The sequence below is a fragment of the Deltaproteobacteria bacterium genome, from assembly GCA_005879535.1.
GTDB lineage: Bacteria > Myxococcota > Myxococcia > Myxococcales > 40CM-4-68-19 > 40CM-4-68-19.
The window spans coordinates 1-56,406 of record VBKI01000052.1; the positions used below are offsets into that span (position 1 = coordinate 1).

The following is a 56,406-nucleotide window of genomic DNA, read 5'->3' on the forward strand; positions in this document are numbered from 1 at the left end:
GCCTGCTGCACGCGCTCCAGGACAATGTGGCGAAGTACGAGGCGCAGTTCGGGAAGATCGACGTTTCCGGCGCGCTGCCTCCGACGCTCGGCATGCCCCACTGAGCAACGGAGTTTTATTTTCTCTCCGCCCGGAACGGGACAGGGGTCCGGTTCTGGGACGCCGAGTCCGGGACTCCGCCTGTGGCCTTCCGAGCGATGCGGAGCTGGCACGCGATCTGCTCTCTGCCATTGCGAGCGCACATCGAGGCGCGCAAGGGAGAGCAGATGGAGAACCAGCAGCAGTCGGGGAGCGGCGGGAACGGGCGCAAGCCCTGGGCGGCATACAACATCGTGGAGAGGAGCGGCCGGCAGTTCTGGAACCGCGTAGGGAGCGCGTTCCACAACCACGACGGATCGATGAACATCTACCTGGACGCGCTGCCGCGCGATGGGAAGATCCAGATCCGCGAGTACGACCGCGACCGAGACAAGGAGCGCGGAGGCGCGCTGGCTGAAGAGGCGATCGAGGCCTAGGCGCCGATGCTCCCCGGACTGCTGGCAGCGCTCCTCTGCGCCGCGACGGAGCCGCTGCCGTTGCCGTCTTCGGACGGCGGCGCGGCCGCAGCCCAGGCGTCCAAGGCGCCACGCAAGAAACCGGGAAAGGCGGCGCTCACCGGCGTCCTCAACGTGAACCGCGCAACCGAGGCGGAGTTGCGGCTTCTTCCGGGTATCGGGAAACGGCGGGCAGAGCTGATCGTCGCCCGCCGGCAGAAGAAGCCGTTCGCGACGGTCGACGAGGTGGGCCGCATCAAAGGCATGCGCGCGTTGGTGCAGCGGCTGCGATCGCGCCTCACCCTACAGGGGGACACGACCTTGCGTCCGCTCCGCCCTTGACCTCGCTGGAGCGAGGGAGTAATCGGCGCACGACATCGAAGTCCGCCGCCGTGGCGCCTCCGCAGCTTGGAGGCCTCGAGGGAAGCCGGTTGAAAGCCGGCGCGGTCCCGCCACTGTAGCCGGGCAGCCAGTCCCATGAAGCCACTCGCGCCATGAAGCGGGGAAGGCGGGACGGCGCGCAGCGCGAGGGCGCTGCAGACCCGGGAGCCAGGAAACCTGCCTGGCGGCGCAAACAGCGCTTTCGCCTCTTCGAGAGAAAGAGGGGAGCCCGTGCCGCCGTCCCGCACCTCCTGTCGTCGCCTCCTGCCCTTCGCGGTGCTGCTCGCGACCGTCGCGCGCGCGCAGGAGCCCGGCGAGACCATCGAGGTGGAGGGGAACCGCCCGGAGGCATCGCCTCGCGCGCCCGCGGCGCAGACGACGGCGATCGACGTGCGCCAGTACGCAGGCGCGGTGCGGACCGTTTCCGAGTTGCTCGAGGCGGCGCCTGGCGTCACCGTGCATGCCCTTGGCGGTCCCGGCCAGACTGCGACCTTGTCGCTGCGCGGCGGCACGGCCGACCAGTCGGTGGTGCTGCTCGATGGCATCCCGCTGCAGGGTCCGGGAGGCGGCGCCATCGATCTCGCGACGGTGCCCGCCACGTTGCTCGAGCGGATCACCGTCACCCGGGGTGTGGTCGGCGCGCAATTCGGCGCCGGAGCTCTCGGCGGGGTGGTCGAGCTGCAGCCGACCGTCGCGCATGGCAACAGCAGCCTCGGCGCCCAACTCTCGGCGGGATCGTTCGGAACCATGCAGGCCGCAGCGGACGGGACGGCGGCGCTCAATGAAGGGAGCGCCGTCGTGGCGGTGCAGGCCGATCGCACTGCAGGCGGATTCGAGTTTGCGCGCCAACTCACGCCGGAGATCCCGAATGCGCCGTATTACGGGTTCACCCGTCAGAACGACGACTCGAAGCGGCTCTCGGCGATGGCGCGGGTGGCGCAACCGCTGGGAGCAGCGGAGATCGATTTGCTGGTCCAGGGTTCCGCGGGCGAGCGCGGGCTGCCCGGACCGGCGGCAGCGACCACGAGCCGGTCGCGCGAGCTCGATGCAGGAGGTCTTGCGGGCGTTCGTGTGCGCGGAACCGGCGACGGCTCCGCGTGGTCGGTCCGGACCTGGGGGCGCCTCGACCGGATCGAGCTGCGCGGGGTGCAGTCATTCGGGGATTGCGACGATGGTTCGCCGGAATGTCCACGTCTCGACCAGCGATCGTCGTCCGGCGCGGCGGAAGCAGAGTACGGATTTCTCGCCGCGCGCAGCCACTGGCTCCGCGCTTCGCTACAGGCGCGAGAGGACCGGGTCCACGGCGGCGACACCGGCTCGCATGATCGCGTCTTGTTGTCCGCCGCGCTCACTGACGACATCGCATCCGGCGGTGGATTTTCCTTTCACCCTGCCCTCCGCGTCGAGCGCGTCGGCTCCAAGACCGGCGTGAGCCCGGCGGTGACGGCATCGTGGCGTCCCGCGAACAGCGAATCGCTGGAGCTGCGCGCAGGCTCGGGATTGTCGTTCCGCGCCCCTACGTTCACCGAGCTGTATCTGGAGCGGAACGGCGTCGCCGCGAACCCCGGCTTGCGGCCGGAGCGCGCGTGGTCCATCGATGCGGGCGGAACCTGGCGCAACGGCGGCGCTGCGATCTCCGCCGGCGTCTTCTGGTCTGCTTACCGCGACCTCATCGTCTACGAGTTCTACCCCCCCGCGAAAGTGAAACCGTTCAACGTCGGCGGCGCGCGGATTGCCGGAGCCGAGCTGCAAGGCTCGGTGACGCTGCCAGCGGGGTTCCGGATCGACGCGGCGTACAGCTTCCTGCACACGGTCAACCTGCGCGAAGGCGACCAGGAGGGGCACAGCCTTTCATATCGCCCCCCGCATCGGGTGTTCGTACGGGGCGCGCGTCGAGGCGACCGCCTCGAAGGCTACTTCGAAGGCCGCTTCACCTCCGCCATGCCGCGCAATCCGTACGACACGGCGGCGCAGGCGGCCCAGCTCGTGTTCAACGCCGGTCTCGGGGTCCGTGCCGCGGGCCCGCTCTGGCTCGATTTCGAAGCGAAGAACCTTTTCGACGACCGCACCCTGGAGGACGTCTTTCAGTATCCACTGCCGGGGTTCTCGATTGCGGTCATCGCGCGCGCCCGCCTCTGACCAAGGAGACCTGCATGAAGCGCATCGTTCCAGTCCTGATCCTCGTCACCGCCTGCGGCGGCGCGAACAAGCCTCCTCCGGTGCCGACTATTGCGCTGCCGTCCGGCGACGCCCTCAAGCCCTTCGATCCTGCGCACCCGACGTTCGCCCACCCAGCGGGTGTCGCTGGATTCGCAGACAAGGTCTATGTCGCGTTGGGAAACAGTGATTCGCCGACCTTCAGGCCTTCCGGGCCCGGCATGCTCGCCGTCGTCGTCCCGAGCACCGCGAACGTGCCCGTCATCGATTTGGGGGGCAGCACCGGGAAGCAGTGCCTCAGCCCGGGGTTCGTGCGCGCCGCCGGCAATTACCTCTACGTCAGCTGCACGGGCGCATTCGGGTCGACCACCGGGGCCGCGATCGTCGAGGTAGATCCTGCAGGGAATGGGTCGGTGAGACGGGCGCTGTCGATCGGCGTCAATCCGAATGGTGTCGCCGTGGCCGGCAACCGCGTCTGGTACGGTGACACCTCCTCCGATCGAATCTTCCCGGTCGATCTTGCGACGTTCACTTCCGCCGGCGACCCGATCGCGCTCGGGTGCCCGCAGGGAAGCGACCCGATGAGCGCGTTCCGCTACATCCCCGACGTCGCGCCCATGGGAACGGACCTGTACGCGCTCTGCGCCTCCGACATCGGGGGGAAATTGTACCGCGTCGACCCGGGCACAGGCGCCATCAAGTCGCAAGTGTCGGTCGGGCCGATCGCGACCGAGCTGACGAGCACCGCCGACGGCCGGATCGCGGTCGTCAACTCCGGCGACAGCACGGTCATGCTCATCACACCGACGAGCACGGGTCTCTCGGCGCAGGTGGCGCTGACGCTGCCCAATACCCAGAACCTTCAGGACATCCGCGCGCGCGATCATTTCCTCTTCACGGTGGCGTCGCAGACGAATACCGTGCAGAAGATCGACCTCACCGCGCAGGGCGGCCCGAAAGTGGTCGCGGAGGCCAACGTGGGCGACGGCGCGAACCCCTGGAACGTCTATCCTCTCGACGACGACCAGGTCATCGTGAGCAATCTGCTGACCAACAATCTCGTCGCGATCACGAGCACCTGCGGTGCGGGCAAGGTCTGCTGGACGGTGCGCTGATGCTGCTTGTTGCCCTGCTGCTCGCGGCGGGGCCACGGCAGCATCTCGGCCCGCCGGTGCCCGCCGAGGTCCGGCGGGTGGTGACGGTGGCCCCGGCGTTGTCGGAGATCGTGCTCGCCCTCGGCGCCGGAGAGCGCCTCGCCGGCGTCACGCGCTTCGACGACGACCCGCGCGAGCGCGACCTTCCCCGGATCGGGGGCTACAACGATCCGCAGCCCGAAGCGGTCCTGGCGGTGAAGCCGGATCTCATCCTGGCGGAGCCCGCGCCGGAGAACAGGGGCCCGGTGGAGACGTTGGCGCGGCTCGGCATCGCGGTGGAGACGTTTCCCCTCTCCACCGTGGGGCACATCGAGGCCGCCATCTCGGCCATCGCGGGCTTCCTCGGCGTGCCGGAGCGAGGGCTCGCGCTGAACGCGGACCTCGAGCGCGCCCGGCAGCAGGCGCGGAAGGCCGCAGCGGGACGCAAGAGGACCCGCGCCCTGCTCGTCTTCGGACTCGATCCGCTGGTGGTCGCCGGTCCCGGCGGATTCGCCGGAGAGTTGCTCGCCGACGCGGGAGGCGAGAATGCCGCGGGAGACAATCCGTTGCCCTTCTTCCGGCTCAGCGCCGAGGCCGCGGTGCGCGCGGCGCCCGAAGCGATCGTGCTCTGTGGTATCGACGCTCCGCCCGGCCGCTCTCCCATCCCCGGACTGGAGAAGACCCGCGTGACCACGCTCCGATCGACCGCGCTCCTGCATCCCGGACCGCGCCTCCCGGAGGCGCTCTCCGACCTCGCCGCCGCGCTCCGGAGATGAAGCGCTCGGCGGCCGCGCGCGCGGCGCTGGCGGTCGCGGTCCTCATCCCCGCGGTGGCCATATCCGCGATCGTCGGGCTCTCGACAGGAGCCGGAGCGCTCTCACTGCGCGATGCCCTCGCGGGCCGCGAGCCGGATGCGACGGTGCTCTTCCGGCTGCGCGTTCCCCGGGTCATTCTGGCTGCGGAGGTGGGCGCCGCGCTTTCCGTTGCCGGCGTCGCCCTGCAAGCGCTTTTGCGCAATCCCCTCGCCGACCCCTTCGTCTTCGGCCTCTCCGGTGGCGCGGCCATCGGCACCGCCCTGGTGACGGTGGCCTCCGGCACCGCGCTCGGCGTCGCGGCCAGCTCCGCGGCGTCGTTCGTCGGCGTCCTTCCCGCGCAGTTGGCGGCGGTAGCGGGAGCGATGGCCGCCGCGCTGCTCGTCTTCACGCTCGGGCGCGCGCGCGGCCAGCTCGAGCCTGCCCGGGCGCTGCTGGTGGGCGTCGTCTTCAACTCCTTCGCTTCCGCGCTGGTGCTTTCGGTGGAAGCGGTCCTCCGGCCCGATCAGATGCAGGCGGTCTCCCTCTGGCTGGCGGGCGCTCTCGGGTACGAGCCGATGCCCCTGCTCACCGGCGCCGCGCTCGCCCTGGTGGTGCCGGCGCTGGTGCTCGTGGCCCTCGCGGGACGGCTCAATCTGCTCGCGCTGGGCGACGAGGGCGCCGCCGCCCTCGGCGTGGACGTGGGCCGCACGCGCATTTTGGCCTTCTTCGCCGCGAGCGCAGCCGTGGGCATCGCGGTGGCGTTCACGGGCTTGGTCGGATTCGTCGGCCTGATCGTGCCGCACGCCGTCCGCCTGCTCACCGGTCCCGATCACCGGGTGGTGCTTCCTGCCTCCGCGCTTGGGGGAGCGGCCTTCCTGATCCTCGCAGATGCCCTCGCCCGCGTCCTCTTTCGCGGCCTCGGCGCGGAGCCGCCGGTCGGCGCCGTGACCGCCATCGTCGGAGCGCCGCTCTTCGTCCTCTTGATGCGGAGCCGCCGGTGACGTTGCTCGAAGGCCGCGAGCTGCGCTACCGGCATTCCGCAGGGGCCTCGGAGGCGGTCGCGGGGGCCTCGCTCGCCGTGGCGCGCGGTGAGGTGGTCGGCGTGATCGGGCCCAACGCCGCCGGAAAGAGCACCCTCGCGCGCCTCTGCTGCGGGCTGTTGCCGGCCCAGCACGGCACGCTGCTGCTGCAGGGCGCGCCGCTGGCCAGGCTCTCGCGCCGCGACCGCGCCCGCCGGGTCGCATTCCTGTCCCAGAATCCGCCGCACGATCTCTCCTTCACCGCCCGCGAGGTTGCCCTGATGGGGCGCGCGCCCCACCTCGGCCTCTGGTCCCTGGAGGGACCGCACGATCTGGAGCGCGCGAACGCGGCGCTCGAGGAAGTCGACGCGCTGGATCTCGCCGATCGTCCGGTCTCCCAGCTTTCGGGCGGAGAGCGCCAGCGCGTCTTTCTCGCCCGCGCGTTCGCGCAGGAGGCGGCGCTGCTGGTGCTGGACGAACCGACCGCGGCTCTCGATCTCGCGCACCAGGTCCTGCTGGTGAACGCCCTCCGCCGCAGGGCCCGCGACGGCGGCGGCGCGCTCCTCGTGCTGCACGATCTTGCGCTCGCCGGCGCCGCCTGCGACCGGCTCGTCTTGATGCACGTCGGCCGGGTGGTGGCGGAGGGCGCGCCCGCCGACGTCTTGCGCCCCGAGGTCCTCGAGCCCGTCTACGGAACGGAAGTCGAGGTGATGGCAAATCCGGCGACCGGACAGCCGCTGGTCGCTCCGCGCATCTCGCGGTGACGCTCACTGCAGATAGATGGTCAGGCCGCCTTCGAAGAACTGGTCGTAGGGTCCCTCTACGCGCCTGCGCCAGACGACCTGCAGGCCACCCTTCTCGCTCAAGAGACCGATCCCCGCCGAAAGCCACCACTGCCGCGCCGTCGCATCCCAGGTTGCGCCGCCGCGCAAGGCCATGGCGTCACCGAGCAGCAGTTCCCCGCCCAGCGCCGCCTTGCTCTTCACGTTGCTCGAGTCGGACAGGTCGGCGCGGTAGTCGACCGACAGGTGCCAGTCCGTGTCGGTTCCCCACGCCATCGCCGCGGTCGCAGTGAGCGGGAAGAGTGGAATCTTCTCGAGGGACACATTCTGCAGCACGGCCGCCCAGGAGAAGTTCCCCCGACGCGCGAGCAGACCGAAATCCTGCGCCCACTTCTGCACCAGTCCGTCGGGCGTGTGGAACCGGAGGAACTTCGTCTCGCCTCCGAGAAAGAGATTTTGGCCGACGGCGCCGGAATATCCGAAGCCGACGCTCCATCCCTCGCCGCGCCCCGACGGTTGTCCGCTGGCCCACCGCGACCACATGAGCCCGGTCGCGACCGGGCTGGAAACCGAATCCACCAGGCTCGCCAGGACCGCCTGGGCGGGATAGCGGGAGTCGTACAAGCCGTCGAGCTCGAGATGATAGCGGTGCCCCTGCGACAGGCCGGCCGGGTTCACCGAAAGGGCATCGTTGCCGGTCGCGATCGCCGCGTGCGCCCCGCCCATCGCCGTGGCCCGCGGAGGGTCCACATTGGTGGGCCACGGAGCGCCTGGATCCTGGACGCGATTGTCCGCGAACGCCGCTCCGGCGCCGAGCAGCAGGGCAAGTACGCAGCGCATCCGCCCACAATATAGCGGTGGTCTGCGTCAGACCCCTTTGCTACCTTGCGCGCCGCGATGAAGCACCCGCTGCGCAAGGTCGTCATTCCCGCCGCCGGCCTGGGGACGCGTTTCCTCCCCGCCACCAAGGCCATCCCCAAGGAGATGCTCCCCATCGTCGACACCCCCACCATCCAGCTCGTCGTCGAAGAGGCGGTGAAGGCGGGCGTCGAGCAGGTCGTCGTGGTCAACGGCCGCGGCAAGTCGGCCATCGAGGACCACTTCGATCGCAGCTACGAGCTGGAGGACACGCTCTCCCGCAAGAAGAGCAGCGAGCTCTTCCGGCAGGTCCGCCGGATCAGCGACATGGTGCGCCTGGTCAGCGTCCGGCAGAAGGAACCGCTCGGGCTCGGCCATGCGGTGCTCGCGGCCAAGCCGGCCATCGGCGACGAATGGTTCGGCGTCCTGCTCGGCGACGACCTGATCGATTCCGACGACCCGGCCATCGGACAGCTCGCCCGCGTGGCCACGCAGACGGGAAAAGCGGCGGTGGCGCTGATGCCGGTGCGCGACGACCAGACGCACATGTACGGCGTGGCCGCCGGTCAACCGCAGGCGGACGGGAACATCCTCGTCGACCGCATCGTGGAGAAACCTCCGCGGGGATCCGCCCCCTCCAACCTGGCGGTGGTGGGCCGGTACCTGCTGCCTCCCGACGTCTTCGGCATCCTCGAGAAGGTGAAGCCGGGAGCGGGAGGCGAGATCCAGCTCACCGACGCTCTCGCGGTCCTCGCGCAGCAGGGCCGGCTGATCGGCGTCCGCTTCCAGGGCGAGCGCCACGACGCCGGCGACCGGCTCGGCTACCTCCAGGCGAACCTCGCCTACGCCCTGAAGCGGCCGGAGCTGCGCGATCCGTTGCTCGAGTACCTGCGTCAGGTGGTGAAGCAATGAAGCTCCTCGCCGCGCTTCTTCTCGCGTACGTGCCTTCCGCGGAGTCGCTGCTCAAGCAAGCAGCGGCCCGGGCGCAGACCCTCGCGCGCACCCGCGAGGTGACTTTGTCCGGCGCGCTGGCGGTCGGCGGAGATCCGCAGCGCAACGCGCACCTCGTGCTGCGTTTTCCCCTCCAGTGCCGCCTCGACGGCGAGGGCGGCCTCTCGCTCTCGGTCAAGGGGACGGTCGAGAACCCCGGTGCCGTCGGCGAAGGCACTGCCGGTCCTGCGCTCCGGTTGCTCCAGCTGGCCTGCCCCTTCCTCGCCCACCGCGGAATCCCCAGCGCCGAGGGTCAACAGATGTTCCGGGCGGCCGCCCACGCGGTGGGTGCGGACGTGGCCGCGGGCGCCGGACTGTCGCGATTCGGCGACCGGGTCACCTGGGTGCTCGGCGCTCCGGCACACGATCTCTCCACTCCGCAGCTCTGGCTGTACAAGGACAACAATGCGCCCGCGCGGCTGATCGCGCAGGGCGGCGCCGACCTGCGCCTGTTGGAGTACGGCAATCCCGCCGCGGGGGAGTGGTTTCCTCGCGTCATCGAGCTGTGGACGTCGGGTCAGCTCGCCGCCCGCTTCGAGGTGCTGGAGGCGAAGGGCGTGCGCGCGGCGTCGCAGGAAGAGGAAGACGATTCCCGCGAATGAGCTGTACGCGGTCGCGCTGAACGTTCCCGCCGCGGAAGGAATCTTCACCTACCGCATCGCGGCCGAGCTCGGCGTGGCGGAGGCAGGGCGGCGCGTCCTGGTTCCTCTCGGGCGCCGCACCGAAACCGGGATCGTCGTCGGTCCCGCCCAGCCGCAGGAGGAGGTGCGCGACGCCATCCGGCTGCTCGACGAAGCTCCGCTCCTGACTCCCGAGATCGTCGGCCTCGCGCGGTGGGCGGCGGCGCACTACCTCGCTCCATTGGGACCCGCGTTGAAAGCGGCGCTCCCGCCCGGAATGGACGTCCGCGACGTCTTGATTCCAAGGCTGACGGATGCGGGGCGGCAGGCGCTCGAGGGAGGGCAGCTCGATCTTCCGGGGCAGGAGGAGGAGCTGCGCCGCGCGCTGCGGAAGGTGGTCGCCGGGACGAAGCTGGCGCGGGCGCATCTCGGCGATCTGGCCAAGCGCGGCCTGGTGACGTTGGCGCGCGAGGAAGCGCGGCCGCGGGTGGCGGAACAGCTCGTCGAGATGGCCGCGGCGGTGCCTCCTGCGTCGGCGGAGTCGCCGCGCCGGGCTCCGCGGCAGGCGGAGGTGCTGGCCTGGCTCCTCGCGCGAGGCGAGGCCGTCCCGGTCGAGGAAGTGGTCGCCGCGTTTCCGCGGGCGCGGCCGCATTTGCGCGCGCTCGCCGCTCGCGGGCTCGTCCGGCTCGAACGGGTCCCCCCCGGGCCGGCGCGGGTCGTCGAAGGTCCCTGGGGAGATCAGCGGCACGATCCGACGGACGCGCAGGCGCACGCCTTGCGGGAGCTCAGCGCGGCCACCGATGCGCGGGTGTTCGCTCCGTTCCTGCTCCACGGCGTGACCGGGAGCGGAAAGACCTGGGTCTATCTCGAGGCCATCGCGCACGCGCGCGCCAGTGGGCTCGGCGCGTTGGCTCTGGTCCCGGAGATCGCGCTGACGCCGCAGCTCGCCGGCCGTTTCCGCGCCCGGTTCGGTGGGGACGTCGCGGTGCTCCACTCCGGGCTGTCCGCGGGCGAGCGCGTCGCCGAGTGGCACCGGGTGCGCGACGGCCGTGCCGGGATCGTGGTCGGCGCCCGCAGCGCGGTCTGGGCACCCGTACGGCAGCTCGGGATCATCGTCGTCGACGAGGAGCACGAGCCTTCGTACAAGCAGGAAGACCGGCTGCGGTACCACGCCCGCGACCTCGCTCTGGTCCGCGCGCAGCGGGCAGGCGCGGTGGCGGTGCTCGGCAGCGCGACGCCGTCGCTGGAGACGCTGCGGCGCGCGCAGGAAGGGAAGCTGCGCGTCCTGCGACTGCCGGAGCGCGTCGAGGCCCGGCCGCAGCCGCCCGTCACGGTGGTGAGAAGGCCTGTCTCCGACCAGCTCTTGACGGCGGACCTGTCGGCGGCGTTGCGCGAGACGGTCTCGCGCGGAGAACAGGCCATCCTCTTCCTCAACCGCAGGGGGCATACGCGTATCCTGCTCTGCTCCGCCTGCGGCGCCGCCGTCGGGTGTCCCAACTGCTCGGTCGCGCTGGTGCTCCACCGCGCCGGCAAGGAGCGCCTGCGCTGCCATCTCTGCGGACACGACGAGGCGCCTCGCCGCGCCTGTGCCGCCTGCGGCGCGGTCAAGCTCGCTCCGCTCGGGGGCGGGACGGAGAAGGTCGAGGAGCAACTCGAGGCCGTGGTGCCGCAGGCGCGCGTGGCGCGGCTCGATCGCGACGCCGCGGGCGGCCCGGGGCAGGCAGCCGCGGTGCTTGCGCAATTCGCCCGCCGGCAGATCGACGTGCTCGTCGGAACGCAGATGGTTGCCAAGGGCCACGATTTTCCCGGCGTGACGCTGGTGGGGGTGCTCGACGCCGACGGGCCGCTTCACCTGCCGGATTTCCGCGCGGCGGAGCGTTGCATCCAGCTCCTCTCCCAGGTCTCGGGCCGGGCGGGTCGCGGCGATGTGCCCGGGCGGGTGCTGGTGCAGGCGTTCAAGCCCGATGCGGTCGCGCTCGACTACGACGCGTTCGCGGCAGAAGAGCTGCGACGTCGGGAGAGGCTGCGCTTTCCGCCGTTCGTGCGCCTCGCCGCGGTCCGATTGTCGGGAAATTCGGAAGTGCGCGTGCGCGGCGCCGCGGAACGCGCCGCGTCGGCGGCGCGCCGGTTCGCATCGGGAGGCGACGCGCTCGATGTCCTCGGCCCGGCGCCGGCGCCGCTGGCGAAGGTGCGTGGAAAGCATCGCTGGCAGCTGTTGCTCAGGGCGCCAGACCACGCGCCGCTCCACCGCGTCGGGCGCGCCCTGCAGGCCTCCCATCGGGTGCCGGGTGTGCAACTGGCGGTCGACGTGGACCCGGTGGCGCTGCTTTGACGCCCCGTCGGTCACTGAATCGGAGGCGGCGCTTCGGAATCCCATTCTGGCGGTGACCCCACGCCATGAATATACTGGCCTATTACCGCCCGGTTGGACGGCCGGGGAGCGAGAAAGCATGGCATTGCGAGAAATCATCATCTGGCCCGACCCCCGCCTGAAGCAGAAGGCCAAGCCTGTCGGCGACGTCGACGCCAGGATTCGCAAGCTCTGCGACGACATGGCGGAGACGATGTACGAGGCCAACGGCGTCGGGCTCGCGGCTCCGCAGGTCGGCGTGCACCTCAACGTGATTGCCATGGACGTGGATCAGCGCGCCGCCGCCGAGGGCGAGGAGCCGAAGAAGAAGGGCGAAGGTCTGTTCTGGCTGATCGACCCGGTGCTCAAGCTCGGCGAGGGCGAGTTCACGTACACGGAGGGGTGCCTCTCCGTCCCCGACGAGTACGAAGAAGTGACGCGCTTCGGCCATATCGTCGTCGAGTACACGGACCGGGATGGCAAGCGGAAGCAGAAGGAAGCGACGAACACCCTCCTTTCCGTCTGCGTCCAGCACGAGATGGACCATCTGCACGGCAAGCTCTTCGTCGACCATCTGAGCGCGCTCAAGCGCGAGCTGATCCGCCGGAGGATGAAGAAGCTGAAGACGCAGCGGGAGGCTGAACGCAAGGGTGAGGCCACCGCGCTCTGAGGTCTCGGCTCGATCCGGCCACCGGAATCCGATTGAATCGCGGGAACCCCGGCGCGTCCCATGACTCTGGAAGGAGCGCGCCATGCTCGCGTTGGTCGCCGTCCTCCTTTGTGCGCCGCCCGTCGGGCAGCTCCTGGAGCTGCGCGAAGGGACGCTGACCTATACCGTGGTGCACAAACTGCATGAGGTGCGGGGAACGACCCGGCAGGTGGAAGGACGCGCTCTGGCCCAGCCCGACGGAACCATTCGGGTGCAGGTGCGCGCGAAAGTGGCTTCGTTCGACAGCGGGAACTCGAATCGCGACGAGCACATGCGGGAAGCGACGCACGAGCCCGTGCATCCGTACGCGGAGGTGAAGGGCACGCTTTCCGGCGTCAACCTCCCCCTGCGGCAGATGCAAGAGGCGACGTTGCACGCTACCGTGGAGCTCAATGGCGAAAAGCAGACGCAGGATGTGCCGGTGAAGCTCGAGCCGGCCGAGGCGGGAGTTCGAGCCACCTTCTCGTTTCCCTTCAGTCTCGACGCCTTCAAGGTGGAGCGACCGGAGCTGCTGCTGATCAAGGTCGACGACCGGGCGACCATCGCCGGCGATCTCCGCTTCGAGGCCGCCAAGTGATCGCGCTTGCGGTGACGCTCGTGCTCTCGCTGCAAGGCGAGCAGCCGGCACCTCCGCAGCCGGCTCCCGAGGACATCGAGCTCCTTCCCACCCCCGCCGCTCCCGATGCCGAGACCGTGGCGCAACAGCAGCAGCTCGATCGCGAGCTGCGGACGCGGCGGAAGATGCTCCAGCTGCATCAGCTCGGCGGAATGCTGACGCTCGCCACCCTCGGCGCAACGGTGATCTTCGGACAGCTGAACTACATCGACAAGTACGGTGGCGGGGGCGATACCGGACGTTGGTACGACTGGCATCGCTTCAGCGCGTTCACCGCCGCCGCTCTCTTCGCCGGTACGGGCGCCCTCGCATTGTTCGCTCCCAGCCCGCTGGAGAAGCGCAAGCGGCTCGACACGGTGATGCTGCACCGGATCGCGATGGGTGTCGCCACGGTCGGGATGGTGACGCAGATCGTCCTTGGCTTCGTCACCGCGAGCAAGGGTGGATCGATCTCCCAGCGCGACTTCGCGCTGGCGCACCAGATCGTCGGCTTCGCCACCTTCGGCGCCACCGCCGTGGGATTCGGAGTCCTCACCTTTTGATCGCTGCTACGCTCCGCGCGTGGAGGACCGGAACCGGGCGCATCATCGCCGCGATCGCCTCGGCGCGAAACGCCGATTCGACGAAGTCGAGTGCACCGTCTCCCACCTGTTGCGGTTTCCCCATCCGGCGCTCGGCGGCCGCCGGTACGGCGAGGCACTGCTGCAAGGCCTGGGCGCCCGCGGCCTCGGGCCCGGCCGCAGCGGCGCCGTCGAGATCGGCGGCGGCGCCGGTCACGTGGCGGAGGCCGCCTGGCGCGGCGATGCGGGACCGTTCACCAAGGCCCGGTGGACGGCGATCGACCTGTCGCCGTCCCTGATCGCGGCGCAGCGACGTCGCGCACAGGAACCTTCCCAGCCGGGCGGCCGGCATCCGCGCTGGTCGGGGCTGCGCGCGGACTGCCTGGATCTTCCGCTCGCTTCGCATTCCATCGACGGACTGGTCCTCGCGAACGAGGTGATCGCCGATCTTCCCGTCGAATCGGGCAGGAACACCGGCGCCATCCGCCTGATCGGCGAGCTCGCGCGCGTCCTTCGCAGCGGTGGCGCCGCGCTGCTCACGGAGTTCGGCGGGGACTTCGCCCCGGGTCCGATCCGTCTCCTCGGCGCCTTCGCCGAAGGCGAGCACGTGGAGTGGTCGATCGATTTCCGGCAGCTTCGCGCGGCGGCGGCGGCGGCCGGCCTCCTCGTGGAAGAGCTTCCGCTGCACGAGCTCCTCGGCACCGATCTCTCCGTCCGCTGCGCCAGCTATACCGACCTGTGGAGGCTGCGCCGTTTCGCTTCCTGCGAAGTCTTCGCCGCGCCCGAGGCCGAGGTCCGCCGGCGCTTCCCGCTGCTCTCACGGGTGCTCGCCCTCGAGCTGCCGCCGCTCGGGTCTCCACGATGGCCGGACGCCACCGCGCCCGCCGGATTCGCGCAGCTCTTCCGGGCGCTGATCCTGCGCCAGCCCTGAAAGGCGCACCGCCGCGCAGCAGGGCGCACAAGTGCCCGCAGTGACGCACGTTTCACTCGCTCGCCTCCGTGGCCGGGGCAGCCGTTTTGTCGCTCCCGGAAGTGGGGTTCGGTAGCGTCGTCCATGCCTCTGCCGAATGGAGAAAACATGCGATTCACCGTCATCGCCGCCGCCGCGTTCCTGATCGCCAGCGCGGCCATCGCGCAGGAACAACACCCGCCGGAGACGAGCGGAATGAGCGGCCAGAATCAGCCGGACGCCGCCGCCGGCAATCAGGCCTTTGCGGATCCGTCGCTGCTCTTCAGCGGCACCCCGGGCGCGTTCATCGGGCTCGCGGTCAACAACATCCAGGGCGAAGGCTCCTACGCCTCCACGGTGATCAATACCGAGTTCAGCCTGGGACCGGTGGGCGTCGGCCTCTCGCTTCCGCTCAACCTGCTCCTCTGGAACAACGATCAATGCTGCACCGGCGCGTACACGCGCGACTCGAAGACGTATGGCGGGATCCTCCGCCGCCGCGACTGGGACGAGGCGCAGGACTATACGAAGCTCGTCCGCTTCGTCCGCTACGGCAACAAGCGCGATCCGCTGTACGTGCTCGCGGGCCAGCTGTGGGGCGCCTCGATCGGACACGGCACGCTGGTCAACCGGTATTCGAACTCGCTCAGCCTCGACCACCCCAAGGCCGGCCTCGCCATGGACGTGAACACGGAGTGGGCCGGCGTCGAGACCCTGACGGACTGGGTGGGCAATCCGACCTTGATGGCCGGCCGCGCATATGTCCGGCCGTTCGGCGGAACCCCCGTGCTTCGCGGTTGGGCCATCGGCGTGAGCGGCGCGGTCGATCGCAGCGCCCCGATCGGCGTCGCGGGGCCGCTCCAGTCGGACGGGGAGGGGAACCCGATCATTCCCAACCACCAGGCCATCTACGCGGGCGGCATCGACACCGAATACGAGGTGCTGCGCAACTCGCTGATCAGCCTGATCCCGTATGCCGATTTCAACCGCATCGCGGGAGCCGGAAACGGCATCCACGCCGGCGTTCTCGCCGACGTCCGCGTTCCGGTGCCGCTTCTCGAGCTGAACGTCCAGGCGAAGCTCGAGTATCGGATGATGCAGCCCGGCTACATCCCCGAATACTTCGATCAGGTCTACGACCTCGGACGCGTCCAGTACGCGGTCCAGACGCCGACGGGCTCGGCTTACGTCTCGAAGTACGATGCGGCGCAGGCGGCCCACGGCGGCGACACTTCCTTCAGCCAGCGCGGTTACTACGGCGAGCTGGCATTCGGGTTCGCGGGACTGGTGCAGATCGGCGGCCTCTACCAGGACCGACAGGGTGACCCGAACGGGGCGTCCTTCGGCCTCTTCGCGACGGTGCCGAAGTTCGACGTGATCAAGGCGTCGGCATACTACCTGCGCAAGAACATGAAGAGCGGGTTCGACGACGCGTTCCGCCTCGACGAGCGCTCGCTGCTCGCCGCCTCGCTGGCGTACAAGGTCTGGGGCCCCGTTTACTTCCGGGCGGATTTCCGCCGCCAATGGGTGCTGCAGCCCGGCCAGACGCAGATCACGGCGGTCGACAGCTTCACCGCCGGAATGGCGACGTTCATCGCCTTCTGAGGCCGGCCGCCGCGTCGAGTGACATTCGGGGCGTCTTTCCTTATCTTCCCGCCCCCATGCCGACGCCCTGGAAAGCGGCCGACATCCGCGAATCCTTCCTCCGCTTCTTCGAAGAGCGGGGGCACAGGCGAGTGAAGAGCTCCTCGCTCGTTCCGCAGAACGATCCGACGCTGCTCTTCACGAACGCCGGCATGAACCAGTTCAAGGACGTCTTCACCGGGCGCGAGACCCGCGACTACAAGCGCGCGGTCTCTTCGCAGAAGTGCGTCCGCGCCGGCGGAAAGCACAACGACCTCGAGAACGTCGGATTCACGGCCCGGCACCACACCTTCTTCGAAATGCTCGGGAACTTCTCCTTCGGGGACTACTTCAAGAAGGAGGCCATCGCCTGGGCCTGGGAGTTGGTCACCCGTGTCCTCGCCATGCCCGCCGACCGGCTCGCCGTCACGGTCTTCCGCGACGACGACGAGGCGGAGGCGCTCTGGCGCTCGATCGGCGTCCGCAAGGAGCGCATCTTCCGGCTGGGCGAGAAGGACAACTTCTGGGCGATGGGACCGACCGGACCCTGCGGGCCGTGCAGCGAGATTCATCTCTACCGGCTCGCGGGAGGCAACCAGGCGCAGATCGACGAGCACGCCCACCGCTTCTTCGCTCTCGATCAGGCCGAGCAGCTCGGCAGCGACTCGTGGATGGAGCTGTGGAACCTGGTCTTCATGCAGTTCGAGCGGAAGGAACCGGATGGTCCGCTGAGCCCACTGCCGAAGCCGTCGATCGACACCGGTGCCGGCCTCGAGCGCGTCGCCGCCGCCGTCCAGAACGTTCCCTCGAACTACGACACGGACCTTCTCCGCCCGCTGATCGACGAAGCTGCGCACATCTCGGGGAAGACGTATTCGCCGACCGACGCCGTCGACGCGCACGGCCCCTCGGCGTCGATGCGCGTAGTCGCCGACCACTCCCGCGCGGCCGCGTTCCTGCTGGCCGACGGCGTCCTGCCCTCCAACGAAGGCCGCGGTTACGTGCTGCGGCGGATCCTGCGGCGCGCGATCCGTCACGCGCAGCGGCTTTCGCCCGAGCCATCGTTGTATGCCCGCGTCTGCGCGAAGGTCGTCGCGATCATGGGAGACGCTTATCCGGAGCTGGTCTCCTCGCGCGCGCGGATCCTCGAGACCGTCCAGCACGAGACCGAGCTGTTCCTGCGCACGCTGGACCGCGGCAACGCCATTCTCGCGGAAGAGATCTCCCGCGGCAGGCAGGTCTCCGGGGAGTTGGCGTTCAAGCTCCACGACACCTACGGATTTCCCCTCGACCTGACCCAGGTCATCGCGGCGGAGAACGGCGCGACCGTCGACGTCGACGCTTTCGAGAAGCTGATGGACGAACAGCGCGCCCGCGGAGCCTTCGCCGGCTCGGGCGAGGCTGCCGTCGCCGACGTGCACAGGATCCTCGCCAGCGAGATGGGGGAGAACGAATTTCTCGGATACCAGGAGGTCGCATCGGAGGCGACGCTCCGGGCGATCCTCGTCGGCGGAAAGAGGGTGCCGAAGATCTCCGCCGGAGAGGAAGGAGAGCTGACTTTCGACCGGACTCCTTTCTACGGCGAGTCCGGCGGGCAGCTCGGCGACACCGGCTTCGTGACCAGCAACGCTTCGCGGGCGCGGATCCTCGACACCCAGCGCCCCGTTCACGGCCTGATCGTCCACAAGGCAAAGGTGCTCGAGGGAACGTTCACGGCGGGCGAGAAGGTCGAGCTGATCGTCGATGCCGACCGGCGGGCAGGGCTGCGCCGCAACCACAGCGCGACGCACCTGTTGCACCGGACCCTGCGCGAGGTCCTCGGCGAGACCGTGAAACAGGCGGGATCCGTCGTGGCTCCCGACTACCTGCGCTTCGACTACACGGCGTACCAGCCGCTCACCGACGAGCAGCGCATGGAGATCGAGCGGCGCGTCAACCAGCTGGTCTACGAGAATCACGAGGCCGAGACGAAGGTGATGGATCCGGAATCGGCGATGAAGTCCGGTGCCATCGCCTTCTTCGGGGACAAGTACACGCAGCTGGCCAAGGTGCGCGTCCTGCAGATCGGCCCGTCGGTCGAGCTGTGCGGCGGCACGCATGTCTCGCGGTCGGGAGACATCGGCTTCTTCAAGGTCGTCAGCGAGGGCGCGATTGCAGCCGGCGTCCGCCGCATCGTGGCGGTGACGGGCCCTGAGGCGCTGAAGCTGGTGCACGAGGAAGAGCAGCAGCTCGCGCGCGCGGCGGCCGCGCTCCGCACCGCGCCCAAGGAAGTCGCCACCCGCGCCGAGCAGGCCGCGAGCCGGATCCGGGAGCTCGAACGGGAGCTGGAAGCGCTGCAGCGGAAGCAAGCCGCGGCGAAATCGAGCGAGCTGGCACAGGGGGCGCGCGAAGTGCGCGGCGTCAAGGTCGTGTCGGCACGCCACCACACCGGAGAGCCGGAGGCGTTGCGGGAGCTGGCCGACAAGCTGCGGGACCAGCTCCGGAGCGGCATCGTCGTGCTCGGAGGCGAGAAGGACGGCAAGGCCAACCTGCTCGTCGCCGTCACCAGTGATCTTTCCAAGAAGTACCCCGCCGGCAATCTGGTGAAGGAACTGTCGAAGACGCTCGGCGGACGAGGCGGCGGAAAACCCGAGCTCGCGCAGGCGGGCGGCGGCGATCCGGCACAGCTCGACGCTGCGCTGGCCCGCGCCTACGAGCTCGTCTGAAGCCACTGCGCGAGCGTGCGCTGCGCTCGCGCGGGGTCCGGCGACTCGATCCGGACCTGCTTCTTCCGGCTCCTGGCACCGCTGATCAGGACGCATCGCCTGCGGGGCACCCGCAAGGCTTCTGCCAGAAACCCGAGCAGCGCATCGTTGGCCGCGCCGTCAACCGCGCGCGCGGCGATGCGGATCCTGATCGCTTCGGCGTGGATCCCATGCGTCTCGGTGCGGCGCGCGCCCGGCTGCGCGTGCACCGAGATCTCCAGATCGGGCCCGACCCATCGATAAATTGACACGTGCGCTCCTTTGATCGCCCGGTCCGATTTTGACACCATGGTCGCGTTTCGGGACCCTTCTCTCGCAGCTCGCGCCTCTGAGCGGTCCGGCATGGCGGCTGCAGACGTTCCTCCGCGCCGCGTCCGCGGCCACCTCGGAGGACTTGATGCACGACGAGAAGCTCTTCTCCGCTGCCGGCGATCCGCTGCGTTACGTCGACGCGCGGTTCGAGCCGGTGGACCCGCTCTTCGACGCCGACGAGCCGGTGGTCGCGTTCTTCCGTCGCAGAAAACCGCGGTCGAGCGCAGCGGCGGCAGCCGCCATCGCCGCTTGTCTCGCGTGCAGCGGCGAACATCCGGCTGCGACTCCCGCGCCGGACGCCATCCTGGTGCAGCTCGAGCGCGGCGCGGCGCCGCCGCCCACGGTTGCACGGGACGACGTCGGTCCGCCCATCGTGCCGCTTCCCACGCTCGCACCTGAGGAGGACGCGCCTCTGCTCCGCGTGCCCATCGAGGCCGGGACGGACCCGGTGGCAGCAGCCGCGGAGGCAGCCGCGAGCGCCGGCGTCTCCTTCGCGGAACCCATCTACGTCTACCAGACGCGCCGCGTCCCGAACGATCCGAGGTATGGCGACCTCTGGGGGCTGGAAAAGATCGGCGCGCCTTCGGCCTGGGCGCGCTCGACAGGCGAGCGCTCCGTGGTCGTCGCGGTGGTGGACGACGGCGTCGCCACGGATCATCCCGATCTCGCCTCGAACATCTGGCGCAACCCGTCGGAGCTCGAAGGCAACCGGCGGGACGACGATCTCGACGGTTACGTGGACGACGTCAACGGCTGGGATTTCGTGGACGACGACAACGATCCGTCGCCGGCGAAATCGGGAGAGGAACGCTGGCACGGGTCGCACGTCGCCGGCACCATCGGAGCCGCCGGGGACAATCGCCTCGGCGTCGTGGGCGTGAACTGGAAGGTGGCGCTGATGCCGTTGCGGGCCATCGGGACGCGCGGCGGGCGCACGGATCATCTCGCGAAGGCCATCGACTTCGCCACCGAGCACGGAGCGCGGGTGATCAATGCGTCCTGGGGCGGTGCCGGCAACAGCCAGGTCATCGCGAATGCGGTCGCGCGCGCCAATCGCAAGGGCGTCCTCTTCGTCGCTGCTGCCGGAAACGACTCCGCTCCGTCTCCGTCGTTTCCCGCGAATCTAGGAATTGAAAACGTCATTTCGGTCGGCGCCACCACTCGCGAAGACCGGTTGGCTGTCTTCTCCGACCGCGCCGCCATGGTCGCGGCGCCCGGAGTCGACATCCTCTCCACCACTGCGCCGGGCAGATACGAAAGCTACGAGGGAACGAGCATGGCGGCGCCGCACGTCGCCGGTCTCGCTGCGCTTCTCTGGGCAACCCATCCGGCGGCGACGCTCGCGCAGGTGCGGAAGGCCCTCTTCGACTCGGCCGTTGCCGTCCGTGGCGTCGAACGCGGACGCGTCGATGCCATGCGCGCCCTGGCGGCGCTCGATCATGACGCGGCGCCGGGGGCCGCTTCCTTGAGGCTCTCGCGCGACGCGCTCACTTTCAATGTGCGCCCCGGCCGCATGCCGCGAGCCCAGACCATTACGCTCCACACCGATGGAGGTGGTTCGACGGCGTTCACGGTCGCCGCCGACCAGCCATGGATCGTTCCGGGCAAGACGAAGGCGGAGACGCCGGCGCGCATCACCATTCGCGTCGATCCCGCTGGATTGCGGTCGGAGACGAGCGAGGGGCACGTCACCTTCACCGTCGAGGGCAAATCGGCTGCCACGCTCAAGGTCACCGCACGAGCCGGCGCCGCACCCCTTGTCGCCGTCCAAGGCGAAGGGTGCGACTTGCGCGAGGGCAAGCTTCACGCCCGCGCCGGAGCGGGCTGCGCGGTGACTTTCGCGGACGGCGAAACCGCAGACGTGACCTGGGTCTTTCCGGACGGCGCGCAGGTCTCCGGAGGGCGGATGTACGGTCAATTCGTTCGTCGGGGCGAGTTCCAGCTGGTGCTCGGTTCCAGCGAGGGCGATACGGATTCGCTCCCCGTGGTCATCGAGTGATTGGTTCTGTGCGATGGTGCGCGCCATGCCGGCGCGACAGCTCTGGGCCTTTCTCACCGAGCGCGACGTGCGGGAGCTGATCGATCAGATCGGGGCGCGGGAGCCGGGTCTGGCGGTATCGCAAGGGCGGTATCTGCGCGGCGAACCGCAGGCGCTCCTGCGCGATCCGCGGGCGCTGGAGCGGCGCGATTCACTGCCGGGGGAACGCCGTCTCTATCTCTTGCACGCGAAGTACAGCGCCGACATCGTCACCCATTTGCAGCCGGCAGGGCCGTTCGCCGGCTGGACGCAGATCGACGAGGAGAAGACGGATTGCATCGTGATCCGTCTGAAGCAGGCGCCCGAAGGGGAGCTGGAGCCGGCGCGCATCTATGCGCATGTCACGTATTGGAGAGCGGCGGACAAGGAGCGCAAGCGGCCGATGTTCTCGATCTGGGCGAGCCAGACGCTGAAATGGATGGCCGCGAGACTGCCGCCGACGTCAGCGAAGATGATCCGGATCGGCGCCGACGCCTTGGCGCAGGCGAAGGGCGGCCAGGTCCGCCTCAGGTATCTCTACCGCACCATCCAACCCTAGCGCGCCGGCTGTCCCGCAGCGCCGCGGCGGTCCGCGCCCTGGCTCGGGACTAGACGTCGAGGATGAGATACCCGAGCGGTTTCTCCAACCTGCGCAGTACCGGCAGGGCGACGTTGACCACCGGGACACCGCCGCGGGTCGCCCCGCGCAACGTCCCGCGATGAGCATGGCCGTGGACGGCGAGGTTGGGTCGGAGCTGATCGAGCGGGCCGGAAAGGCGGGTGGCGCCGAGGAAGGGGAAGATCTCCAGCGGCTCGCCTTCGAGCGTCTGCCGGCACGGCGAATAGTGCAGCAACGCCACGCGGTGGCGGGTACGGAGCTGGAACAGCGCCTTCTCCAGCTTGAGCTCCTCGGCGATGCAGGCGTCGACGAACGCCTTCATCGCTTCCTCCCCGAACCGCTGCAGTTGCGCCAGCTCGAATCCGCCCGCGAACCCCTTGATGCCGGCGACACCGAGGTCGTTGAGCGTCCACGGCTCTCCGTCGAGCACGTGCACTCCGGAATCGCAGAGGATTTTCTTCACCTCGGCGGCCGTGCCACCCTCGTAATCGTGATTGCCGAGCACCGCGCACTTCACCATCTTGATCTGCGACAGCTCCTCGGCGAGCCAGCTTGCCTCTTCCACCGTGCCGTGGTCTGTCAGGTCGCCGGCGAGCAAGAGCACTTCGGCTTCCTGGTCCACTCCCGAGAGGGCGACGGCGATGTTGCGGCGCGTGTCCGCCCGGCAATGGAGATCACCGACTGCGGCGATGCGCATCGTGCGTTCCTCGATCGGGATACTCGACCGGGTAGGTCCGATCGCCGGTCCAGCCCTCGGTCTCCGTCTCGCGGGCGTCCCGATACCCCTCGACGTTCGTCTCGTGCAGGTACTGCTGCCGCGAAAGCAGCGTTCCGCGGCAAACGCGGTCCGCGCCTGCGGGCTCGGACTCGCGTTGCTCGAGGCGCCGGATGAGCTCGCGCATCACCGCCTCGGGAACCTGATCCTTCTCGCAGGAAAAGGCGTATCGGTACGTGATCAGGTGGACGAGAAGGACTTCCCAATGGCGCTCCCCGAAGCGCTTCAGCAGATGGTCCCAGTCGAGTTGCCGGCCTTTGCAGCGCAGCAAATGGTGGATATCCGCGCCGTCGAACCTCTCGCGCTCCTGGATGAAAGCCTTCTGCCAGATCATCTCTTCCGCCGGCACGATCAGCGCCTGGAGCCCGAGCACGGTGCCAGGGGCGGCCCGGCTGCGCCATTGCTCGTCCACCGTTGCGATGCCGTTCCCGGAGGAGAAGATCAGGTCGACGAACCAGGGGCCCGAGTACGCCTTGGCCAGCCAGATCTCGTCGGTCATCTCCGTGCGGTACCCGGCGCGCGCCAGCACGTCGAGCGCGCGCTGGACCTGGTCCTTGCGCAGGAACAGGTCGAGATCCTTGGTGTCACGCCAGATGCCGGTGTGCGTCTTCAGGGCGTACGCGCCGCCGACCAAGGGCTCGAACCCCTGCTCCTGGAGAAGGCGCAGCGCCTCTCGGTGCGCCTCGTGCTCCGCTTGTCCCGCGGCGCTCTGCTGCTCCGGCGCGATCTGCACACGGGCAAGGTGGGGATGGAGGGAAGCGAGGGCAAACAGGCTCGCAACAGACATCGAGCGATCCTGCGCGTCGAAGCCGGTCACCGTGCGTGCGAAACACGGCGCCGCCCGCCCGACGTCCGGACGCGACGGGCAGGCAAACGCCGCCCCGCCTTGCGGGCCGGGGCGCGCCCACGACCCCGCCCCGACGGGCGCGCCCGCCATCTCGGCTGACACGACGGGCAGTAGTAGGTGCTCCTGCCACCCTGCACGATGCGTTCGATGGCCGTCCCGCACGTGCTGCAGGGTTCTCCAGCGCGGTCGTACACGAGGAAGACGTTCTCTCCACCCTCTTCGACGTAGGTGATCGGCTCCGGGCTGTCCTCGTCCGTCAGCGTCGCGCGCAGCGAGGCGCCGATGGCCTCGGCGAGCCGCTCCGTCTCCTCGCGCGTCATCGAATGGGCCGGCCGCCGTGGATCGATGCCCGCGCGGTGAAGCGACTCGGAGACCTGGATGTTCCCCAGACCCGCCAGGGTCCGCTGGTCCATCAACGCCTCCTTCATCGACCTCCTGGTCCGCGACAACACCGCATGCAGGCGATCCACGTCGATCCCCTCGAGCGGATCGGGACCGAGCGCCCGCAGCGCCTCGGAGGCGCGGAGCTCCGGGATCCTGCCGCGGATCAGTCGCCCGAACAGGCGCATGTCGCGGTAGTCCACCGCGTGTCCGTCCTCCAACGTCAGCGAGGCCCGCACGTGAGACGGTTTGGGCTCTTCGGTGCGACGGCGCACCCACTTCCCCGTCATCCCCAGATGCGAGATCAGTCCTTCGCCTCCGTCGAACGAAAGCAGCATCCATTTTCCGAGTCGCTCGATGCCCGCCAGCCGGCGACCGACCAGCCCGCCGAACCGGGCCTGTGTCTGACCGCGGATGACGCGCGACTTCTCGGCCCGGGCAGACACGATGCGGCGGCCTTCCAGCCACGACCGAAGCTGCCGCGACGCAATCTCCACCTCGGGAAGCTCGGGCATGCCCGCTCAGATGTCACGCAGCGCGATCCGTTGCAACCCGTTCACGGAGGGCGGTCCGCAGCCGCCTCAGCGCAGCTCGCGCAGTCGAGGCGGGCAGGGTCCCAACGCCCCAGCGCGCCTCCGCATGGATGACGGCCACCTCGCCTGCCACCGGCACGCGCCGCGCGAGCTCGCGCGGCGTCGTCGCCGGCGCCACCTCGATGCCCGCGCGCCGCAGCAGAACCCGCGCCGCGCGCCAGAGTCGCAGGGCGCGCTCCTGATCGGCCGTCAGCGCCAACTCCCCTCCCCGCTTGCGCAGCCTGGCCCGGCGCCGCACCAAGACCGTGGCCAGAGCGCCGACCAGGACGACGGCGAGAGCCGTTGCCGCCAGTCGCGCTCGCCCGGCCGGAGCATTGTCCTTGCCCGCGAGGCGCCGTCCGGTCTCCTCGACGAGCTGTGCCAGACGCCGCATCGCGCGCGCCTGCGTGATCAAGTCGTAGTCGACGACGAACGCCCGCCAGCGCTGCTGCAGGCCGTCCCAGAACAGGATTGCCCGTGCCCGCAGCCCTTCCTGGGTGCTCCCCCGGGCGGACGCCGGCGTGGGATCGAGGCGGACGAATCCCGCCCCGGGAAAGTACACCTCGACCCAGCTGTGGGCGTCGCCGGCGCGGACCGCGTAGTATCCGGCGTCGGTGCGGCGGCCTCCGAAGTAGCCGGTGACGTTGCGCGCCGGGATGCCGAGCGCGCGCAGCATCAGCACCATCGCGGTCGAGAACAGCTCGCAATGCCCCGCCCGCCGGACGAAGAGGAAGTCGGCGATGGGATCGGCCACCTCGCCGGGAAGGTCACGGGTGTACCGCAGCGCCGTCCCCAGCCAGCTCTCGATCGCTGCTGCGGCGTCCGCCGGATCCTTCCCGCCGCCGAGACGCTGGGCCAGCGCCCGCACCCGAGCGTCGAGCGTGGACGGCACCTCGAGGTCCGCGGCCAGCCATTGCGGGTACCTCGCGCCGCGGCCCCGCAGGGCGCGCAGCTCGGGCTCGTCGCGGTCGACGGCGACGAAGTAGCGAAGGTCGCTGCCGTCCACCGGCTGGTAGAACAAATCGCCCGGGAAATTCCGGTACAACCGTTGCGCGGGCGGCCGCGGCGATCCCGGGCGGCGGAAGTCGACGCTGAGCGGCCATCCCTCCGGCGTCAGTACCACCCCATCCGCGAACAGACCCACGACCTCGATGTCCGCGCCCAGCAGCACCGGCGGCCGTTCTCGCCCGCGCTGCGGCAGGCGCACCACCGGGAGAGCGCCGCCCGGCTGCGACTTCCAGCCCTGCCCCGTCCATTGCGAGAGCGCCCGCGCGCGCCAGTGCATCCCGAGATCGCGCCGTCCGCCTCTCGGCTCGGGATCGAGCCGGACCCGCAGCACCACCCGTGGATCATCGGCGACGGTCCCGTGCCGCGAGAGGTCCACCCGGTCGCCCAGCCCCGCTACCGGCGCGTGGCGCGACGCTCGCCGCAGCCCGCCGATGCTGACGCGCGGAAAAGCGACGAACACCACCGCTGCTCCGGCGATCCCCGCCATCGAGAGCCCCGCGAGACCGCCGAGGAGCGCCGGCGTCGCGATGCGGCGTGAGCTGAGCAGCGCCGCCGATCCCGCGGGTCCCCGGCCCGCCTCGATGGCAGATCGCAGGTGTGTCAGCGCCAGCGCCCAGGTGCCGCTGATGGCGAACGCCAGAAAGGCGAAACCGAATGCAAGCTCCGCAGCGAGCGCCGCTCCGGCGCAGAGCAAGAGCAGCGAGAGCAACAGCAAGAGGACCTCGTCGCGGCCGGTCCTGCGATGCCAGAGGCGATGGATGCAGAGCAGCTCGGCGAAGAGCGCGGCAGCGAGAACGACGTCGACCTGCCCCGCGAATACCTGGGCCGCAAACACCAGCAGCGCTCCGCCGAGCAGCAGCGTCCATGCCCATTGCACGCGACCATGGAATCCGGAGCCGGGGATCGACGCCCCGACGACGGCGACCGGGAAGAGCGCCACCATCACCGCGCCCATCTCGCCAGAGACGGCGCAAGCCGCGAACGCGGAGAACGCCGTCAGCGTTCCCGCCCAGCGCTGCGCCTGGACCAGCGTGGGACCGCGTGCTCCGGGAGACTTCACCCGTGCACCTCGATCACCGCCGCCTCCGCTTCCGGCCGCGGTGACGCGGTGTCCGCGCCTTTCTCCTCCAGCAAGGCGAGTAGCCGCAGCGCGGCGCAGCGCTGCGCCTCGCCGCTGCCCGCCGCGAGAAATTGGCCGGCGACGGCGAGCGAGACCTCTGCGCCTCCGTCGAGCTCGCGGACGACGAACGCGGCCGCCAGCTCGACGGCCCGTTCCAAAGCGTCTCCACGGAGCGTGCGGTGGTCGAGAACCACGCAGATGCGCTTGCGGCGTTCCTGCTCGCGATCGACGGCAATCAGGCGGCCGGCGCGGGCGGTGGACTTCCAATGGATGCTCCGAGCGTCCTCCCCCGGCCGGTGGTCGCGGAGCGAATGCACCTCGAGCCCGAGGCCGATGCGGTCCTCGGGCTGTTCACCGGCCCGCGCCAGCGACTGTGCGGAAAGACGCGGCGCAAGCACGACGCGCGGGAACACGATGATCTCGCCCGGCACATCGAGCGGTCGCGACTTCTCGAACAGCCCGAAGGGAGCCCTCGTCGCGACTTCCAGTTGCCGGAAGCGGTGCAGGCCGCGCCGCTGCGGCACGAATCGATAAGCGACCTCCCCGGACTCCCTGGCGGGGAGCAACACGAGAAAACCATGCCCGGCGACGTCGCCGCCGCGTTCGCGGATCTCCAGCGAGAACGACGGCGCGCGCTTCTTCCCGTTCCGCGCGCGCAGCCCGATCAGAGCCGGCTGCCCTGCCGTCGCCACAGCGGGAAGCCGCCGCTCGACATGGACTCCCCGCAGCGTCTGCTCGGACAGGATCCCGGAGACGATGATCGAGGCGAGCAGAAGACCGAGGACGAGGAACAGCAGGTTGTTTCCCGTATTCGTCGCCGCGAGGCCGATGCCGATGGTCAGGGCGGTATACCAGCGTCCCATCCGGGTGAACGCGAGCCTCCGCTTCCAGGCGGGCGTCACTCGGGCACCGGCACCTGCTCGACGAGGTCGCGGACCACGCGCTCTACCGCGAGACGCTCCAGCTCGCCTCCACCGGGCCCGCGGCCGGCGAGCACGATCCGGTGCGCGAGGGCCGGAACGCAGAGCTCCTTGACGTCGTCGGGCTCGACGTACCCTCGCCCGCGCAGGAGCGCCCGCGCCCGCGCCACGCCGAGGAGCGCGATGGCACCGCGCGGCGATGCACCGAGCGAGATCAGCGGCGTGCTTCGAGTGGCGGCGACGATCGCCAGCACGTAGTCGGCGATCTCCGGCGCCACGACGACGACCGCGACGGCGGCCTGGAGCCGCCGGACGTCCTGCGCGGAAGCGACCGGGTGCAGATGCGTCAGCTCCTGCTGCGTCCCACCTCCGAGGAGCAGCTCCCGCTCCACCTCCGCCGGCGGATAGCCGACGGAGAGGCGGAGCAGGAACCGGTCGAGCTGTGACTCCGGGAGAGGATAGGTCCCCGCGTGCTCGTGCGGGTTCTGGGTCGCGAGCACCATGAACGGCGCCGGGAGCGGGCGTCCCGCGCCGTCCACCGACACCTGGCCCTCGGCCATCGCCTCGAGCAGGCAGCTCTGCGTCCGCGGCGTGGTCCGGTTGATCTCGTCCGCCAGCACCAGGTTTGCGAAGAGCGGGCCGGGCTTGAACACGAAGCTGTTGCGGGCCTGGTCGTAGACGGAGACGCCGGTGATGTCGCCCGGGAGCAGGTCGCTCGTGAACTGGACGCGCGCGAACGCGAGATCGAGCGATCGCGCCAGCGCCTGCGCCAGCGTGGTCTTGCCGACGCCCGGGACGTCCTCGAGCAACAGGTGTCCTCCGGCGGCGAGGGCGGCGAGCGACAGCTCGACGATCTCCTGTTTTCCCTTCAGGGCGCGCGCGATGTTCGCTTCCAGCGCCGAGGCGACGCGACGTGCCTCTGGTGGCGTGAGCGGCGATCCGGTCGTCAGATCGACAAGAGTGATCTTCGCGGACGCGGCGCCGTTGTCGGGCGTCATCAACAGCAGATTAACCGATGCTCGGGCAGGGCCGCTTGTGCCAGACTGCGCACCCTTCCATGCTTCCGCCCACAGTCACGGTGACGCAGAAGGGAGCGGCGCGCGCCCGCGCCGGTCACCCGTGGATCTTCCGCGCCGACGTGGCGGACGCGCCGGACGGCCTCATCTCCGGCGCGGAAGTGCGGCTCGCGGACGCGCGCGGCAACTTCATCGCCAGGGGATTCTGGGCGTTGAAGAGCCCCATCGCGCTGCGGGTGCTGTCGCGGCAGGACTCCGCGCTCGACGAGGAGCTGCTCGCCTCGCGCCTGCGCCGCGCGTACGAACGGCGCCGGGCCCTGTTCCCCGGCGCCGACGCGTTCCGCCTGGCGCATGGAGAAGCGGACCTGCTGCCGGGCTATTTCGTCGACCTCTACGGCGACGTCGCGGCCGTGCAGCATCTCTCCGAGTGGGCGGAGGCCCGCCGCGAGCAGCTTGCGCGCATGGTCGTCGAGCTCACCGGAGCGCGCGCCGTGGTGGCCCGCGACGACGGGTCCGCCCGCGAATTCGAGCACCTCCCCCGCCGGGCGGAACCGCTCTTCGGGAACGGGTTCCGGGTCCGCTATCGCGAAGGCGAGATCGCGCTCGAGGCGGATCTGCTCGCCGACCACAAGACCGGCGGTTATCTGGACCAGGTGGAGAACCACCTCCGCGCCGGCGAGCTGGCACGGGGCGAAGCGCTGGACGCCTTCTGCTACCACGGCGGCTTCTCGCTACAGCTTGCGCGAAAGGCGAGGCATGTTCTCGCCATCGACCAGGATGCAGCTGCTGTGCAACGCACCCGCGAGAACGCGGGCCGCAACGACCTGCACAATGTGGAAGCCCGCGCGCAGAACGCGGTCGAGGCGCTGCGCTCCCTCGAGAAGGAGGGCCGCAAGTTCGACACGATCGTGCTCGATCCGCCGGCCTTCGCCAAACGAAGAGAGGGACTGGAGGGCGCATTGCGCGCCTATCGCGAGATCAACTACCGCGCCGTCCGCCTCCTGGCGCCAGGCGGTCTGCTCGTCACCTGCTCCTGCTCGGGCCGGGTGACGAGCGAGTTGTTCGGCGAGGTGGTCGCGTGGGCTTCGCAGGAGGCGAAGCGGCCGCTGCAGCTGCTGGAGCGGCGGGGCGCGTCGCGGGATCATCCGCCTCTGGTCGGCGTTCCCGAGACCGAATACCTGAAGGCCTGGTTTCTGGTCGCGCCTTAGCCCCGGCCGCCGACGGCGGCTCGGGGGCTACGCACTTTCTGGCTGTTTCCGCGGAGGCGGAGACGCCCTTTATCCCGTTTTCGAATCTGGCGGCTGCGAGATCGGCTGCCGCTGTTTCGACGCCGCCTCGCGGATCTGCTCGAAGATGCGCTTGGGGGGAGTCCATCCCCACTCCTGCTCGACGAGCGAGATCTTCTCCACTTCTGAGCGGATGCGCTGCCACTCCGCTTCCCCGATGTCGCAGAACGCTTCGACGCCGTGCGGATCGAGCTGCGTGCCCGCCACGCGCTGCATCTCCTCGATGGCTGCCGCGTGCGGTTGCGCCTTGCGGTAGGGGCGATCGCTGGTGATCGCGTCGTAGGTATCCGCCACGGCGAACAGCCGGGCGCCGAGGACGATCTGCTCTCCCTTCAGCCCGGCGGGATAGCCGCGCCCGTCGTACCGCTCCTGGTGCTGGAGCACGATCACGCTGGCATCGCGGAGGAACTCGATGCGCTGGAGCAGCGCCCACCCGAGCCGCGGGTGCTCCCGCATCTCGTGCCACTCCTCCTGGTCCAGCGGCCCGGGCTTGAGCAGCACGGCATCGCGCACGCCGATCTTCCCGATGTCGTGCAGCAGCGCGCCCATCTCGATGGTCCGCAGCTCGAGGGCGTCGCGAACGCCCATGTGCTCGGCGATCCGACGGGTGAATCGCGAGACGCGCCGCGAATGCCATTGCGTTTCGGTATCGCGATAGTCGAGCACGGCCACCATGCCGTCGAGCAGGTTGGTGGTGCGTTCCTCGACCAGCCGCTCGAGGCCCTTGTTCAGCGCGGCCAGCTCGGCGTTCTGCGACTGGACGATGGCGGTCAGCTGCCGGTTCTTCTCCCGCAACGCGTACGTGTCGAACGCCTGCCGCACCGTCCCGAGGAGCTCGACGCGGTTCCACGGCTTGGCGAGGATGCGGAAGATCTCGCCGTTGTTCACGGCGTCCACGGCGGCGCTGAAGTCGTGGGCGGCGGTAAGGAGGATGCGGATGGTCTCCGGCTGCAGCGACTTCGCCTGGGCGAGGAACTCCGCACCCGTCATTCCCGGCATCATGTAGTCGGCCGAGAGCACCTGGAACGGCTTCTCCCGCAGTCGCTCCAGCGCCTGGGCCGGATCCGCGCAGGCGATCACCTCATAACCCGCAGCCTCGAAGGTGCGCTGCAAGGCATGCAGGATGGGCGCCTCGTCGTCGACGACGAGGAGACGTTCAATCTCTGGCATCTGGCTCCCGCTCTGTCGCGCTGCAGCTTACCAGCACCCGGCCGAGTCGCGCTCCTATCGCTCCCGGACGTCCGGCGGTGCAAGATGCGCGCATGTCGCACATCCCCCTCCTCGTGGATCCTGATTGGATACAGTCGCACCCCGACGCCCGTCTCATCGACCTGCGATGGGCGGTGAAAGGACCTCCGGCGCGCCAGAAGTATGAAGACGGCCACCTTCCCGGCGCGGTGTTCGCCGACCTCGATCGCGACCTCTCGCGTCCGGGTGGTCCCGGACGACATCCGTTCCCTGCGGAGGAACGGTTCGCCCAGGTGCTCTCGCGCTGGGGCATCGGTCCCGATACCCACGTCGTGGTCTACGACGATGCGAACTCGTCCGTGGCGGCGCGGCTCTGGTTCATGCTCCGCGCCTTCGGCCACGAGAAGGTCTCCGTGCTCGACGGCGGGTTCCGGGCCTGGACCGAGGCGGGGCTTCCGCTCTCGCGCGACGAGCCGCGGATCGCCCCCGCGCCGCTCCGGAAGCTGAACCTCGATCGGTCGCGCCTCGCCGAAGTGGAGGAGGTGCAGGCGCGCAAGAGCGTGGTGCTCGATGCCCGCGCTCCGGAGCGCTATCGCGGCGAGGTCGAACCCCTGGACCGCAAGGCGGGGCACATCCCGGGGGCGGTCAATGCCCCGCTGCAGGCGAACCTGACGGCTGCGCAGCGGTTCCGTCCCCCGGCCGAGCTCCGCGAGCTGTACGCGCGCTACGGGAACGACGTGATCGTCTCCTGCGGGAGCGGCGTCACCGCCTGCCACGACGCGCTGGCGATGGAGATCGCCGGGCTGCCGCCCCCCCGCCTGTACGTGGGATCGTTCAGCGGCTGGATCGAGGACCCTGCACGTCCCATTGCCACCGGGCCCGCGCCGGGGTAGTGCGACCGCCCATGACCCTCGCCGTCCTGTCTCTCCTGCTCGCTTTGTCTCCCGCGGAACGGGCTGCCTCGAGCCGGATCACCGCCAACGAGATCTCCGCTCACCTTCGTTTCCTCTCCGACGATCAACTCGAAGGACGCAAGCCGGGAAGCGCCGGCGACGAGCTGGCCATCAAGTATCTCGCCTCGCAGCTCGAGGCGATGGGCTATCAGCCGGCGGGCGACAAGGGCAGCTTCCTCCAGGCGGTACCGCTGGTCGAGCTCGCCGCCGACGTTCCCCGCGACGTCGCCTTCAAGTCCGGCGGCAAGGACCTGGTGCTGCACGCCGGCAACGGGCTGCAGGCGGATCTGGTGCTCGGGCCATCGGCGCACAAGGAGCGCGGCACCGTGAAAGATGCAGGGCTCGTGTTCGTCGGTTACGGGATCACCGCGCCCGAGTACGGCTGGGACGACTACAAGGACGTGGACGTCCGCGGAAAGGTCGTGGTGGTGATGAACTTCAATCCACCCTTCCAGGGACCGGGCGTGCGCCTCTGGTACGGACGCTGGGATTACAAGTACGTCAACGCGGCGAAGCACGGAGCGGCGGGCGCGCTGGTGATCCACACCACCCCCAGCGCCGGCTATCCCTGGCAGGTGGTGGTCACGTCGTGGAGCACCCCTCGACAGGATCTTCCTCCCGCGCCGGACGAGAAATTCATGGAGTTCCGTGGCTGGATCGTGGAGCCCGCAGCGATCCGGCTGGCGCAGCTCGGCGGAAACGACCTCGACACGCTTCGCAAGTCGGCCGAGAGCAGGGACTTCCGTCCCGTCCCGTTGGCCTCGACGATGTCGCTCGATCTGCCCGTATCGCTGAAGATGATCCGCAGCGACAACGTGGTCGGCATGCTGCCGGGGACGGATCCGGCGCTCCGGGGCGAGGCGGTGCTCTACACCGCGCACCACGACCATCTCGGGCGGGTCCAGCCCATTCCGCCGGCGACCGACGGCATCTACAACGGTGCGCTCGACAATGCATCGGGATGCGCGACGGTGCTTGCCATCGCGCGCGCGATGACGTTCGCGCCGCCGAAGCGGTCCGTGATCGTCGCCTTCGTCACCGCGGAGGAACAGAACCTGCTCGGGTCGAGGTGGCTCGCGCAGCATCCGCCCGTCCCTGCCAACCGCATCGCCGCCGACATCAATCTCGACAGCGTCAACCGCTGGGGACGCACCACCGATCTGGGCGTGATGGGGCTCGGCAAGTCGACCGCCGACGACGTCGTCCGCAAGGTCGCTGCGGATCAGGGCCGGACGGTGCACGGCGACCCGCACCCCGACCGGGGTGCGTTCTACCGATCGGACATGTTCTCGATGGCGCACGCAGGCGTGCCGCCGGTGGCAGTCAAAGGCGGGCCCGATTACGTCGGGCGGGCGAAAGGCTGGGGCGACGAACAGGCGCTGGACTACGAGCGCCACCACTACCATCAGCCCTCCGACGAGTACCACGGCGACTGGGACCTCTCCGGCGCGGTCCAGGACGCGCAGTTGCAGCTGATCGTCGGGCTCCGGATCGCCAACGCCGCGAGAATGCCCACCTGGACACCGGGCGACGAGTTCGAGGCGGCGCGCAAGTCCGCCTCCCGGTGAAATGGACCCGCGCGCGCGTCGCGCTGGTGGCCGTCGCGGCGGCCTCCGCGCTGGCGATGCTTCATGTCGGGCTGTTCCAAATCGGGTGGCTGGCGCGCCTCGCCTGCCCGGGCTTCGGCAGCGGCTGCGAATCGGTCGCGCTCGCGCCGTTCAGCCGGCCCTACGGGATCGCCGACGGCCTGCTCGGGGCGGCGGTCTGCGGCGTCCTCTGTGCGCTGGCGATCGTGCGGCGACCTGAAGCCGCCGCGGCGCTGATCGGCGTTTCCGCGGTCTGGGTCATCCTCAACGTCTTGAGCCTGGCCGAGATGCAGAAGCTCGGAGCCTTCTGCTTCTGGTGCACGCTGGCCGCCGTCCTCTCGGTCCCCTTGCTGGCGCTGGCGATGATCAGCGGGCGCGAGCTTCAGGGCTCCTGAGGCGCGTTTCCCGGCACGTCGGCTTCGATGAAGACGCGAAGCAGGTCGGAGTCGAGCTCGCCGCGCTTCGCCTCGTCGAGCAGGATGTCGTAGGCCTTCTCCTTTGGCACGGCACGCTTGTACGGACGATCGCTGGCGGTGAGCGCGTCGTAGATGTCGCTGATGGTCATCATCCGGGTGGGAAGCGCGATCTCCGGTTCCTTCAGCGACCGCGGATAGCCTTGGCCGGTGAGCTTCTCGTGGTGGCCGTAGGCGATGTCCGGCACGCGCTTCAGCGTCCGCGTCCAGGGAATCTGGGTGAGGAACCGGTAGGTGTGCGTCACGTGCGACTCGATCTCCCGCCGCTCGTCCTCCGTCAGCGAGCCTTTGCGGATGGAGAGCTTGATGACCTCGTTCTCGGAGAGGAATGGGCGATGCTCTCCCGAGAACGGCCCCTTGAACGTGCTGCGGGCGATGTCGTGCAGCCGGTCGAAGGTGCCTTCGGGAAGCACGGTGGGCCGGTTGCAGGAGACCACGAACTCGAACATTCCGGAGAGCTCGCGCTTGCGCTCCGCGAGCCTGGCTTCGACGTCGGCCATGCGGTGCCGCGCCTCTTCCGCGGGCGAGCGGAGCAGGAGCTGCACCTTGTCGCGCTCCGCCTGCAGCTCCTCCTGCACGTAGATGGTCTCGAACCGGCCTCGCAGGTTCTCCAGCTCGAGCGGCTCGAGCTTGTTCGCCTTCACCAGCACGTTCTCGCGCACGCCGACCTTGCCGAAGTCGTGGAGCATCGCCGCGTAGCGAAGCTCCTGGCGCTCCTGCGCCGTCAGCGACGAGCCCGTCCAGCGGCCCGCGGTCTTGCCCGCGCGCGGCAGCATGTCGCCCAGCCCCACCGAGAGCCGCGCCACGCGTCCCGAGTGGCCGGCGGTGGTCGGGTCCCGCGCCTCGATGGCGACGACGCTGGCCCGGACGAATCCTTCGAACAGCTGCTCGATCTCGTGGTGCAGCAGGGCGTTGTTGACGGCGGCCGCGGCCTGGCCGCCGAGAGCGAAGAGCAGCTCTTCGTCCTCGTCGGTGAAGGCCTTGCCGTCGAGCTTGTTGAGCGCCTGGAGGACGCCGACCACGTCGCCCTCGACAGAGCGCATCGGCACGCAGAGGATGTTGCGGGTCTTGTAGCCGGTCTGCTTGTCGACGTTCTGGTTGAAGCGGGGGTCCTTGTAAGCGTCTGGGATGTTGATCGCGGCGTTCGTCGTCGCCACCGCGCCGGCGATGCCGCGATCGATCGGGATGCGGATCTCCTTCGTCCCGATGCCCTGGGCGACCTTGGTCCACAGCTCGCCGCGCTCGCGGTCGACGAGGAAGAGCGAGCAGCGGTCCGCTTCCACCACCCGCGCGGCGGCGTGGACGATCAGCTTCAGCAGTCTGTCGAGATCGCGCTCGGCAACGAGCGCCTTGGCTACGTCGAGGATGCCGCCGAGCTTCTCGACGCGCTGCTGGAGCCGGTTCACCGGGCGAGCATAGCATCCGCTCCCTTGGCGGGGTATGTGCTCCTCGTCACTCCGATGTGAGCAAGCGGCGGGCCTCGTCCCACCTCTCCGGCTCGACGTACAACCGCGCGAGCGTGGCCGCTTCCGCGTAGCGTTCGTAGAGCGGCGTGTAGTCGCCGATCGGCACCTCGCCCCTCGGTGACTTCACCCACAGCGTGGCTTCCTTCCCGTAGTGCGAAAGCACGCCGCGGCTGACCGTGACGAAGCCGTTCACGCCCGATTCCTCCAGCCGCTGCTGCATCCCATGGAGCGTCCGCGCGTCCTCGCCGGCGGCGTTCTCCATCAGCACGCGATATCCCTGGCGGCGCACGATGCGCCGGGCCCAGGGATTCTGCGACGAGCGCAGCGCCCCGAGCAGCGCGACGTCGTCGTGCAGCAGGTACTCGTCCGGATCGGCGGGCAGCGCGTACTCGCCGCTCTCGCACCAACGCTGGAGCAGGACCTCGTATCCGACCGAGGTGGAATGGAAGTACACGGAGAGAAACATGTGGTAGCGCGAGAGGAGGAAGTCCTCGAACGCGAACACCGCGCGATGCAGGAGCGCCAGGTAGACGCGCCCCTCGCGCTCCACCGCGGCGAGGTTCTGGACGATCCAGTCCGCGTCGAACTTGCCGTAGTTGACGCCGGTGAAGAACGAATCGCGCTGCAGGTAATCCATGCGATCGGCGTCCAGCTCGCCGGAGACGATCTGGCGGAGGATGGGCAGCAGATCGTGGCCGCCGCTTCGATACGGATAGGCGCCCGGAGACGCTCTTCCGCAGATCAGTCCGGCGACGTGCTCCGGCTCGATGCCGCGGGAGGAGAAGCGCCGCCGGATCTCGGCCGAGAGCGCGGAGTCGAGCAGCAGCTTGAGCGTGTAGTCCTCGTGACCCGCGCGGCGATCGCCGGGCTCCCGCGCCCAGGCGGGCACGTTGAGGTCGCCGATCGGCGGCATGATCGCCTCGGTGGCGTGCGACAGCGGCGGGTGGCCGAGGTCGTGGAAGAGGACCGCGAGCCGCAACGTCTGCCGGAAACGGTCGCGATCGGCGGGCTCGAGCTGGAGTTGCGGCGCGAGCGCATCGAACAGCTTGGTGGCCATCGCCATCGCGCCGAGCCCGTGGGCGTAGCGCGTGTGCGTCGCACCGGGGAACGCGAGGTCGGCGAACCCGAGCTGCTTCACGTTGCGCAGCCGCTGGTACTGCGGGCTGTCGATCAGCGCGCGCTCGTCGGCGGTGAGCTCGATGGCGCCGTGGATGGGATCGCGGATGTGCATTCAGAAGGGCATTCCCCAGGAGAGGGCGAGCGGCGAGTTCTTCGGATCGGTGACGAACGCAAAGGCCTCGATGAGGAAATCGTACCAGAAGTGGATCGCGACGGAGGGCGCAAGACTGTAATCGTTCCAGCGGTAGGCGAGCCCCAGGTAGCCGCCGAGAAGCGTGATGAACGGCAAGCCGACGGCCAGGTACGTGAGGCGCTGGCCGCGGTCGAGAAACAGGACGTTCGAGCCGTGCGCCGCACCGAAGACGAGAGATGCGTATGCCCACGCCCGCGTCTCGTCCAGCGACCGGGCCCAGCTGGACTGCAGGGCGCCCCGGAACGCCATCTCCTCGGCGACGGCGACGTGCTCGAACAGGCCCACGCCCACGGCAGCCGCCAGCGGATATCCGACGGCGCTGTTCATCTCGCGACCGAAGATGACCGGCCGCTTTCCGGCGTTACTCGTGTCGATCCCGTGGTCGACGATGGCGGAGACGAGGATGCCGGCCGCGAGCGATCCCGCGATGCCGGCCCAGACGGACGACCTGGAGAGCACTTCGAAGGAGAAGGGAGCGCGCGCCAGCTCGGCGAGGGACTCCTGGGGAACGTACGACAACCGCGCCGCGCGCTGCTCTTCCAGCGCCACGTCGATCACCGACAGCGTCCAGAGATCGCCGAGGGCGATCAGCGGGACGCCGGCCGCCGACGAGCTGAAACCGTTCGCGGCTCCGCCGGCGACCGCAGCACCCAGCTCGGCGACACCCAGCGATGCGAGCACCGTGCCTTCGGTCTTCCGACCCCTGCACATCTGCAGGACTCCGGGGACGAACAGGCCGGCGTTGACCGGGCAGTTGGCGACCCGTTGCTGCGATTCGAGCTCGCGTGCGCTGGGCGGGGCGTCGGGCGCGCGCCGCGCCTGATGCATCACCGGTGCGCACGCGGCGCAGGCAAGCGCCATGGGCAGAGCCCGCGTTCTCAGGCACCCGCCTCGAGGCGGGCTTCGTCGTCGGGCAGGCCCTGGTAGCGGTCGCGCGGATACGTGCCGAACACCCGGTCCCAGAGGGGCGTCGTGATGCCGTAGCGCCGGTCGGGCGTCTGGAAGTGGTGGACCAGGTGATATCGGCGCAGCCACTTGCCTGCGGCCGTGGTGGGCGCCGCGTGATGGAGATAATAGTGCGTGAGGTCGTACCAGAGGTACCCGACCACCAACCCGGCGAACCAGGGATATTCGAGCGGCCCCATCCAGCGGAAGGCGACCCAGGCGACTGCCGCGATCACCGCCGTGACCGTCGGCGGCATCACCAGGCGGTCGCGGTCCCAAGGGTAGTCGTGATGGATGCCATGGATGAGGAAGGAAGCGTCGCGCTGTAGCTCCGAGCCGGGATGCGGCTCGAAATGGAATACCCAGCGGTGCAGGAGGTATTCGAGCAGCGTCCAGGAGAAGAGGCCCAAGGCCGCCCAGGCAACGATGGCGAGCCCACCGGAATGCGCGGAGGCGCGATACAACATGTAGAGCGTGAACGGGCCCCAGATGGCTACCACGTGCCAGGGACGGACGCGCGACAGATACTTCTCCACCCACGGGACGCTGAACATCAGCGGACTGCCGCGGCGCGGGCGAGCGAGCTTCGGATGCGGCGCGAGGTAGAACATCGGTCCCCGGTCTAAGGGATCATGCAGGTTCGTGCAAGGGAGTCGATCGAGTGACCAGCGTCCGGCCGGCAGCCTCCGTAGTCCTCGTCCGCGAGGGCGGAGACGTGCTTTGGGTCCGCCGCGGCGACCAGCTCAAGTTTGCCGGCGGCTTCTACGCTTTTCCAGGCGGGCGCGTGGACGTCCAGGATTCCGGCGTGCCCGTGGACGGTGGGGAAGCCCTCGGCGCCGCGGAGGCTCCCTGCGTGGTCGCCGCCGCGCGCGAGCTGTTCGAGGAGACCGGCGTGCTCGCCGTGCCCGGCGCCGCGGCCGTCTCCGCCGGGGAGCGGCGGACGATGCGGGAGGCGCTGCTGCACCGGCCCGCTCCAGGGGAGAAGGCGGCGTCTTTCGGCGAGTTCCTCGAGCGCCACCGGCTCCGCGTCGACGCGCGCTGGTACTCGCCCGCGGGCCGCTGGGTGACGCCGCAGGCGATGCCGATCCGCTTCGACGCCCGCTTCTATCTCGTGGACCTGCCGCCCGGCGAAGTGGCGGAGATCTGGCCGGGAGAGCTCGCCGACGGCGAGTGGATTCAACCCGACGAGGCGCTGCGTCGCTGGGAGGACGGCTCCGCGCTGCTGCACCCGCCCGCGTGGCATACGCTCAAGGCGCTCTCCTGGGCGAAGCCTCATCCTCGCGATGCGCTGCCCCTGCTCACGGCTCCGGAAAAAGCGCCATGGAAGCTACCGATCCAGGAGCACGTGGTCGAGCGGATCGAGTTCCAGCGCGGCCTCATCCTCGTGCCGTTGCGCACTCCTACGCTGCCGCCGGCGACGCATACGAATTGCCTGCTGCTCGGCAACGACGAGCTGTGGGTGGTGGACCCGGGGTCGCCGTGGCCCGAGGAACAGGCGATCCTCCGCGAGACGCTGGAGAGGCTCGAGGAGGAAGGGCGGCGCGCGGTTGGCGTGCTGCTGACGCACCACCACCTCGATCATACCGGGGGTGCGAAGGCGCTGGGTCTTCCCATCGCCGCCACGCGCGAGACCGCGGCGATGGTCGACTTCGCGGTGGACCGGATCGTGGAGGACGGCGCGCGGTTCGACGTCGGCCCACGCGGATGGCGAGCGCTGCATCTGCCCGGACATACGCGCGGCCATCTCTGCCTGCGCGAGGAGGGAAGCGGCGCCGTGGTGGCGGGCGATCTGATCGCGGGCGTCGGCACGGTGATCATCGATCCGCCGGAAGGAGACATGAAGGATTACCTGGCATCGCTCGATCGGTTGCTCGGGACGAAGCCCGGTTGCATCTATCCGGCGCACGGCCCCGTCGTCCCCGGCGGCGTTGCGAAGCTCGAGGAGTACCGCGAGCACCGTCTGCAGCGCGAAGAGCTGGTGATCGGCTCGCTGAAGCAGGCAGGACGGGCAGCGACGCCATCGGAGCTCGTTCCCGCCGCCTATCCGGACGTGAAACCCGATCTGTACCCGCTGGCGGAGCGGAGCTTGCTCGCGCACCTGCACAAGCTCGTGCGCGAGGGACGGGCCACCGAACGGGAGGGACGCTACAGCGGCCGCTGAGCTGCGTCAGAGGCCCGGGAGGCTCAGCTGATGCTGCTCGCGGATCGCCATCGCGTCGATCCCGAGCGCGCGCGCAGCCCGCGCCAGGTCCTCCGCGTGGCCGTCGATGGTGAGGACGCGCTTCGCTCCGGATGCGCGGATGCATTGGATCAGCTCATCGACCCCCGCGTGATCCGCGAGGGGGAGCGCTTCGTCTGCGCCGGCGATGCCATCGACGGCGCGGCCCGAGAGCGCGCAGATCCGATGAGGACCGAGATCCAGCCGGGCGAGCCGCAGCGTCGGAGGCACCACCAGGACGTCGCCGTCGCTCTCGAGGCGGACGAATCCTTCGAGCGCCTGCCCCTGAGCGACGTACACCTCGCAGGCGCGGAACGCCGTCGGATGGAGCCGCACCGTGCGCCTGCTACCGAGGAAGCGCACCACCTCCTGCGCCTCGCCGATGGCTGCTGCAACGATGACCGGCGTCTTGCCGTCGCGCAGCGACCGCTCGACGAACGTCTGCAGCCGCTCGAGGAGCGGCTGACGCGGCGGAAAGACGTATCGGGGATGCCCGTACAGTGCGCGGATGACGAGGGTCTCGCAGGTCAGCTGCTCGAAGGGCTCCGCGGTGGCCGACGCGCGCAGCCCCATGCCGCCGATGTCGCCGGCGTACACCAGGTCCAGGCCGTCCGCTTCGCATCGGAGCTGCGCGCTGCCCAGGACGTGGCCGGCGGGATGGAGCGTGAGCCGCAACGACCCGAGGGCAAACGTCTGCCCGAACGCGGCGGCCAGCGCCGCGCTGCGTCGCAGCGCGCGCGGCAGGGCGGCCTCGAGCAGCTTGTGGGTCGGACCGCTGGCCACCATCCGCTCCGGCAGGACGGAGGGTGCGCCGCGCGCGTGGGCGAGGAAGCCGAGCGGTGGCCGCCCTCTCGGCTCGAGGTAGAGCGCATGGCCGCGGACGCGGAGGCCGTTTGCGGCGCGCTCGACTTCGGGCGGATCGGGCCTGTGCCGCACGCGCTGCATGTAGCAGCGGAACGCACATCCGCAAAGGTTGTTTCATCCCGGCGCGCGGGCGCGGGCCCGCAGAGCGGCTCCCGCCTCGCCGACGGCGACGCCGAGCACGATCAGAGCGCCGCCGGCCAGCTCGTGCCCGGTGAGCCGTTCGCCGATGAGCAGCGCCGCCCAGAGCGCGGCGAAGACGGGCTCCAGCGAGGAGATCAGCGCCACGCGGACCGGCGGGAGGATCTTCTGCGCCCAGGTCTGGACGCCGAAGGCGAGGAGCGTTGCGAAGAGCGCGAGATAGACGAGCGCGAGCCAGAGGCGGGGGTCGCCGGAGAAATGCTGTGCCTCCACGAACGGGCCTGCGATCGCGGCGAGCGCGCCGGTCGTCGCAAGCTGGACGAGCACCAGCGGGAGCACCGCGTGCCGGGGGGCAATCCGGCCGAGCGCGACGATCTGGCCTGCGAACACCGCGGCGCAGGCGACGGTCAGGCCGTCGCCGAGCGCGGTGGCCTGGGACGCGTCCGACCAGGGAGCGGAGAGGAACGTCATCCCGATGAACGCGAGCAGCACGCCTGCGAGCACGGGGAGCGCCGGTCGTCGCCGGAATACGACGAACTCGATCAGCGGAGTCATCACGACCAGGGTGCCGGTGAGAAAGCCGCTGCGCGAAGCCGTGGTGCGCTGCAGGCCTTCGGTCTGGAGCAGGAAACCGACGCCGAGCAGCCCGCCGGCGAACATCCCATCGCGAAGCAGGCTTCCGCGAATGCTGCGCAACTTCGCGCGACCCGCCTCGGTCGCCGCCAGGAAGCCGGCCAGCAGCGCCGAAGCGATCCCCATGCGGACCGCCACCAGCGCCAGCGGCGAGGCGGCTGCCTTGCCGAGCAGCGCCCGGAGGATGGCGAAGCTGCTCCCCCACACCGCCATGATCAGCGCGAGCGCGAGGTCAGCCAACGAAGAAGAACCCCAGGCCGAGGACGGCGTAGACGGCGAGCAGGAACGCGCCTTCCAGCCAGTGGGTCTCGCCGTCGAGGGCGATCATCGCCAGCGCGATCACCGAGATGCCCAGCGCCACGACCTCGAACCGGGTGAAGGCGAGGTCCATCGAGGTGCCGAGCAGCGCGCCGATGATCACCAGCAGAGGCGCGACCAGCAGTGCGATCTGCTTCGATGATTCCCAGGCGATCCCCAGCGCCACGTCCATGTTGCCGCGGTGGGCGAAGAGCAGCGCGGTGGAATGCTCCGCCGCGTTTCCGACGATGGCGACGATCACCACGCCGACGAACATTTCCGGCAGCTCCAGCGAGGTCACCGTCCCGCCGAGCGCATCCACCAGGAGCTCGCTGGCGATGGCCGTCGCTGCGGCGGCGACGAGGAGGCGGCCGAGCTCGAATGCGAGCAGCCGGTGCCCCGTACGAACGTTCCGCTTCGCAGCCGCCGCCTCCGCGGGAGTCGCCAGGAGCTCGTCGCGCACCGAAGCGACCTCCTCGCGGTGCGTGCGCAGCGTGAACCAGAGCGAGAGCGCGTACATGGCGATCAGCACCGCGCAGATTTCCTCGGAGAGGAGGGCCGGGTCGTAGCGCGGGTTCTTGCCCAGCGAGAGGAGCGTCGGGACCACCATGGCCACGACCGCGAGGAAGAGGGTCGAGACGCTGGAGGACGCCGCCAGCCGGTTGAAGCGCAGGCGCGGGAACCGGATGCCCCCGGTGACGATGCTGCCGCCTCCCACGAGGAGGAGGTTGGCGAGGATCGAGCCGGTGATGCTCCCCTTCACCAGCTCCACATGGCCGTGTCGCAGGGCGGCGATGCCGAGGATCAGTTCGGCGGCGTTTCCGAACGTCGCGTTCAGGACGCTGCCCGCGGTGGGCCCCATCCGTTCCGCCAAGCCCTCCGTGGCATCGCCCATCGCCTTCGCCAGCGGAATCAGCGAAGCGCAGGCGACGAAGAACACCAGCGCGTCGTTGGCCGCGAACCTGTGCAGAAGCCAGGCGGCGGGCAAGAGCAGCCACCCGGCGCGCCACAGCCATCGCGAGATCACCGCCGCACCTTACACGGCTTCGAAGCGGATGCGGCCGTCCCGTTCGCTACGGGCAACGCGGCGTTGCGCTTCCAGCACTTCCAGGTTGCCCATCACTTCCGACAGCGTGAGGTAGAGTTGGTGGTCGCGGGCGTGGGGAAAGACCTTCGGCGCCAGCTCGGCGGGAGTGAGGGGGCCGGCGCCGAGCAGCTCGAGGATGCGCTGTTGCCGCTTTTCGTAGAAGGCGAGAAGCCGATCGACGATCCCTGCGTGTCCGGAGAACGGCTCCGCGTGGCCGGGAGCGATCACTTCGGCGGGAAGGGAGCGGACCCTGCGCGCCGAATCCAGATAGGCGAGGAGCGCCTTGTGCGACGGCTCGGGCTGGCCTTCGAGATCGAGCAGCGGGTTGGGGGAGACGCGCTCGAGGAGGTGGTCGTCGGAAAACAGCACGCGGGGCTGCGCCGCCCACAGGCAGACGAGACCCGGCGTGTGTCCGGGAAGATGCAACACTTCTGCGGAGAAGCGGCGGAAGCGCAGGATGGTTCCCGCGGCGAGCGGCTCCACGCGCTCGAGCGGTCGCGCCATGCGCAGGGCGTCCTGCCAGTGGACCTTGACGTGCTCGAGCAGGTGCGGGGACGCGCCCAGGCGCGACAGATACGCTGCGTACAGATCCAGGCGCTGTCCCGTGCGGTCGCGGCCGGTGAGCTTGTCGTGATCGCGGGAATGCGCATAGACCGGCGCGCCCGATGCCTCCTGGGCGGCGCGCGCGTACCCGTAATGGTCGATGTGGCCGTGGCTGACGAAGATCCGCCGGACGTCCCCGAGCGAGAGTCCGAGCTTGCGGAATCCGGCGAGCAGCGCATCGCGCCCTTCCCTGGTACCGATGCCCGCGTCGAAGAGGGCGATGCCGCCGCCCTCCTCCTCGATCGCGTACACGTTGGCCGGCCCGCCCGCCTCCGGAAATGGAACCGGAACCGGGATCCGCTGAACCCCGAGACGGGTGAGCGCGGCCGTCATCCCTTGAGCTTCTTGACCTCTTCGGTGAGCTCCGGCAGCGCCTTGAACAGGTCGCCGACCAGTCCGTAGTCGGCCACCTGGAAGATGGGCGCCTCGGGGTCCTTGTTGACGGCGACGATGGTCTTGCTGCCCTTCATCCCGGCGAGGTGCTGGATCGCTCCCGAGATTCCGGCGGCGATGTACAGCTTGGGAGCGACGACCTTGCCCGTCTGTCCGACCTGCAGGTCGTTGGGCTGCCAGCCTGCATCGACGACGGCGCGCGAGGCTCCGACCGCGGCGTTGAGCGCGTCGGCGAGCGCCTCGATCGGCTTGAAGTCCCCCTTGGTCCCGCGGCCGCCGGAGACGACGACCGAAGCCTCGGTCAGCTCCGGGCGCGCGCTCTTCACCTCGTTGAACTCGACGAACTTCGTCTTCGCTGCGGGCGCACTGACGGCAATCTGCTGCACGTTTCCCGCGGCGGCGCCCTTCTTTGCGACCTGGAACTCGGTGGCGCGAACGGTGATCACTTTCACCGGGGTCGTCACTTCCACGGTTGCGATGGCGTTGCCCGCCCACATCGCGCGTTTGAACTGGCTGCCGCTCACCACCGCCAGGATGTCGGAGGCGATGCCGGCGCCCAATTTCGCCGCGATCCGCGGCGCGACGTCCTTGCCGTAGGCGGTGGCCGCGAGCAACACGTCGGTCGCGCCGATCTTCTTCGCCGCTTCCGCAGCGGCTGCCGCGTGCGTCTCCGCCAAGGCATGCTCGAAAGCCGCACCCTCGACGGTGTGCACGGCGGAGACGAATGCCGCGAGCTCCTGCGCCGATTGGCCGGCGCCGGCTCCGATGACCACGGCCTCGATCTGCCCGCCGTTCTTCTGCGCGAGCTGCTGGGCCGCCGAGAGCGCCGAGAGCGTCGCCTTCTTCAGATGGCCGTGGGCCTGCTCCGCTACCAGGAGGATCTTCGCCATGGTCAGATCACCTTCGCGTCTTCGTGGAGCTTCTTCACGAGCGTCGCCACGTCCGGGACCTTGATGCCGGCCGCGCGCGCGGGCGGCGCCTCGACGCGGACGACCTTCACCTTCGCAGACACGTCCACGCCGAGTGCGGCGGGGGCCATCTCCTCGATCGGCTTCTTCTTGGCTTTCATGATGTTCGGCAGGCTGGCGTAGCGGGGGACGTTGAGGCGCAGATCGACCGTGACGATGGCGGGAAGCTGGACCTCGAGGACCTCCAGGCCGCCGTCGACCTCCCGGGCCACCTGCACGGACTTCTTGTCCGCGCCCAGGAGCAGGCCGGGCTTCTTCGCCTTCTCTTCGGTCGACTCGAGCGACTCCTTCTTCGAGGCGAACGTGGCCTGGCCCCATCCGGCGTACTCCGCCAGCAGCTGGCCGGTGACGTTGTCGTCCACGTCGACGGCCTGCTTGCCCATCAGCACCAGCTCGGGCTTCTCCTTCTCGATCACCTTTTGCAGCAGACGCGCGACCGCGTCGCTGTCGAGAAAGCCGTCGTGCTTCACCAGGATGCCGCGGTCGGCGCCCATCGCCAGCGCGGAGCGGATCTCCGCTTGCGCGGCGGCGCCGCCGATGCTCACCGCCACCACCTCCGACGGCGCATTCGCGTCGCGCAGCCGCAGCGACTCCTCGACGGCGATCTCGTCGAACGGATTCGCCCGGTAGTTCACCCCTTCCGTGACGATCCAGGAGTTGTCCGGCTTCACCTTGATCTTGGACTCGTAGTCCTCGACGCGCTTGACCGTGACCAGGATCTTCAAGACGTTCCTCCATCTGCGGGCAAGAGCCCGCGAACCATCCATTCCGCGACCTCGGCCGCGGTCTTCTTCAGCGCCGCACGGCGCCCGCCGACGAGCCATCCCAGCGCCAGCTCGTCGAGCGCGCCGAACACCGCGCGCTTCACCGTCGACGGCGAGATGTTCCGGTCGAGCTCGCCGCTTTCCTGTCCGGACCGCACCACGTCCGCGATCAGATCGACATACGCCGCGAGCTTCTGACGGTCCGCCGCTTTCAGGAACTGCGCGCTCTGGCGCAGCTCGACGATCAGCACCGAGGCAAGGTCGGGGTTCCGCTCGACCAGCGCGAGGTGAAGCTGGATGAACCGTCTGAGCTTGTCCGGGGCGGTGCGCTCCTGCGCGACGGCCGCCTTCACCTCGGCGAGCAGCTCGGTCATCTTCTCGTCGAAGAGCCGGAGGAGCAGGTCGTCTTTTCCCTTGAAATACAGGTAGATGGTGCCGTCGGCCACACCCGCGGCCCGGGCGATCTCCGCCACCGTCGCGCTGTGGAAGCCGCGCTCCGCGAATACCTTGATCGCGGCGTCGAGAATGCGCGCGCGCTTGTCGTTCGCTCTCGTGTCGCGCGCTTGCACGTGGCCGATCTCCGGGTCGGAAGGGTCTGGTGGCAGGGAGCCCTGGTGAATGAGGGCTCATTCAGATAGGGCCTCCGCCGTGCCGCGTCAAGGCCTCTTTCGTCTGTCCGCGGCAGGGTGACGCGCCGCCGCAAGCGTGGTACTGAGCGCGCCCACAGAAATGGCCACTCGCAGACGACTGAGCAGCGTGCCGAAGACGCCCCCGAAGCAGGACATCGTGGACTACGCGCGCGAGGTCATCCGCGCCGAGGCCGAAGCGCTGGCCCAGCTTCCCGCGCGGCTCAACGGGGCGTTCGCGCGGGCCGTGGAGATGGTGCTCGCCTGCCCTGGTCGCGTGGTGGTGACGGGCATGGGGAAGCCCGGCTTCATCGCGCAGAAAATCTCCGCGACGTTCGCGTCGACGGGAACGCCTTCGCTCTATCTCCATCCCGCCGAGGCCCTGCACGGCGACCTCGGCCGGCTGGTGCCCGGCGATCTGGTGCTCGCGCTGTCCAACAGCGGCGAGACCGATGAACTGCTCCGGCTGCTACCGGCGATCCGCCGGCTGGGGGCGCCGATCGTGGCGATGACGTCGGGAACCCGCAATTCGCTGGCCGATCGCGCGGACGTCGTGCTGGAGATCGGGCCGGTGCCGGAGGCGTGCCCGCTGGGGCTCGCCCCGACGGCTTCCACGGTCGCGCTGCTGGCGATCGGCGACGCCCTCGCGATGGCGGTCCAGCATCGCCGCGGCTTCTCGCCCGAGCAGTTCGCCTCGCTGCATCCGGGCGGCGCGCTGGGTCGCCAGCTCCTCCGCGTCCGGGACGTGATGCGGACCGGGTCGCGCAACCCGACAGTGCGCTGGGACGTTTCGCTCCGCGAGACCGCCGCGGTGATGACGCGCACCGAAGGCCGGCCGGGCGCCGCCAGCGTCGTGGACGCGCAGGGAAAGCTGATCGGCATCTTCACCGACGGGGATCTGCGCCGCCTCGTCCAGCGCGGTGAAGTCGATTTCGCCCGGCCCGTCTCGGCAGTGATGGGCAAGAGCCCCCGCACGGTGGGCCCCGACGATCTGGCCACTTCCGCCGCCGAGATGCTCCGCCACAGCCAGGTCGATCAGCTTCCGGTGGTCGACGACGTCGGACGGCCCGTCGGCCTCCTCGACGTGCAGGACCTCCTGGCAGCGCGCCTCCTCGGATAATCGCTCGATCCGCGACACAAGAGTCTCTCGACAGCCTCGCACGTTACGCACGTAACGAGCCGCGACCTCGCGACGACCTTCACCGTGAGGGAGGTCGCAGTGGCTATCGCTGGCGTGATCACGACCCGGGAAGTCATGCGGCATGCCGGCGTGATCGCGCGGGAGTTCGGGCCGCGGGTGCTGTGGCGTTGCGCGGTTGCGATCGCGCTGCGACGGCGGACGACCTTCCTGGCGCTGGTGTGCGCTCCCTGAATCGCAATTGTGGTACTGAGCGCGGGCGATGAAGGGTCTGCACATCGACGATGGCGGCAACGGCGGCGTACCGGTCGTGCTCCATCACGGTCTCGGCGCGAACCTCGAGGTCTGGCGATCGCAGATCGATCACTTGCGGCGGTCGCGGCGCGTGCTGGCGTTCGACATGCGCGGGCACGGGCGGTCGCCCAAAGCGTCCGAGTACACCGTAGCGGCAGTCGTAGGCGACCTGGATGAGATCACCGCTGCGATGCCGAGGTTCTGGCTCATAGGGCACAGCTTCGCCGGCGTCGTACTTACCGAGTTTTCCGGTCGTCGCCCCGACCGCGTCCACGGGCTCGTCTATGTCGACGCGCTGGGCGACTCGAGCAATGCGCCGGAGGAGATCCGCCAGTACTTCCGCAACCACGATGCCGGCATGACCCCGGAGCGGCTGCAGGAAGCCTACCTCGAGATGCTCGGGCCGATGGCCCGCCCGGAGACGAAACGGCAGGTGCTGCAAGCGGTGGCGGGAATGGATCTGCCCGCCTTCGCCGCCCTGCGTGCGTCGATGCTGGAGGTCGCGTCGCCGCGGCAATTCGCCGGTCCCAGGTTCGCCATCGACGCGGAGGGAACCGCGAACCCGCGCATGGCGTGCCACCTGCCCGGGGTCAAGCAGCGTACCGTCCCCGGAGTCTCGCATTGGCTGATGCTCGACGAGCCCGACACGCTGAACCGGGCGCTCGACGAGGTGCTGAAGTGAACCGTGGCAGCTTCTACAAGACGATCTTCACCAATCCGCTCGGCATCCGCGCCCTGCTCTGGAGCAAGCTGCCGCTGGCCGCTTTCGCCGGCTTGCGCGTCGCCCGCCTCGACGACAGCGGCGCCGAAGTCACGCTGCCGGCCGGCTGGAAGACGCAGAATCCGTTCGGATCCACCTACTTCGCCGCGCAGGCCATGGCTGCGGAGATGTCCACCGGAGCTCCAGCCCTCTGGTTCATCGAGCAGAGCGGCGCCCCGGTGTCCTCGCTCGTGACCGCCATCTCGGCGAAGTTCACGAAGAAAGCGACCTCCAGGGCGAGCTTCGTGTTCTCCGACGGCGCCGCCATGCGTGCGGCGATCGATCAGGCAGTGAAGACGGGGGAGCCCGTGGTCTTCACCGCCCGATCGATCGGCACGCAGGGGGACGGGACGAAGGTGGCGGAGTTCGCCGTCGAGTGGAGCTTCAGGAAGCGGGCCTGAGCCGCGTCAGCGGTCCGGGCTCGAGCCGGCTTCCTGCGAGCGCCTCCGCGAGAGGCGCTCCACGCCCTCCCGCATCATGTCCTTGGCCCGATCCATCACCGCGGCGACCGTGCCGGCAACGACGTTGCCGGGAGGCTCATCCGGAGCGCGTGGGTGCGGCCGGGTCGGAGCGAGCTTCTTGGCCTTCTCGATCCGCTCGCCGAGCTCGTCCAGCATCTCCTCTCCGAGCAGACGGCGCGCCTTGGGGAACAGCTCGTCCTGCTCCTCCTCGATGTGGTGCCGGACGCTCTCCATCAGCACCTTGAACTTCGCGTCGTACCGCTCGTCCTCGGAGCTCATCTTCTCCAGCTCGGAGAGCGTCCACTTCACCACGTGGTGCTCCTCGAGCGATTCCAGCACCGTCTCGCCCGCCTCCTTGAGGCTACGTACGGTGGCCTTGAGCGCCGCGGTACGTACGGCCGGGTAGAAGAGCATCTCTTCCACCGCGGAGTGGATGGCGAGCTCGCGGATGACCTTGTTGACGATCTTCTCCTTCGACTTGTGGGCGCGCTCCGTCAGCTTCTCGAATTCCTTGAAGAGCTGCTCCACTTCCTTGTGATCGCGTTGCAAGAGGGCGATGGCGTCCATTCAGGAAACCTCCTTCACGCACAGTGTGCATCCGCCGTTCGACACGCTCGCCCGCCCGGCTGGAACGCGGTGGCGCCGCTCACCTCAGCTTCGCCAGCTCGTCGTCGACGCGGTGCGATTGCGCGAACTTCGGGTCGGCGCTCTTGAGCGCGTTGAAGCGCTGCAGCGCGCCGGCCTTGTCGCCCTGCTGCGCCAGCAGCCTTCCCATCTCGTAGAGCGCCCGCGGCTGCTTCGGGTCGAGCTGGAGCGCACGCGAAAGCGTCCGCTCCGCCATCTGCACGCGGCCGAGGCCGCGCATCGCGCCGCCCATGGCGGCCGCCGTTCGCGCGTCGTCCGGCCGCATCGGCATCACCCGCACCACGGCGTCCCGCGCTTCCTGGTACCGGCCCCGATCGAGCTCCTTCTCGCTCTGCTCGAGCAATGCGTCGAGGCCCTTCTCCAGCTCCGGGGTGCGCTCGGTATTCGCGACCGCCTCCTGGAGGTTGCGGATCTCTTCGGCCGACGGCTCGCCGGGCGCGGGGCCTGTGCCGGCGTGGCTCATCGGCGCCCCTGGCTGCCCGCCGCCGATCGGCGGGTGACCGGGAGGCAGATCGTTCTGCGCCACCGGCGGGTGCCCCGGCGGCATCTGCGCCCTGGGTTTGAACACCTCGTCGGCCCTTGGCAGCGTGTCGCGAACGATCGGAGCCCGCGGGGACTCGGGGGCGACCTCGAGCAACCGCTGCCAGTACTTCTTTCCCTCGGCGAGCTGCTTCTCGTCGCCGGTCGACTGCTCGAGGAGGATCGCGCCCACGAAGAAGAGCGATTCCGGATAGTCCGGCGAGCGCTCGAGCACCTTGCGATGCTCGGCCAGCGCCGAGTCCGGATTCCCGATCAGGTAGAAGGCGTTCCCCCGGCGCGAGACGGTCTGGAGCTCCATCTCCAGCGCCGCGTCAAGGCAGCGCAGCTCGTGCGGCTCGTCGAGGTTGCCCGCGGCTTCCGCGATCTTCGACAAGCCGTAGTCGGGTCCGCTCCGGCGGCACTCAGCCGGCAGGTCCGCCGCCGGCTTCACCCGCTTCTTCTTCAGCGCCAGCGCGCGCGCTTCGGCCGGCGCCGCCAGCGCTTCTGCTTCCCGGTAGGCGTCGATCGCCTCCAGGTAGCGGCCATTCTCGTAATAGAGGTTGCCGAGCGCGGAGAGGACCTCGAAGCTCTTCGGCTTGTCCTTGAGCTGGTCCTTGAGGCGGTCTACCTCCGCAAGCAAGGCCTTGGAATCCGCGGGGTCCGCGCCGGCGTCGGCGGGCGCTCGTGCCGCCGTCTGCTGCGAGGGCCTGCAGGCGAAGACCGCGAGAAGGAGCGCGATGCCGCTTTTCACCGCGCCGGATCTAACACGGACTGCGCGGGAGAGGATGTCTCTTCCCCCTCCGGCTCGGGCAGCGGCTCGCGGATCGGCCGATACGCCAGGACGCCGCGGAGCTGATCGGGGGGAAGCCGGTCGCGCAGCTCGCGCACCGTCAGGCGCGAAACGGGATGCACGGAGTCCGAGGCGATCTCCGCCAGCGGAACCAGCGCAAACGCGCGCCCCTCGAGGAGCGGGTGCGGGATGCGCAGGCCGGTCTCCTCGACGAGTCGGTCGCCATAGAGCAGCAGATCCAGGTCGATCTCGCGGGACCCCCACCTCTCCCGCCGGATGCGGCCCATCTGCTCCTCGACCGCCTGCAGCCGCTGCAGCGTGGCGCGGGGGGAGAGCAGCGTCCCGATCCGGACCACCGCATTGAGATACCGCGGCTGGGGCGGACCGACGGGCTCGCTCTCGTATGCCAGCGACACCTTGCGCAGCGCGAAACCCGGCTCGCGCGAGAGCAGGGCGACGGCCGACGACAGGTTCGCCAGCCGGTCGCCCAGATTGGATCCCAGGCCGACGAACGCCTCGATCACGGCACCGCCTCGCGGAGGAATCGCTCGAGCATCGCGTACGCGCGCTGCAACGCCGGCTCCGGGCAACTCTCGCCGCGCTGATGCGCCTGCGCCTGTTCCCCCGGTCCGAAGTTCGCAGCGGGGATGCCCAGTGCGGCGAGCTGGGCGACGTCGGTCCAGGCCTGCTTTGCCTCGACCGGCGCGGCGGTCAGCGCGCGCAATTCTTGAAGCAGCGCATTGTCCAGGATGGCGGGCCCGCTCGGCGCTCTGTCCGTCACCTCGGCAGTCGCGCCGAAGCGCTCCGCGAACGCCTGCACTTCGGACTCCGCGTCCTCGACGCTGCGGCCCGGAGCGAAGCGAAAGTTCAGGTTGAGGTCGCAGCGGGCGGGAACCACGTTGCGTCCGGTGAAGCCTTCGATCCTCGTGACCGTCATCACCTCGCGAAAGACCAGCTCGCCGATGCGGACGTCCCTCGGGGGGTGCGCGGCGAGATGCGAGAGCAGCGCGCCTGCCTTGTGGATGGCGTTGTCGCCTTGCCACGGACGTGCCGAATGGGCGCTCCTGCCCGGGAACGTGACCGTCGCGTGCATCGATCCGCAGCAGCCGAGCTGCAGGGCAAGATCGGTGGGCTCCAGGCACAAGGCGAGCGACGCGCGCCGCAGGTCCGGCCGCTTTTCCAGAGCGGCGCGCAGCCCGTTCTGCGCGATGGGCCCCTCTTCGCGATCGTAGAAGAGCAGCAGGAGCTCGAGAGGCAGCGCCGCGCGATCGAGCCGCTGCCAGAGCTCGATCATCACCGCCAGCGCGCCTTTCATGTCGCTGGCCCCGCGGCCGTACACGCGGCCGTTCTTGCGGCGAGCGGGGAAGTCGCCTTCCTGTAGCGGGACGGTGTCGAGATGGCCGGCGAGAAGGATCGCCGGCCGCGCACCCGTCACCGCCCCGCAAACGACGGCGTTGCCGATCCGCTCGCCACCGGTCTCGGCGGCGACGTAGGCGGCGATCTCCGCCTCCTCTCCGACCGGGCTGCGGATCCGGCAAAGCTGCAGCGTGCGCTCCGCGAGATCCATCAGACGGAGACCCCGAAATCCCGCAGGGCCGAGTTCAGCGACGTCTTGCGGTCGGTGCTCTCCTTGCGGGCGCCGATGATCAGCGCGCACGGGGTCAGGTACTCGCCGGCCGCAAAAGTGCGCGGACGCATCCCGGGAATCACCACGCTGCGCGACGGGATGGCTCCCTTGATCAGCTTCTCCTTCGTCCCGGTCACGTCGTAGATCGGCGTGCTGGAGGTCAGGACCACGCCGGCGCCGAGCACGGCTTCCTCGCCCACCAGGATGCCTTCCACTACGATGCAACGGCTGCCGATGAACGCGCCATCTTCGATGATCACCGGCCGCGCTCCGGGCGGCTCGAGCACGCCGCCGAGGCCCACGCCACCGGAGAGGTGAACGCTACGCCCCACCTGGGCGCAGGACCCGACGGTCGCCCAGGTGTCGACCATGCTCCCCGCGCCGACGCGCGCGCCGATGTTCACGTAGCCGGGCATGACGATGGCGCCCTTCTCCACATGCGCTCCGTAGCGCACCACTCCGGGCGGCACGACGCGGAAGTCGCCGCTCGGGCGCTTGGGCGGGATCTTGTCGAAGAATTGCAGGTCGCCCGCGCTGTAAGTTTCGCTCTGCGCCAACATGAAGAAGAGGTTGATCGCCTGCTGGATCCACCCGTGGATCGTCCAGCCGCCGGACTCCTTTTCGGCGACGCGCAACGTGCCCTGGTCGAGGCGGTACACGACCTCGCGGACGGCGCTCGCATGCCTTTCCAGGGCCGCGCGATCCCGCTGAGCTTCCTCCACGGCCGCGCGCAGGGCGTCGGCCGACGCCTGCGGCAGCCTCAGCTCTTCCGCAGCGGGATCCTGCATCGCGCGGCAAGCTAGCACAGCTCTACCCAGCCGGAACCCCAGCGGTCGTTTGCCGCGCCGTCGTGGTCTCGCGCCCAGGCATGCCCGGCGCGCGGTGGGGCAAGTGCACCACGAACGTCGTTCCTTTCGCGTCGGAGCTGACGTCGATGCTGCCGCCGTGCGCCCGCGCGATCTCGCGCACGATGAACAACCCCAGGCCGAGCCCGCGCGGGTGCGCGCTCTCCGCACCCTTGCCTCGCTCGTATGGCTCGAACAGGCGCTGCCTCAGCTCCGGCGGAAGCGGCGCGCCCTGGTTGTGCACGCGGATCTCCAGCGCATCCGCGGCGTCCCGGTTCAAGGAGACGGTCACCGGCGCGTCGGCAGCCCCGTACTGGAGAGCGTTCGCCACCAGGTTGGACACTACTTGCGAGATCCGATCGCCGTCCCAGGAATCGGGCATGGCCGGCGCGTTCACCTCCAGCCGGATTTCCCGCGCCGGATGCGTGGCCCTCAGCTCGTCGACCGTCCGCTCGACGACGGCGCGCGCATCCATCGGTCCCGGCCGCATGGGAATGCCCTTCCCCAGGCGCGCATAGGTGAAGTCGATCAGCAGCGCCGCCAGCGCGTCGATGCGCGAGGCGCTGCGGAGGATGCGCTCCACCGCGTTGGCCTGGCCCGGCTTCAGCTCCTCGCGCTTCTGCAGGAGCATCTGCGCCGAGACCAGCACCGCGGTGAGAGGATTGCGCAGGTCGTGCCCCGCGATGGCGATCAGCCGCTCCTGGTATTCGAGCACGCGCGCGCGATCGCTGGCCTCCTCCTCGCGGCGCCGCAGGTCACCGCGGACGGCAAGGGCCGCCGTTCCCGCAAGGATCAGGAGCAGAGCGGCGCCGCCCAGCGTCACCCCGAGGGACCAGCGGTCCGCGCGCGTCAGGCGTTGCAACCGCGGGGCGAGAAGCGCGGTTTCCTCGTCCCCCATCTGCTGGACCACGGAACGCACGGATTCCATCCGCTGGATCGCCTCGCGGCTTTCGAGCGGGTCGAGCGCGGCGCGATCCCCTTGCCGGCGCAAGTCTACGGCACGGGTCAACGCCTCTGCCCGCCGCTGCAGCAAGGTTCGCAGCGAGAGGAGCCGCTGCTGCTGGCGCGGGTTGTCCTGGGTGAGCAATGCAAGAACATCGACCTCCTGGGAGAGCGCCGATTGGGCGGCGCGAAACGTCTCGGCGTCCTCCTCGCGGCCGGTGAGCAGGTACCCGCGCTGGCGGGTCTCGGCCTCCATAGCAAGCGCCAGCACACGGGCGATCGCCAGTTGCACGTCGTGGGTGTGCACCACCCAGCGCGACCCATCGCGGCGCGCGGAGAGCGAGCGCAGGGACGCCGTGGTCACCGCGGCGATGGTGAGAACTGCCGCGGCGAACGCGGCGACGATACGCATCAGGGAAGGTTTGCTCGACATCGTCGTGTGCCGCAAGCGGTCCGGCGTGTGGCCGACCGCTTCCGTGCATCAAGCCGGCCAGGCCTCGATCGCCGCCCGGCAGTCGGCCACCGTCGGTACCATCGCGAGGCGGATGAACCCTTTCCCCTCGCGCCCGAACTGCGTTCCGTCGACGACGAGGATGTTCCGCGCCGCCAGGCGCGCCGCGTACCCTTCGCTGGTCTCGCCGGCCGGCACGCGAACCCACAGGTAGAACGCGCCCTCGCCGCCGACCTCGAGTCCGAGCTTGCGCAGGTGGGCGAGAAGCACCGCGCGCTTCTCCGCGAAGATCCGGCGCCGCTCCTCGACGTGGGCATCGTCGCTCCAGGCCACGATCGCCGCCTGCTGCACGAACGCTTGTGAGGCGACCCCGAAGTTCGCGCGCGCGTCGCGCAACCAGCGGATCACCTCCCGATCGCCGGCGATGAATCCGCTGCGATACCCCGTCATGCCGCTCCGCTTCGAGAGACTGTGGATGACGATCAGGTTCTGCCGCGACACTTGAAGACCCGAATGCGGCGGCTCACGCACGTAGAGGTCGATGTAGGGCTCGTCGCAGACGACGAGGAACCCGTGCTCCTTCGCAAGCCGCGCCAGCTTCTCGTGGTAGGCCCGCGGGGCTCCCGCTCCCGTTGGATTGTGCGGATAGCAGTCGAACCACAGGCTCGTCCGCCGCCAATCGTCCGCGGAAATGGCGTCGAGATCGGGAAGGAAGCTTCTCTCGGCGCGCAGCGGATATGTGCGCGGCGTCGCGCCGGCGAAGAGGATGGCGCGCTCGTAGACGGGATAGGCCGGATCCGGATACCAGCAGAGCGGCCGGTCCGGGCTCGCCGCGCACAGCGGAAGATGGAACAGCGCCTCCTTCGCGCCCGCGCAAGGGAGGATCTCGCTGTCCGGATCGAGCGAGAGCGCGAAGCGACGCTTCAGGTACGCGGAGACGGCCTTGCGCAGGGGCGGGATCCCGGCGATCGACGGGTATTGCGAAACATCGGGCAGGGCGTCGCGCAACGCCTTGCGGATGAACTCCGGCGTCGGCTCGCGGGGATCTCCGATGCCGAAATCGTACACGGGCTTCCCCGAGCGCAGTGCCTCCTCCCGCTGCGCGTTGGCCTTTTCCTGCAAATATCCGGCGAGCCGGCCGAGGAGAGGATTCACTCGCCGCGCACCGGGTTGCGAAGCACGCCGACGCCTTCCACCTCGATCTCGATGACGTCGCCGGCGCGGATGGGGCCCACTCCGGCCGGCGTTCCGGTGGTCACGACGTCGCCAGGCTCCAGGGTCATGCCGGCGGAGATGAACGCGAGGAGGTTTGGCACCGGGAACACCTGGTCCTTGGTCCGGCCGTTCTGCTTCACTACGCCGTTGACCCGGCACTGCACGCGCAGATCGGACCAGTCCAACCCCACCGTCACCCACGGGCCGACGGGACAGAACGTGTCGAAGCCCTTGGCGCGCGTCCATTGTCCCTCGGCGCGCTGGATGTCGCGCGCGGTCACGTCGTTCAGGCAGGTGACGCCGGCGACCGCCTTGGCGCACTCGGACTCGGAGGCGCGCCTCAGCCGCTTGCCGATGACGACCGCCAGCTCCGACTCGTGGTGCACCTCGCGGGAAACCGACTGAGGCGGGAGCACGATGGCCTGGCCATGGCCGATCAGCCCGCTGGTCGGCTTCATGAGAAGGAGCGGCTCCTTCGGGACGTCGCTGGCGAGCTCCTTCGCATGGTCGACGT

General features: G+C 69.6%; 53 protein-coding genes and 1 riboswitch (1 of these 54 only partly in view). Of the genes, 25 read left to right on the top strand and 28 right to left on the bottom strand.

Translation table 11 applies throughout. The annotated features are described in order from the left end of the window. Positions 1 to 230: 230 nt before the first annotated feature. The 7 genes from E6J58_06680 to E6J58_06710 all read left to right on the top strand — a co-directional run bounded on the left by E6J58_06680 (position 231) and on the right by E6J58_06710 (position 6,781). Positions 231 to 515, top strand: a complete 285-nt coding sequence (locus tag E6J58_06680) for a hypothetical protein (GenBank protein TMB39588.1) — start codon at positions 231 to 233, stop codon at positions 513 to 515. A 6-nt stretch (positions 516 to 521) separates the two neighbouring features. Continuing rightward, positions 522 to 875 (top strand): helix-hairpin-helix domain-containing protein, encoded by a 354-nt coding sequence (locus tag E6J58_06685; protein ID TMB39589.1) that lies wholly within the window; start codon positions 522 to 524, stop codon positions 873 to 875. Positions 876 to 909: 34 nt separating this feature from the next. After that, positions 910 to 1,114, top strand: a riboswitch (cobalamin riboswitch). Positions 1,115 to 1,145: 31 nt separating this feature from the next. Next, positions 1,146 to 3,053, top strand: coding sequence for a TonB-dependent receptor (locus E6J58_06690; protein TMB39590.1), 1,908 nt, complete (start codon positions 1,146 to 1,148; stop codon positions 3,051 to 3,053). Positions 3,054 to 3,067: 14 nt separating this feature from the next. After that, positions 3,068 to 4,186 (top strand): hypothetical protein, encoded by a 1,119-nt coding sequence (locus E6J58_06695; GenBank protein ID TMB39591.1) that lies wholly within the window; start codon positions 3,068 to 3,070, stop codon positions 4,184 to 4,186. Further along, the gene (locus E6J58_06700; protein TMB39592.1) at positions 4,186 to 4,980 is read left to right on the top strand and encodes a hemin ABC transporter substrate-binding protein; all 795 of its coding nucleotides are present in this window, start codon (positions 4,186 to 4,188) and stop codon (positions 4,978 to 4,980) included. The genes E6J58_06695 and E6J58_06700 overlap by 1 nt, the downstream gene beginning before the upstream one ends. Next, on the top strand, positions 4,977 to 5,999 hold the full coding sequence (locus E6J58_06705) for an iron ABC transporter permease (GenBank protein TMB39593.1): 1,023 nt from the start codon (positions 4,977 to 4,979) through the stop codon (positions 5,997 to 5,999). Before E6J58_06700 ends, E6J58_06705 begins: the two co-directional genes overlap by 4 nt. Next, positions 5,996 to 6,781, top strand: coding sequence for an ABC transporter ATP-binding protein (locus E6J58_06710; GenBank protein ID TMB39594.1), 786 nt, complete (start codon positions 5,996 to 5,998; stop codon positions 6,779 to 6,781). Before E6J58_06705 ends, E6J58_06710 begins: the two co-directional genes overlap by 4 nt. Before the next feature lie 3 nt (positions 6,782 to 6,784). Here the strand turns inward: E6J58_06710 and E6J58_06715 are convergent, their stop codons facing one another. After that, positions 6,785 to 7,639: a hypothetical protein gene (locus tag E6J58_06715; GenBank protein ID TMB39595.1), complete on the bottom strand. Its 855-nt coding sequence runs from the start codon at positions 7,637 to 7,639 to the stop codon at positions 6,785 to 6,787. Between the two features lie 57 nt (positions 7,640 to 7,696). Here E6J58_06715 and galU point away from each other — a divergent pair, with 57 nt between their 5' ends. From galU to alaS, 8 genes are all read left to right on the top strand, one after another. Then, positions 7,697 to 8,569: a UTP--glucose-1-phosphate uridylyltransferase GalU gene (galU, locus tag E6J58_06720; GenBank protein TMB39596.1), complete on the top strand. Its 873-nt coding sequence runs from the start codon at positions 7,697 to 7,699 to the stop codon at positions 8,567 to 8,569. Next, on the top strand, positions 8,566 to 9,249 hold the full coding sequence (locus E6J58_06725) for a hypothetical protein (protein ID TMB39597.1): 684 nt from the start codon (positions 8,566 to 8,568) through the stop codon (positions 9,247 to 9,249). Before galU ends, E6J58_06725 begins: the two co-directional genes overlap by 4 nt. A 295-nt stretch (positions 9,250 to 9,544) precedes the next feature. Next, positions 9,545 to 11,599: a primosomal protein N' gene (priA, locus tag E6J58_06730; GenBank protein ID TMB39668.1), complete on the top strand. Its 2,055-nt coding sequence runs from the start codon at positions 9,545 to 9,547 to the stop codon at positions 11,597 to 11,599. Between the two features lie 118 nt (positions 11,600 to 11,717). Next, positions 11,718 to 12,287, top strand: coding sequence for a peptide deformylase (def, locus tag E6J58_06735; GenBank protein ID TMB39598.1), 570 nt, complete (start codon positions 11,718 to 11,720; stop codon positions 12,285 to 12,287). An 82-nt stretch (positions 12,288 to 12,369) separates the two neighbouring features. Beyond that, positions 12,370 to 12,903: a YceI family protein gene (locus E6J58_06740; protein TMB39599.1), complete on the top strand. Its 534-nt coding sequence runs from the start codon at positions 12,370 to 12,372 to the stop codon at positions 12,901 to 12,903. 456 nt (positions 12,904 to 13,359) lie between these two features. Further along, on the top strand, positions 13,360 to 14,433 hold the full coding sequence (locus E6J58_06745; GenBank protein ID TMB39600.1) for a class I SAM-dependent methyltransferase: 1,074 nt from the start codon (positions 13,360 to 13,362) through the stop codon (positions 14,431 to 14,433). A 147-nt stretch (positions 14,434 to 14,580) separates the two neighbouring features. Then, the gene (locus tag E6J58_06750) at positions 14,581 to 16,056 is read left to right on the top strand and encodes a hypothetical protein (GenBank protein ID TMB39601.1); all 1,476 of its coding nucleotides are present in this window, start codon (positions 14,581 to 14,583) and stop codon (positions 16,054 to 16,056) included. A gap of 56 nt (positions 16,057 to 16,112) precedes the next feature. After that, positions 16,113 to 18,779: an alanine--tRNA ligase gene (alaS, locus tag E6J58_06755; protein TMB39602.1), complete on the top strand. Its 2,667-nt coding sequence runs from the start codon at positions 16,113 to 16,115 to the stop codon at positions 18,777 to 18,779. On the opposite strand, the gene E6J58_06760 is transcribed toward alaS, so the two are convergent. After that, positions 18,764 to 19,108 carry a DUF167 domain-containing protein gene (locus E6J58_06760; GenBank protein ID TMB39603.1) on the bottom strand — a complete coding sequence of 115 codons (345 nt, stop codon included), beginning with the start codon at positions 19,106 to 19,108 and terminating at the stop codon, positions 18,764 to 18,766. The genes alaS and E6J58_06760 overlap by 16 nt on opposite strands. A 107-nt stretch (positions 19,109 to 19,215) precedes the next feature. Between E6J58_06760 and E6J58_06765 the strand changes: the two genes are divergently transcribed. Together E6J58_06765 and E6J58_06770 are read left to right on the top strand one after the other, a co-directional pair. After that, entirely contained in the window at positions 19,216 to 21,129 is a 1,914-nt protein-coding gene (locus tag E6J58_06765) for a hypothetical protein (GenBank protein ID TMB39604.1), read from the top strand. A gap of 25 nt (positions 21,130 to 21,154) precedes the next feature. Beyond that, a complete protein-coding gene (locus E6J58_06770) occupies positions 21,155 to 21,706 on the top strand; it encodes a hypothetical protein (protein ID TMB39605.1) in 552 nt (183 codons plus the stop codon). Positions 21,707 to 21,755: 49 nt separating this feature from the next. On the opposite strand, the gene E6J58_06775 is transcribed toward E6J58_06770, so the two are convergent. From E6J58_06775 to E6J58_06800, 6 genes are read right to left on the bottom strand one after another with little or no spacing between them, the layout of a single operon-like run. Further along, positions 21,756 to 22,463 (bottom strand): metallophosphoesterase, encoded by a 708-nt coding sequence (locus E6J58_06775; protein TMB39606.1) that lies wholly within the window; start codon positions 22,461 to 22,463, stop codon positions 21,756 to 21,758. Then, positions 22,441 to 23,478, bottom strand: a complete 1,038-nt coding sequence (locus tag E6J58_06780) for a nucleotidyltransferase family protein (GenBank protein ID TMB39607.1) — start codon at positions 23,476 to 23,478, stop codon at positions 22,441 to 22,443. The genes E6J58_06775 and E6J58_06780 overlap by 23 nt, the downstream gene beginning before the upstream one ends. Further along, the gene (gene mutM, locus E6J58_06785) at positions 23,355 to 24,284 is read right to left on the bottom strand and encodes a bifunctional DNA-formamidopyrimidine glycosylase/DNA-(apurinic or apyrimidinic site) lyase (GenBank protein TMB39608.1); all 930 of its coding nucleotides are present in this window, start codon (positions 24,282 to 24,284) and stop codon (positions 23,355 to 23,357) included. Before mutM ends, E6J58_06780 begins: the two co-directional genes overlap by 124 nt. Positions 24,285 to 24,297: 13 nt before the next feature. Beyond that, entirely contained in the window at positions 24,298 to 26,409 is a 2,112-nt protein-coding gene (locus E6J58_06790) for a transglutaminase domain-containing protein (GenBank protein ID TMB39609.1), read from the bottom strand. Further along, a complete protein-coding gene (locus E6J58_06795; GenBank protein TMB39610.1) occupies positions 26,406 to 27,371 on the bottom strand; it encodes a DUF58 domain-containing protein in 966 nt (321 codons plus the stop codon). Before E6J58_06795 ends, E6J58_06790 begins: the two co-directional genes overlap by 4 nt. Further along, positions 27,368 to 28,387 (bottom strand): MoxR family ATPase, encoded by a 1,020-nt coding sequence (locus E6J58_06800; GenBank protein ID TMB39611.1) that lies wholly within the window; start codon positions 28,385 to 28,387, stop codon positions 27,368 to 27,370. Before E6J58_06800 ends, E6J58_06795 begins: the two co-directional genes overlap by 4 nt. Positions 28,388 to 28,446: 59 nt before the next feature. Here E6J58_06800 and E6J58_06805 point away from each other — a divergent pair, with 59 nt between their 5' ends. Next, positions 28,447 to 29,613 (top strand): class I SAM-dependent rRNA methyltransferase, encoded by a 1,167-nt coding sequence (locus tag E6J58_06805; GenBank protein TMB39612.1) that lies wholly within the window; start codon positions 28,447 to 28,449, stop codon positions 29,611 to 29,613. Positions 29,614 to 29,682: 69 nt separating this feature from the next. On the opposite strand, the gene E6J58_06810 is transcribed toward E6J58_06805, so the two are convergent. Then, positions 29,683 to 30,861 (bottom strand): HD domain-containing protein, encoded by a 1,179-nt coding sequence (locus E6J58_06810; protein ID TMB39613.1) that lies wholly within the window; start codon positions 30,859 to 30,861, stop codon positions 29,683 to 29,685. Between the two features lie 92 nt (positions 30,862 to 30,953). Between E6J58_06810 and E6J58_06815 the strand changes: the two genes are divergently transcribed. The 3 genes from E6J58_06815 to E6J58_06825 are packed head-to-tail and all read left to right on the top strand — an operon-like array spanning position 30,954 to position 33,813. Further along, complete coding sequence (locus tag E6J58_06815) at positions 30,954 to 31,772, top strand: sulfurtransferase (protein ID TMB39614.1); 819 nt, start codon at positions 30,954 to 30,956, stop codon at positions 31,770 to 31,772. 11 nt (positions 31,773 to 31,783) lie between these two features. Further along, on the top strand, positions 31,784 to 33,400 hold the full coding sequence (locus E6J58_06820) for a M28 family peptidase (GenBank protein ID TMB39615.1): 1,617 nt from the start codon (positions 31,784 to 31,786) through the stop codon (positions 33,398 to 33,400). After that, complete coding sequence (locus tag E6J58_06825) at positions 33,397 to 33,813, top strand: hypothetical protein (protein ID TMB39616.1); 417 nt, start codon at positions 33,397 to 33,399, stop codon at positions 33,811 to 33,813. Before E6J58_06820 ends, E6J58_06825 begins: the two co-directional genes overlap by 4 nt. On the opposite strand, the gene E6J58_06830 is transcribed toward E6J58_06825, so the two are convergent. The 4 genes from E6J58_06830 to E6J58_06845 are packed head-to-tail and all read right to left on the bottom strand — an operon-like array spanning position 33,801 to position 38,225. Next, the gene (locus E6J58_06830) at positions 33,801 to 35,333 is read right to left on the bottom strand and encodes a GAF domain-containing protein (GenBank protein TMB39617.1); all 1,533 of its coding nucleotides are present in this window, start codon (positions 35,331 to 35,333) and stop codon (positions 33,801 to 33,803) included. The two genes, E6J58_06825 and E6J58_06830, sit on opposite strands and share 13 nt — an antisense overlap. 10 nt (positions 35,334 to 35,343) lie before the next feature. Then, the gene (locus E6J58_06835) at positions 35,344 to 36,588 is read right to left on the bottom strand and encodes an HD domain-containing protein (protein ID TMB39618.1); all 1,245 of its coding nucleotides are present in this window, start codon (positions 36,586 to 36,588) and stop codon (positions 35,344 to 35,346) included. Continuing rightward, positions 36,589 to 37,530 (bottom strand): CPBP family intramembrane metalloprotease, encoded by a 942-nt coding sequence (locus E6J58_06840; protein TMB39619.1) that lies wholly within the window; start codon positions 37,528 to 37,530, stop codon positions 36,589 to 36,591. It lies immediately after the preceding gene. A gap of 17 nt (positions 37,531 to 37,547) precedes the next feature. Further along, complete coding sequence (locus tag E6J58_06845; GenBank protein ID TMB39620.1) at positions 37,548 to 38,225, bottom strand: fatty acid hydroxylase; 678 nt, start codon at positions 38,223 to 38,225, stop codon at positions 37,548 to 37,550. 50 nt (positions 38,226 to 38,275) lie between these two features. Here E6J58_06845 and E6J58_06850 point away from each other — a divergent pair, with 50 nt between their 5' ends. Next, positions 38,276 to 39,775 (top strand): MBL fold metallo-hydrolase, encoded by a 1,500-nt coding sequence (locus E6J58_06850; GenBank protein ID TMB39621.1) that lies wholly within the window; start codon positions 38,276 to 38,278, stop codon positions 39,773 to 39,775. A 6-nt stretch (positions 39,776 to 39,781) separates the two neighbouring features. Here E6J58_06850 and E6J58_06855 read toward each other — a convergent pair whose 3' ends face one another. The 7 genes from E6J58_06855 to E6J58_06885 are packed head-to-tail and all read right to left on the bottom strand — an operon-like array spanning position 39,782 to position 46,148. Next, positions 39,782 to 40,768, bottom strand: coding sequence for a hypothetical protein (locus E6J58_06855; protein TMB39622.1), 987 nt, complete (start codon positions 40,766 to 40,768; stop codon positions 39,782 to 39,784). A gap of 42 nt (positions 40,769 to 40,810) precedes the next feature. After that, positions 40,811 to 41,707 carry a DMT family transporter gene (locus E6J58_06860; GenBank protein ID TMB39623.1) on the bottom strand — a complete coding sequence of 299 codons (897 nt, stop codon included), beginning with the start codon at positions 41,705 to 41,707 and terminating at the stop codon, positions 40,811 to 40,813. Further along, positions 41,700 to 42,791: a calcium/proton exchanger gene (cax, locus tag E6J58_06865; GenBank protein ID TMB39624.1), complete on the bottom strand. Its 1,092-nt coding sequence runs from the start codon at positions 42,789 to 42,791 to the stop codon at positions 41,700 to 41,702. Before cax ends, E6J58_06860 begins: the two co-directional genes overlap by 8 nt. Before the next feature lie 9 nt (positions 42,792 to 42,800). Then, entirely contained in the window at positions 42,801 to 43,787 is a 987-nt protein-coding gene (locus E6J58_06870) for an MBL fold metallo-hydrolase (protein ID TMB39625.1), read from the bottom strand. Continuing rightward, the gene (locus E6J58_06875) at positions 43,784 to 44,737 is read right to left on the bottom strand and encodes an electron transfer flavoprotein subunit alpha/FixB family protein (GenBank protein TMB39626.1); all 954 of its coding nucleotides are present in this window, start codon (positions 44,735 to 44,737) and stop codon (positions 43,784 to 43,786) included. The genes E6J58_06870 and E6J58_06875 overlap by 4 nt, the downstream gene beginning before the upstream one ends. A gap of 2 nt (positions 44,738 to 44,739) precedes the next feature. Continuing rightward, positions 44,740 to 45,540, bottom strand: coding sequence for an electron transfer flavoprotein subunit beta/FixA family protein (locus tag E6J58_06880; protein ID TMB39627.1), 801 nt, complete (start codon positions 45,538 to 45,540; stop codon positions 44,740 to 44,742). After that, positions 45,537 to 46,148 carry a TetR/AcrR family transcriptional regulator gene (locus E6J58_06885; protein TMB39628.1) on the bottom strand — a complete coding sequence of 204 codons (612 nt, stop codon included), beginning with the start codon at positions 46,146 to 46,148 and terminating at the stop codon, positions 45,537 to 45,539. The genes E6J58_06880 and E6J58_06885 overlap by 4 nt, the downstream gene beginning before the upstream one ends. Positions 46,149 to 46,308: 160 nt before the next feature. Here E6J58_06885 and E6J58_06890 point away from each other — a divergent pair, with 160 nt between their 5' ends. From E6J58_06890 to E6J58_06900, 3 genes are all read left to right on the top strand, one after another. After that, positions 46,309 to 47,325, top strand: a complete 1,017-nt coding sequence (locus tag E6J58_06890; protein TMB39629.1) for a KpsF/GutQ family sugar-phosphate isomerase — start codon at positions 46,309 to 46,311, stop codon at positions 47,323 to 47,325. 280 nt (positions 47,326 to 47,605) lie between these two features. Further along, positions 47,606 to 48,319 (top strand): alpha/beta hydrolase, encoded by a 714-nt coding sequence (locus E6J58_06895; GenBank protein ID TMB39630.1) that lies wholly within the window; start codon positions 47,606 to 47,608, stop codon positions 48,317 to 48,319. Next, positions 48,211 to 48,798: a DUF4442 domain-containing protein gene (locus E6J58_06900; GenBank protein ID TMB39631.1), complete on the top strand. Its 588-nt coding sequence runs from the start codon at positions 48,211 to 48,213 to the stop codon at positions 48,796 to 48,798. Before E6J58_06895 ends, E6J58_06900 begins: the two co-directional genes overlap by 109 nt. Positions 48,799 to 48,804: 6 nt before the next feature. Here E6J58_06900 and E6J58_06905 read toward each other — a convergent pair whose 3' ends face one another. The 8 genes from E6J58_06905 to E6J58_06940 all read right to left on the bottom strand — a co-directional run. Next, positions 48,805 to 49,425 (bottom strand): hemerythrin domain-containing protein, encoded by a 621-nt coding sequence (locus E6J58_06905; protein TMB39632.1) that lies wholly within the window; start codon positions 49,423 to 49,425, stop codon positions 48,805 to 48,807. 79 nt (positions 49,426 to 49,504) lie between these two features. Then, positions 49,505 to 51,076: a tetratricopeptide repeat protein gene (locus E6J58_06910; protein ID TMB39633.1), complete on the bottom strand. Its 1,572-nt coding sequence runs from the start codon at positions 51,074 to 51,076 to the stop codon at positions 49,505 to 49,507. After that, positions 50,770 to 51,333 carry a 2-amino-4-hydroxy-6-hydroxymethyldihydropteridine diphosphokinase gene (folK, locus tag E6J58_06915; GenBank protein TMB39669.1) on the bottom strand — a complete coding sequence of 188 codons (564 nt, stop codon included), beginning with the start codon at positions 51,331 to 51,333 and terminating at the stop codon, positions 50,770 to 50,772. The genes E6J58_06910 and folK overlap by 307 nt, the downstream gene beginning before the upstream one ends. Continuing rightward, positions 51,333 to 52,379: a succinyl-diaminopimelate desuccinylase gene (gene dapE / locus E6J58_06920; GenBank protein TMB39634.1), complete on the bottom strand. Its 1,047-nt coding sequence runs from the start codon at positions 52,377 to 52,379 to the stop codon at positions 51,333 to 51,335. The genes folK and dapE overlap by 1 nt, the downstream gene beginning before the upstream one ends. Then, complete coding sequence (locus tag E6J58_06925; GenBank protein ID TMB39635.1) at positions 52,379 to 53,227, bottom strand: 2,3,4,5-tetrahydropyridine-2,6-dicarboxylate N-succinyltransferase; 849 nt, start codon at positions 53,225 to 53,227, stop codon at positions 52,379 to 52,381. The genes dapE and E6J58_06925 overlap by 1 nt, the downstream gene beginning before the upstream one ends. Before the next feature lie 22 nt (positions 53,228 to 53,249). Beyond that, positions 53,250 to 54,659, bottom strand: a complete 1,410-nt coding sequence (locus tag E6J58_06930; protein ID TMB39636.1) for a hypothetical protein — start codon at positions 54,657 to 54,659, stop codon at positions 53,250 to 53,252. Positions 54,660 to 54,707: 48 nt separating this feature from the next. Next, positions 54,708 to 55,832, bottom strand: a complete 1,125-nt coding sequence (locus tag E6J58_06935) for an aminotransferase class I/II-fold pyridoxal phosphate-dependent enzyme (protein ID TMB39637.1) — start codon at positions 55,830 to 55,832, stop codon at positions 54,708 to 54,710. Beyond that, positions 55,829 to 56,406, bottom strand: partial view of a fumarylacetoacetate hydrolase family protein gene (locus E6J58_06940; GenBank protein TMB39670.1) — the 3' portion only. Its footprint extends 103 nt past the window's final position; 578 of the gene's 681 nt are visible here — the last part of the coding sequence; the start codon falls outside the window, past its right edge; it ends in the stop codon at positions 55,829 to 55,831. Before E6J58_06940 ends, E6J58_06935 begins: the two co-directional genes overlap by 4 nt.

Bases quoted from the DNA above. Each gene is read 5' to 3' on its own strand.
- E6J58_06685 (TMB39589.1), top strand. From the start codon at position 522: ATGCTCCCCGGACTGCTGGCAGCGCTCCTCTGCGCCGCGACGGAGCCG.
- E6J58_06695 (TMB39591.1), top strand. From the start codon at position 3,068: ATGAAGCGCATCGTTCCAGTCCTGATCCTCGTCACCGCCTGCGGCGGC.
- E6J58_06700 (TMB39592.1), top strand. From the start codon at position 4,186: ATGCTGCTTGTTGCCCTGCTGCTCGCGGCGGGGCCACGGCAGCATCTC.
- E6J58_06705 (TMB39593.1), top strand. From the start codon at position 4,977: ATGAAGCGCTCGGCGGCCGCGCGCGCGGCGCTGGCGGTCGCGGTCCTC.
- E6J58_06715 (TMB39595.1), bottom strand. From the start codon at position 7,639: ATGCGCTGCGTACTTGCCCTGCTGCTCGGCGCCGGAGCGGCGTTCGCG.
- galU (TMB39596.1), top strand. From the start codon at position 7,697: ATGAAGCACCCGCTGCGCAAGGTCGTCATTCCCGCCGCCGGCCTGGGG.
- E6J58_06725 (TMB39597.1), top strand. From the start codon at position 8,566: ATGAAGCTCCTCGCCGCGCTTCTTCTCGCGTACGTGCCTTCCGCGGAG.
- priA (TMB39668.1), top strand. From the start codon at position 9,545: ATGGACGTCCGCGACGTCTTGATTCCAAGGCTGACGGATGCGGGGCGG.
- def (TMB39598.1), top strand. From the start codon at position 11,718: ATGGCATTGCGAGAAATCATCATCTGGCCCGACCCCCGCCTGAAGCAG.
- E6J58_06740 (TMB39599.1), top strand. From the start codon at position 12,370: ATGCTCGCGTTGGTCGCCGTCCTCCTTTGTGCGCCGCCCGTCGGGCAG.
- E6J58_06750 (TMB39601.1), top strand. From the start codon at position 14,581: ATGCGATTCACCGTCATCGCCGCCGCCGCGTTCCTGATCGCCAGCGCG.
- alaS (TMB39602.1), top strand. From the start codon at position 16,113: ATGCCGACGCCCTGGAAAGCGGCCGACATCCGCGAATCCTTCCTCCGC.
- E6J58_06760 (TMB39603.1), bottom strand. From the start codon at position 19,108: ATGGTGTCAAAATCGGACCGGGCGATCAAAGGAGCGCACGTGTCAATT.
- E6J58_06765 (TMB39604.1), top strand. From the start codon at position 19,216: ATGCACGACGAGAAGCTCTTCTCCGCTGCCGGCGATCCGCTGCGTTAC.
- E6J58_06770 (TMB39605.1), top strand. From the start codon at position 21,155: ATGCCGGCGCGACAGCTCTGGGCCTTTCTCACCGAGCGCGACGTGCGG.
- E6J58_06775 (TMB39606.1), bottom strand. From the start codon at position 22,463: ATGCGCATCGCCGCAGTCGGTGATCTCCATTGCCGGGCGGACACGCGC.
- E6J58_06780 (TMB39607.1), bottom strand. From the start codon at position 23,478: ATGGCGGGCGCGCCCGTCGGGGCGGGGTCGTGGGCGCGCCCCGGCCCG.
- mutM (TMB39608.1), bottom strand. From the start codon at position 24,284: ATGCCCGAGCTTCCCGAGGTGGAGATTGCGTCGCGGCAGCTTCGGTCG.
- E6J58_06800 (TMB39611.1), bottom strand. From the start codon at position 28,387: ATGACGCCCGACAACGGCGCCGCGTCCGCGAAGATCACTCTTGTCGAT.
- E6J58_06805 (TMB39612.1), top strand. From the start codon at position 28,447: ATGCTTCCGCCCACAGTCACGGTGACGCAGAAGGGAGCGGCGCGCGCC.
- E6J58_06810 (TMB39613.1), bottom strand. From the start codon at position 30,861: ATGCCAGAGATTGAACGTCTCCTCGTCGTCGACGACGAGGCGCCCATC.
- E6J58_06815 (TMB39614.1), top strand. From the start codon at position 30,954: ATGTCGCACATCCCCCTCCTCGTGGATCCTGATTGGATACAGTCGCAC.
- E6J58_06820 (TMB39615.1), top strand. From the start codon at position 31,784: ATGACCCTCGCCGTCCTGTCTCTCCTGCTCGCTTTGTCTCCCGCGGAA.
- E6J58_06835 (TMB39618.1), bottom strand. From the start codon at position 36,588: ATGCACATCCGCGATCCCATCCACGGCGCCATCGAGCTCACCGCCGAC.
- E6J58_06840 (TMB39619.1), bottom strand. From the start codon at position 37,530: ATGGCGCTTGCCTGCGCCGCGTGCGCACCGGTGATGCATCAGGCGCGG.
- E6J58_06845 (TMB39620.1), bottom strand. From the start codon at position 38,225: ATGTTCTACCTCGCGCCGCATCCGAAGCTCGCTCGCCCGCGCCGCGGC.
- E6J58_06870 (TMB39625.1), bottom strand. From the start codon at position 43,787: ATGACGGCCGCGCTCACCCGTCTCGGGGTTCAGCGGATCCCGGTTCCG.
- E6J58_06875 (TMB39626.1), bottom strand. From the start codon at position 44,737: ATGGCGAAGATCCTCCTGGTAGCGGAGCAGGCCCACGGCCATCTGAAG.
- E6J58_06890 (TMB39629.1), top strand. From the start codon at position 46,309: ATGGCCACTCGCAGACGACTGAGCAGCGTGCCGAAGACGCCCCCGAAG.
- E6J58_06895 (TMB39630.1), top strand. From the start codon at position 47,606: ATGAAGGGTCTGCACATCGACGATGGCGGCAACGGCGGCGTACCGGTC.
- E6J58_06905 (TMB39632.1), bottom strand. From the start codon at position 49,425: ATGGACGCCATCGCCCTCTTGCAACGCGATCACAAGGAAGTGGAGCAG.
- dapE (TMB39634.1), bottom strand. From the start codon at position 52,379: ATGGATCTCGCGGAGCGCACGCTGCAGCTTTGCCGGATCCGCAGCCCG.
- E6J58_06925 (TMB39635.1), bottom strand. From the start codon at position 53,227: ATGCAGGATCCCGCTGCGGAAGAGCTGAGGCTGCCGCAGGCGTCGGCC.
- E6J58_06930 (TMB39636.1), bottom strand. From the start codon at position 54,659: ATGTCGAGCAAACCTTCCCTGATGCGTATCGTCGCCGCGTTCGCCGCG.